The organism is Nisaea sp. (assembly GCF_017640745.1).
Classification (GTDB): Bacteria; Pseudomonadota; Alphaproteobacteria; order Thalassobaculales; family Thalassobaculaceae; genus Nisaea.
Map to the genome: position 1 here is coordinate 1 of NZ_JAEPQA010000029.1, position 52,658 is coordinate 52,658.

A 52,658-nucleotide genomic window follows, 5' to 3' on the forward strand; every position below is an offset into this window, starting at 1 on the left:
CAAATTTTTCATATTGAAATTTTCTTTGATTGTCAGTGTATTTAATCGTCTTAAGGTTGATAGGAGGTGGCTGGCTTAGATCCTTGAAAATTTATGTGTTTTATGATTGTTGAGTAACGGTCCCTTTTTGTTCCTGCCATCGGGCCAGGTCGCTGGGAAAACCCTTAGAAAGCCAGCGAGCGGATAAAAGACCGGCTCGGCGTACCAATGGCCTGCTGAACAATTGCCTTTGGTCGTGATCGCCGAGCCGGTATACGAGAGCAAACGCGAAACAATGATCAAGCCGCCGACCGCGGAGCGACAAAGCATAGCTGTCGCCTGAAATATGCGACGGATGGGACGCGGCCTTATCTGTTTGTCTTGCCTCAGCCGTCAGGTAAAGACCCAGCCAGTTGCTTCTGAAAGCGCGGTCTTTGAGACGCCGATGACTGTCACGCTGCCGCCATCGGAGAAGGTGACTGTGGTATTGCCGCCGCTCTCCGTCGCGGAACTGACTCCGAGACCGGCTTCGAGGGCCAGGGTATCTGTCCCGGCCGCGAAGTCGTTGACGGTATCGTTGCCACCGCCGAACTCGAAGACGAAGACGTCTGCGCCCTCGCCGCCGACAAGGGTATCGTCGCCCTTGTTTCCAGCCATCAGGTCGTTGCCAGCATTGCCCGAGAGCACGTCATTGCCCTGGCCGCCATAGAGCGTGTCGTTGCCGAGGTTGCCGAACAGGCTGTCGTTGCCGCTGTTGCCGTAGACAAGATCGTTGTCCTGGCCGCCATAGACCATGTCGTCGTTCTCGCCGCCGGAGACGGTATCGTCGCCCTTGTTGCCGTAGACGAAGTCATTGTCGTTGTCGCCTTTGACGGTGTCGTTGTCCTGGCCGCCGAACAGCGTGTCCCTGCCACCGCCGCCGAAGACGGAATCCTCGCCCTGGTTGCCATAGACGAGATCCTCACCCCAGCCCGAACCGACGGTATCGTTGCCACCGCCGCCGGCCAGCGTGTCATCCTCGGCGCCAAGTGAAATGAACTGGGTCGAATCGTCTCCGACGACGTAGTTCTGGCCGGACCCTCCGGTGACGGTGGCGTTGCCGACGATTGCCGCGAACTCAATATTGTTGAGTTTCAGGGTCGATCCGGTCGGAAGGCCGGTCGTATTGATTACGAAGGCTTCACTGCCGCTTGACGACTGTCCCGTCAGCTCAATGGTCTGCGCCGATCCGCCGGAGCTTGAGAAGGTGACGGACCTGATATCGAGGGTCATGCCGCTCGATCTGGCGAGGAAGGTCTGACCGTGGCCATCGAGGAAACTTTGCGAAGATGCCACGGGCTCCGTCGCCTGGATCTCGCCCCTCAGCGTCGTCCCGGCAACGGCCGAGCTCTGCGCAGAAGCCGTTCCGGAGTTCGTGAGGGAAATGCCTGTCGGCAGCGTCACGGTCACCACATTGCCGTTACCGGTACCTTCGACCAAGGCACCGGTTGCGGTGCTACCGGTGTTATTCACCAGCGTGCGGCCTGTCGCCGTTCCGGCGACGTCGCCGGTGGTCTGTTGCGTAACCGTCAGCACGCTTCCCGAGCCGCCCGAGGAGCCCCCCGAGGACCCGCTGCTTGCCGCGCTGAAAGTCAGTTCTGTGGTGGAGCCGTTCAGCGCCGCGTTGATCGTCAACGATCCAGGATTACCGCCGATATTGAGCGTCTGGCCCGATCCAAGATCGATGGTGCTGCCTAGTGTGGTGCCGTTGAGCGCGGTCAGGTCCGTGCTCGTGATCTGGATCATGTCGCCAATCGCGAGATCGCTGATCGTGTCACCGTTGAGGTTGGCGGCCGAGCCGGTGAAGGTGTCGTTGCCATCGCCGCCGAACAGGGTGTCGGCCTGGTTGCCGCCGCGCAGCACGTCGTTGCCGTCCTCGCCATAGAGGAGGTCGGTGCCGCTGAAGCCCGAAATCGTGTCGTTGCCGACACCGCCATAGAGGGTGTCTTCACCGTCGCCGCCGGAAATCGTGTCCGTTCCGGCGCCGCCATAGACGATGTCGTTACCCCGGCCGCCCCACAGCCAGTCGTTGCCGGCATCGCCGAACACCAGGTCGTTGCCGGAACTGCCGGCCGCTGTGTCGTTGCCGTCACCGCCGTAAAGGGTGTCGTTTCCGTCGGCGCCGGACAAACCGTCGTTGCCGTCCCCGCCGTAGATGAGGTCGTTGCCGGTCTCGCCGTAGTGGAAGTCGTTGCCGACACCGCCGTAGAGCGTATCGTCGCCGCCGCCCGCATAGAGCGTGTCGTTGTCGGCGTCGCCGTAGAGCAGGTCATTGCCGTCGAGTGCGCTGATCGTGTCATTGCCCCCGAGGCCGGAGATCGTGTCGTCGCCGGTCGTCGTCGCTGGGGTCGTGGAACCGTGGAACAGATCACCTGCCGCCGTCCCGGTAATATTGGCGAGATGATGGGGATAGGCTGCGATGGCTTCCGCCGCGAAGGGCAGCAGCGCGGCATTGAGGCCGTCGAGGCTCCAGCGGCTCTCTCCGTCCGGCGCGCGGCCGACGAAATCGCGGCTGGCATGCACGGGGACGCCAAGGCCCGCATGTAGACGGTCGGTCAGGTTTTCTCCCGCGGCTTCGGCGCCGGTGTGGCAGCCGTGCAGGGCGATCATCGAGAGCGGCACCCTGCGAAGCGTGGCCGCGACGTGATCCACGCTCTCCGCGTCCAGATGCAGATCGTCGATGGTGATTTCGCCCGGCGCGCCGTGACCGACGAGATGGAGGGCGGCCAGCCTCCCGGTCTCGAGCCGGATCGTGGTCAGCGCGCAGCGGATGCGTTCGAGGGTCGTGCCGTTTCCGTCGCGCAGGAGACGTACATTGTCGGGCAGCTCACGTAGCAGAACTCCTCGATCTGCGACGTCAGATGCCACGACCAGCAGCGCCGGCGCGACCGTCGCGCCGTGATCCGCTGCGGAGTAGTGGGACAGGGCGGGATGGGTATCGAACATGCCCATATTTGCTTCCTTCATGTTTTCCGATCGCGCTTGCCGCGCGAACTCGGGCCGAATCTATCCGTCCGGTGAAGACCGATTTGACTCGTCAATTGGGATTGATGTGCCGAGGGCGAATCTGTTGCCCGGCTTCTGAAGGAGTAAACTATAGGGTAATCGTTAAAAAATGATTATTCGAAAAATCATCGACTTATCGGATCTTTTTAATTTTTTTTGGGCATTAAAAAATCATCTTATAGTTTATTGAAATGCATTCGCATGGAAATTAAAATTAAAATTTACTGACCTCGCGCGGGCGGTTCCTTGTCCTTCTTGGTCCAGCCGATGATCCTGATTGCCGGGAAAACCCAGAGGAATCCGGCCAGCGGATAAAAGATTAGTTCGGCCAGCCAATGCTCCGGTAGATAGTGGTTGGCGAAAGTGACGACGGCCGCGATATACGCGATCAAACCCGAAACAATCGTTAATCCGCCGAGTGCAGTACGCCAACGCATGGCTGCCTCCGAAAATCTGCAATGGCTGCGGATAGGCGGCATCCGGTGCGGCTGTCAACCATTGCCGAAGCATTAAAACCAGGTGAATTCTCTGAAAGCCGACATGCAACCATCCTAAAACCGGCGCCCGTGTCGCGGAGAAGCGAGACCGGGACTGTACCCGCGTCTTAAGGCGTGCCGGAAGAGTGAGCATCGACCCGCAGAAAGCTTTTGTTTCATGACCGTGCTCGGCCATCCGATCGTCGCCCTGATGATCTCCGTTGCGTTTCTCTGGACCGCGAACGGGCTGTTCCACAGTCTGCTCGGCCTGCGCATGAGCCAGGAAGGATTCGACACGACCGTCGCAGGTCTAGTCGCCTCGTCCTACTTCGTCGGCCAGCTTCTTGGTGCGGCGATCTGCGGACGTATCATCGAAAGCGTCGGTCATGTCCGCTCTTTCGCCGCCTTCGCATCGGTCATCTCGGCCTGCGCGGTCGCGCATGCGATCTTCGTCGATCCGTTCTTCTGGGGCGGGCTGCGGTTCGCGACCGGAATCTGCATTGCCGGCGCCCTGATGGTTGCGGAGAGCTGGCTGAACGGTGCGGTGACCAACGCCAACCGCGGGCGGATGCTCTCGATCTATATCGTGGTGATGTATTTCGGCATGGCCGCCGGACAGCAGATCCTGAACGTCTCCCCGCCGACCAGCTTCATTCTCTACAGTGTCGCATCGATCCTGTTTTCGCTCGCGCTGGTGCCGCTGTCGCTCGCCTCGAGGGCGACTGCGGGCGAACTGACCCCGTCGCGGCTGAGCCTGCGGGAGCTGTTTCGGATTTCTCCGCTCGGACTGATCTGCGCCTTCGCCAGCGGCGCCCTCGGGGCGGCGATCATGGGGCTGGGGCCGATCTTCGGGAACCAGGTCGGCATGTCGATCGCCGACATCGCCACGATGATGTCGGTCTCCATGTTCGGCGGACTGATGCTGCAATATCCGATCGGCAAGCTCTCTGACTATTTCGACCGGCGGACCGTCATTACCGTCGCTCTATTCGCGGTCGCCGCCGTGTCCTTCGCCATCGCGGTCTCCTTCGATGGCGGATGGTGGATGTTCCTCGGCCTGATGGTGGTCTATGGCGGACTGAATTTCGCGCTCTATCCGCTCGCGATCAGCCATGTGAACGACCATGTCGAGGCCAGTGATCTGGTGCCGGCCTCCGCGGGCATCCTGATCGCCGCGAGCCTCGGATCCTCCATCGGCCCGGTCGCGGGTGCGTTCCTGATGGACCAGGTCGGACCGGGCGGGCTGTTTCACTTCAGTGCGCTTATCGGCGGAGCGGTCGGGCTGTTCGCCGTTTACCGGATGCTCCGCCGTGCGGCGCCGACGATGGAGGAGCAGGGCCCCTACGTCGCCTATGCCCGGACTTCCGCGCTTGCCGCCGAACTCGATCCGCGCGCCGAAATCGTCGAGGAGGTCGAGCCGAACGTCATGGACGAGACCCCGCCGAAGGACTTTTCCTACGAGGAGATCATCGACTCTGCCGTCGAGGGCGAAGCCGAGGACCTGGTTCAGGCGAAGTCTTCACCGTAATAGAGCGTCGCCACGTGCTTCGCCTCGGCGAAGAAGAGCCAGCGTTCGAGAACAACGCCGATGCTGCCGGATAGCGCGGCGATCAGGGCGAGGCCGGCGGCCATCGTACCGGTGCCGGGAACGGACATCAGGACCGCGAGTACCGCAACCGGGATCAGAAATCCGAACAAGGCGGTGAACTGACGAAGCCGGGCCGCATGCTTGCGGCCGATCCGGTAGCCCATCTCGCGCATGACATAGGTCTCGGACGTGGTCGGTCCTTCGAGCAGGCGAACTTGCCCGAGCGAACCAAGCCCCGTCGCGCTTCCGGACGTCGCCGTCGCGCCGGCGTGGTCTGACGACGCCCAATAGCGCCACTTGATCGCGGCGGAGAAGAGAAGGGCCGTCAGGACGGGAAGCGCGGCTGAGGGGACGTCCTCTCCGGCGAGTGCTATCAGAGGAAGCATCCACAACCCGCCACTGGCCAGAGCCAGGATGAGATAGCCCGGCACGGTGTATCCCGAATACCAGCGGGGAATCGTCTTCAGGCTGCGATAGATCATGGCCGTGCAATAGACGGTGATGAGCGCAAGCACCGCTGCGGCAAGCCCGGCGATGGCCCACGCTCCGTCGATCCGGCCGAAAGCAAGCCATCCAGCGGCGAATATCACTGCCGGGACGTAGGTCAGGATCGCCATCACGCCTTCTCGCGAGAGCCAGGAGCTGCGCCACTGGCTGAGCGCGCGCCATGCCCGTTCGGGGTGGCCAAGGTGGAAGGTCGAGCTGAGCAGGCCGGCTGTAACCAGTCCGAGCGAGAGCGGCAGGCCGATCCAGCCGATGATGGGATCGGCGTTGCCGGTGAGTGCGGCATGGAGCGCGAGCCAGACGAGCAGGCCATAGCCCGCGCCTGAGGCCGTTGTGAAGAAGATGACGGAAAGTGCTGGATGCATGGCGCGGGCCTCAGCGGGAGAGCATCTGGTCGAGCCAGCCGAGCAGGCCCGTGGCGCCGGCGGTCGAGTCAGACGGAGGAACTCTGTCCGCCAGGTCGGCGAGACGCTCCGGCGCACCGATATCGGCGGCCTCGGTGCGGCGCGGGCGTGGCGGCAGGTAGCGGTTGACCGGCTTGTAGCCCATCTCGGGCATCAGCTCGTAGCCGCCGCGGGCTTCGACCAGTCGCGAGACGTCCGAGCCCGGATCGCCGAGATCACCGAAATGACGTGCGCCGGCGGGACAGGTCGAGACGCAGGCCGGGACGCGGTCCCGCTCTTCCAGGTTCTCGTTGTAGATCTTGTCGACGCAGAGCGTGCATTTCTTCATCACGCCTTCGGTCTTGTCGTACTCCCGCGCGCCATACGGGCAGGCCCAGGAGCAGAGCTTGCAGCCGATGCAGAGACCGGCATTGACCAGAACGATGCCGTCCTCTTCGCGTTTGTAGGAGGCGCCGGTCGGGCAGACGGTGACGCAGTCCGGTGTCTCGCAATGCAGGCAGGAGCGCGGGAAATGGACGGTGCGCGCGTCCTCGCCTTCGCCCGCCTCGAAGGTGTGTATGCGGTTGAACCAGACGCCCCAGGCGCCCTCGTCGCCGTCTTCCTCCGCGTCCGCGCTATAGGCGTTCCAGTCGGTCAGCGGCGCGGAATGACCGCCGGTGTTCCATTCCTTGCAGTTCACCGCGCAGGCATGGCAGCCGACGCAGATATCGAGATCGATGACGAGGCCGAGCTTCTTGCCTGTCGTTGCGGTCGGAAGAGAGGTCATTGGTTGCGCCTCCCACGGAACTGCAGCGGCCCTTTCGGGCGCTCGACGCTGGAGGGATTGCCGAGTTCGGGGAACTGCGGCTCGGAGACCGCTCCGGGCCGGTCCGCTTCGGCCTTCTCGATCCGGATGCGCAGGTCGTACCAGGCCGCCTGTCCGGTCACCGGGTCGGCGTTGGCGTAGCGGTAGCCGTCGCCGCGCGCCGGCAGCAGTTCCGAGATCACATGGTTCAGCAGGAAGCCCTTGGTCGCTTCCGGCGCATCCTTGCCGAGGTTCCAGGCACCGCGGCGCTTACCGATGGCGTTCCAGGTCCAGGCGGTGTCCGGATTGACACCCTCCATCAGCTTCACCGGCACCTTGATGCGGCCGTGATGGGAGGTGACGGTGACCCAGTCGCCGTCGGCGATGCCGAGGCTCTCCGCACGTTCGCGGTTCATGAAGAGCGGGTTCTTGCCGTGCAGCTGTCGCAGCCAGGCGTTCTGCGAGCCCCAGGAATGGTACATCGCGGCCGGGCGCTGGGTGATCGCATGCATCGGGAAGCTGGAGGTATCGACCTCGCTCTCCTCGAAGGGCTGGTACCAGATGGGTAGAGGATCGAAGGTGCGTTTCAGCCGCTCGCGGTCTTTCTCCGGGGGCAGGAGCTCCCCGTGTCCTTCGGCGGCAAGGCGGAAGCGCTGCAGCGGCTCGACATAGAGCTGCAGGACGACCTGGTTCGGCGCGCCGATGAAGCCGAGCTTCGTCGCGGTCTCCAGGTAGGTCTTGTTGGAATGCTTGTAGTAGCGTTCTTCCGGCGCGAATTCGTGGCGCCAGAAGCACTCGTTCTCGATATAGCGCTGCAGCTGGTCAGGGTTCGGCGCGCCCTTGCCGCCCTCGCTGCCGTCCGCGCCGCGCCAGCCTGCAAGCGGGCCGACGCCGGGCGCGCGCTCATGGTTGGCGATGTAGTCGGGATAGCCGCCCGGATATTTCGCCGAGCCGTCTTCTTTCGTTAGGCCGGGCAGGCCGAGGCGGACGCCGAGCTCGATCAGCACGTCCTGGAACGGACGCACGTCGCGGTCCGGCTGCACCACGGGCTGACGAATCGAATCCGCCGCGCCGTCCGCGTCGCAGATCGGCCGGTCGAGCAGCGAGATGCAGTCCCAGCGCTCGAGATAGGTCGTATCCGGCAGGACGAGATCGGCATAGGCGACCATCTCGGAGGCATAGGCGTCCGAGTAGATGATCCGCGGGATCCTGTATTCGCCGGTCGCCGGAACCCTGTCGGTCAGCTTCTCCATGGCGCCCTTGGAATTCATCGTCGAGTTCCAGGACATGTTCGCCATGTACATGAAGAGCGTGTCGATCGGATAGGGATCCTGCGCCCAGGCATTGTGGATCACCATGTGCATCATGCCGTGGACGGCCATCGGCGCTTCCCAGGAGAAGGCCTTGTCGATTCGCGCCGGGCTGCCGTCCTCGTGGACCAGCAGATCCTCTGGCCCCATCGGGAAGCCGAGCGGCGGACCTGCCATCGGCGTGTCCGGCTTGACCGTGCCGGGCTTGCCGGCCGGTTTCAGCGGCGGCGGGCAGGGGCGCGGGAAGGGCGGCTTGTAACGGAAGCCGCCGGGCACATCGATGCTGCCGAGCAGCATCTGCAGCACATGCAGCGCGCGGCAGGTATGGAAGCCGTTGGAATGGGCCGAGATGCCGCGCATCGCATGCATCGCGACCGGGCGGCCGGTCATCTTCTCATGCTGCCGTCCGGCCCAGTCGGTCCATGGGACGTCGAGGGTAATTTCCTGTTCAAAGGCCGCGTGCGCGAGTTCTGCCGCGAGACGCTTGATGGTTTCCGCCTTCAGTCCGCATTCCTTTGCCACCGCGTCCGGCGCGTAGGACGGATCGATATAACGTTCGGCCAACAGCTTGAAGGACGGCACCGCCTTGCGGCCGTCCGGCAGGACATGCTCACCGGAGAGATCGGGCGTGATATCGGTTTCGAGTGCGGAGACAACGCTTCTGGTTTGCTTATCGAACGCGAGTGGGTGCCCGTCCGCGTCGCGCGCGAAGAGCCCGTGCTCTGCCTCGCCCGGATCCTGGATCACCAGCCACGGCGCGTTGGTGTAGCGGACGAGGTATTGCAGATCGACCTTGCCTGCCCGCAGCAGTTCGTGGATCAGCGAGAGGATCAGAAGCCCGTCCGTGCCGGGACGGATGCCGACCCATTCGTCGGCAATGGCGGAATAGCCGGTCTTCACCGGGTTGACCGAGACGAACTTGGCGCCACGGGTCTTCAGTTTTCCGAGGCCGATCTTGATCGGGTTGGAATCGTGATCCTCGGCGACGCCGAACATCATGAAATATTTCGTATGTTCCCAGTCCGGTTCGCCGAATTCCCAGAACGAGCCGCCGATGGAATAGAGCCCGGCGGCCGCCATGTTGACGGAACAGAAGCCGCCGTGCGCGGCGTGGTTCGGGGTGCCGAACTGGCTCGCCCACCAGCCGGTGAGGGACTGCGACTGGTCGCGGCCGGTGAAGAAGGCGAGCTTGCGAGGATCGCTCTTGCGGATGTCGCCAAGCCAGCCGGCGGCAGTCGCAAGGGCCTCTTCCCACTCGATCTCGCGGAACTCGCCGCTGCCGCGTTCGCCGACCCGCATCAGCGGCTTGGTCAGGCGGGCGGGCGAATAATGCTGCATGATCCCGGCGGAGCCCTTGGCGCAAAGGACGCCCTTGTTCACCGGGTGGTTCCTGTTGCCCTCGATGTAGCGAACGGTGCCGTCGCGCAGATGCACCTTGATGCCGCAGCGGCAGGCGCACATGTAGCAGGTCGTGAACTTGGTCTCGTCCGATACCGGGGGGGACGTCTCGACAGTCTCAACAACCGTTTCGAACGGGTTGATGCTCATTCTCTCTCCGGGGCGGGAAGGCGCGTTTCGGCCATTCGGATTCTTGTCGTTGCCGCGAAGCTTAGCAGGACCGGTCCGGGAAAGTCAGGATCGAAACAAGCTTTTTTCTTCGATCCGGAATGCGTGGACGATTTGACTGTCGCGGCGCGTCAGGTGACGGCGTCGATCTGCTCGTCCGTCAGATTTCCGGGCACGATCGTGATCGGCACCCGCATCCGTGCCGCGCCCTTGCCGGCCATGTAGGAGACCAGCGGCCCCGGGCTTTCGCCTTGCGTATTGGCGCCGAGCACGAGCACCGAAATGCTCGGTTCCTCGTCGATCAGCTTCAGCAACTCATCGCGGGTCGAACCTTCGCGGACATAGATGATGGGGATCTGTCCGGAAATCTCGACGACCTTCTCGGAGAGGCCGCTCAGGAGTTCTTCCGCATCCTCCCGGGCCTCCTCGCGCATGATCTCGCCGACGCCCATCCAGTGCTGGAATTCCTGCGGTTCGATGGAGCGGAAAAGCGCCACGTGGCCTCCGCTATGGCGGGCCCGGCGACAGGCGAAGCGCAGCGCGATCATCATCTCGTCGCTGTCATCGACAACGACGAGGAAGACCCTGGGCTTCGATCCATCCGTCAACTGGCTCATGCGAGTTCTGTCCGATCTGCCGCGACTTTGATCAAACTTTACGAAAAACCGCTGCGGCAAGCCAGCCTGCGACGACGGCAATGATGATCGCCGCGAGGCCATATGTAGCCGACCGCGTATGCGCGAAGGTGTAGACCTCGGCGCCGATGCCAACTTTCTCAACCACGAGCGGCGTCGTCTGGGCATGAACGACGCGCCCGTCCCGGATCAGATAGACCACTGCTGTGTAGATACCTGTCGCGAGGGTTGCCGGGAAATGCACCTGGGTGCGGAACAGTTTCGACGCGATCACGGTGACGTCGCCCGGGGTCTGAGCATAGAGGCCCTGTGCTCTCTTGCGCCGAATCAGCGCTTTGCGGAACTCGGCCACCTCTTCCCGGGCCCGGCTATCCTGGCCGTTGGCCACCTTCAGACGCAGTTGGTCGGCGCCGATCTCCTGACGCGCCAGAACCTCCGGCGGAGCGATTTCCTCAAGCGGACGGCTTGACGCAACGGCATAGAAGTTGGGTGCCCCGGTGAATTGAATGCTTTTCGTGTTCATCCAGATGCCGGCAACGCGGTCCTTGCGGCGGACCGTGATGTTTTCCTTGGGACCGGTGACGGTGACGACGATATCGCCGGTATCGTCGACCGATCCGAAAAGCAGAAGGTCGGCGCCGGTGAACCCGGTGGTGATATCGACCCGGTGACTGGAGAGGTCGGCGATCAGGTCCTGCGCCCGCGCGCTTGCGGAGCAGATCAATGCGAAGGCGATGACGGCGATGCCAGCGAGACGGGAACGGTCGGCGATGGACATCCGTTCAGCCTCCGCTCGCTACGACGATCGAATAGATGTCGTCCGGCGTCGCCACCAGATCGAAGGCGAGTTTCAGGCAGACCGAGACGACCATCAGGGCGAGCAGGACGCGCAGCTGCTCGCCCTTCAGCTTGACCGCGAGCTGGCTGCCGAACTGGGCGCCGAAGACCGCGCCGATCAGCAGCAGGATGGCCAGCACGACATCGACGGTCTGGGTCGAGATCGCCTGCAGGAAGGTTACGTTCGCAGTGACGAAGATGATCTGCAGCAGCGAGGTTCCAACCACCATCGAGGTGCGCATGCCGAGCATGTAGATCATCGCCGGCACCATGATGAAGCCGCCACCGACACCCATGATCGCGGAGAGGATGCCGACCAGGCAGCCGATCCCGAGCGGCAACAGGGCGCTGATATAGAGCTTTGATTTACGGAAGCGCATCTTGAGCGGCAGTCCGTGCATCCAGTTGTGCTCGTGCAGCTTGCGCCGCCGAGCCCCGCTCTTGCGGACCTGCAGGATGGTGCGGACGCTTTCCAGCAGCATCAGTCCGCCGATGATGCCGAGGAAGATCACGTAGCAGAGCTTGATCACCAGATCGATCTGGCCGAGCGTTTCCAGCCATTTGAAGATCAACACGCCGAGGCTCGAGCCGACGATGCCGCCCGCGAGCAGCACGAATCCCATGGTGAAATCGAGGTTTCCGCGGCGCCAGTGCGCGATCACGCCGGAGATCGAGCTGGCGACGATCTGATTGGCGCCGGTGCTGACCGCGACCGGCGCCGGGACGCCGAGGAAGATCAGCAGCGGGGTCATGAGAAAACCGCCGCCGACGCCGAACAGGCCGGAGAGAAATCCGACAGCCCCGCCCATCCCCAGAATGAGGAAGACGTTTACCGACATCTCTGCGATGGGCAGGTAGATGTACATCGGGCCCGTGGGGACGGTAAGGGATGAACCTGAAACCGGTCGCGTCACAGAAGTGGTCGACCGAACGATTCCATCCTTGATAACAGAAAATTATGGGGCAGTGCCACGACTTGTTTGGACTCGTTCCAGAAATTGGTGCGCCGGTGCGGCAATCGTTCCCGCTTCGGGCCTAACTCTCCAGTGCGGCGAGTATTTCGGCCTTGCGCGCGACGAATTCGGGACCGGTTCTGACCCGCTGCCGGCGATCGGCAGGGAGGCCAATGTCGAAAGCGGCGCGCAGCCTTCCGGGACGTCCGCTCATCACCAGAACCCTGTCGGCGAGAAAGACCGCTTCCTCGATGTCGTGCGTCACCAGAAGCGCGGTGATGCCGCGGTCGCCGAGAAGTCCGGCGAGCCAGGCCTGCATCTGCGCGCGGGTCTGCTGATCGAGCGCGCCGAACGGCTCATCCAGCAACAGCAGCTCCGGGCCTCCCGCGAGCGTGCGTGCGAGCGCCGCGCGCTGTTGCATGCCGCCGGACAGCGCGGTCGGATAGAAGTGTTCGAAACCGTCGAGACCGACCGCGGTTATCAGGTTCGACGTCAGGTCCCGGCTTGCCGCTGGGCCAAGCGAGCGGAACCGGCTGCCGAACGCGACATTGCCCGTGACGTCGAGCCAGGGGAAAAGGGCGGGCTGCTGAAACACCATGCCGCGGCGCGGACTCGGTCCGTCGATTCGTTCTCCAGTAAAGCGGATCGCACCTTCATCCGCTTCGAGCAATCCCGCAGCAAGGCGGAGCAAGGTGGACTTGCCGCAGCCGGACGGCCCGACGATCGCGACGAACTCTCCCTCCTCGAGGGCGAAGCTGATCGGGCCGACGGCATGAACCGTTTTCGGAGGCGTATCGACCGAGAAACTATGGCGCACATTCTCAAGGGAGAGTTTCGGCAAGGTGCGGATCCGGCTTTCACAATCGGTGGGACAGGATGTATCTGTTTCGAAAATAAGAAACTAATTCATGGATGAAATTATCGTCCCTATGCGCGAAATCGCACAGACCGCATTTCAAAAGCGTGCGGTACTTCGTATCATAAGTTGAACATTCGGCATTCCCCGCCGAAGGAGCAAAAAGCCATGTTTAACTCGATCCTTCGTGCCATCGGCCTGTCTCCCAAGGGTGAGCGGCGGCAGTTCGAGCGCTATCCGGTCACAACCCCGCTCGAAGTGACCGTGGATGGCGTTGCCCATACCTGCATCGTAGAGAACGTTTCCGTCGGCGGCCTGCGCCTCGAGCCGCCGGTGGCCGCGAAGCCCGGCAGCGCCCTGAAGATCCTGCATCCGGCCTCGGGGCTTCATCTCGAGGGCAAGCTGATCGCCAATGACGAACATGGCGCCCGGGTCAGCTTCAATTCCGCCGAAGCCGGCGCAGTCGTCTCCGTCTGGGTTCGCATGATGCACGAACAGGAAAGCACGCGTACCGAGACCGTCTGACAGGCTTGCGATCCGGGCCGGGCGGGGTATAAGCGGCGCCATGCGCATCCTTTTCATTTCCTACACCCGCCTCGGCGATGCGGTGCTGTCGACCGGTTTGCTCGACGCCTTGCACCAGCGCTATCCGGAAGCCCGCTTCACGATTGCCTGCGGTCCGGTAGCAGCGCCGGTCTTCGAGGCGTTTCCGGCGCTCGAACGTCTGGTGGTGATGCGCAAGGGGCCTTATCTCGCGCATTGGCGTACCCTGCTCGGGGCCTGTTTCTCCACATTCTGGGACCTGATCGTCGATTTGCGCGGCTCGGCCTCGGCGTGGGTTTTGCCGACCCGCAGGCGCCGGATCTTCTCCGGGGGTTCAAATTCCGGGCACCGGATCGAGCAGCTGGCAGCCCTACTGGATCTGGACCCGGTGCCGGCGCCGCGCGCCTGGTTTTCCGACGCGGACCGGGCACGGGCGGCAGATCTGATCGGCGACGATCCGCGTCCGGTTCTCGCTGTCGGTCCCTCGGCGAACTGGCGTGCGAAGACCTGGCCGCGTGAACGTTTCGAGGAAACCGTGCGCCGGCTCATCGTGCCCGGCGGAGCACTCCCCGGAGCCCGTCTCGCGGTGCTTTCCGCACCGGCGGAGCGCCAAGAGGCGCTTCCTCTGCTTTCCGCTGTTTCCGAGGGCGACCGGATCGATCTCGCCGGCACCGAGCCGCTCGGAGTGCTCGCGGCGCTGTTGGCGCGTTCGGCGCTCTATATCGGCAACGACAGCGGGCTGATGCATCTGGCGGCGGCGGCGGGCGCGCCGACCCTCGGGCTCTTCGGGCCGAGCCGGGACGAGCAGTACAGGCCCTGGGGGGCTCAAACAGCTATTGTCAGGACCGACCGGGACTACGAGACGCTGCGCCGCGATCCCGGCTTCTGCAAGGATCCGGAAGACAGCCTGATGTGGGACCTGCCGGTGGATCGCGTGGTCGCGGCGGCGGAGAGACTACTCGCCGGCAAGTCCTGAACGCACCGCGTCGGTCACCGCGCCGATCGAGATCTCTGCCATACGGTTGTTCCCGTAGCGTACGGCGCCCGGCGGCATCACCACATCGATGCGCGGATCTTCGGCGATCGGCACGGAACCGCCGAAGAGGCCGATGGACGGCGTGCCGACGGCGGCGGCGATATTCAGCATTCCGGTGTCGTTGCCGATGGCGATGTCCGAAACCGCGGCGAAGGCAGCCGCCTGCTTCAGCGGGCGGGCGATGACCGGCCGGATCCAGTCAGGGGCTGAGAATCGCGAGGCGATGCGGGCTGCCATGTCCGCCTCGGCCTCTCCGCCGATAAGGAGCAAAGTCCCGCCGGTCTCGCGGTGCAGGCGGTCGGCCAGCGCGCCGAAATTGTCCACGCCCCACTGCTTGAAACCTTCGCTGGCGCCAAGGATCAGGGAGATCCAGGGGCGGGGCAGAGCAGTCAGTTCGGTGCGGGCCAGGTCGGTCAGAGCGCTTTCAATATCGAGGTTCGGCGCCGTTTCGATCTTTGGGACCGAGTGATTGAGCAGCAGGCGGTTCGCCTTTTCGATGGCGCCCAGTTTCTTCGCGTCGCGGGGCAGGGCGTGCTGGGTCGTCAGGAAGGCATCCTGCCAGCCGATCCCGAAGCCGATCCGTTCGCCGATGCCCGCCCGCCACGCGGCGAGGCCATAACGCGCGGAGGTGTGCAGTATCCAGACCGTGTCGAAGCCGTAGGGACGCAGGGCATTGCCGAGCGCGAGCCCGCCGAGCGGACCACGGTGACGCTTCTCGTCCAGCCACAGCACGTCGCGCACGAAACCCGATCCGTCGAGCAGGACATCCGCCTGCGAACGCTGCTTGGTCAGTAGCGTCACGGTCTTCTGCTTGGTCTGGGCGGCGATGCTCTTCAGATGCGGCAGGTGCCAGATCACGTCGCCGATGCCGGGCAGCGGCTGGATGACGAGGGTACCGCCGATGGGGCGCGGGTCGGTTCCGGCAATCGTTGCGTTCACTCTTCGGCTCCCGTCTTCGGTCCGCACTGCGCTTGCGGTCGGGCACGGGCTACACCACAATGCGCCGCGTTGTCACAAGCTTTTCCGAAACCTCGATGATCCGTCTTTACCAGACCATGGCAGGGGCGCGCCACGGCGGCGCCGAAGCATTTTTCGAACGCCTGGTCTCCGCGATGGCAAAGCCGGAATGGAGCGGGGCCCTGACGCAGCGCGTCGCGATCCGGCGTGACGACAGGCGGGCCGGAATTCTGCGTGCGGCTGGTGTCGATCTTACTGAATTCGGCTTTGGCGGGGCCTTCGACTTCCTGACGCGCTGGCAGCTCAAGCGGGACATCCGGGCGTTCCGTCCGGACGTGGTGCTCGCCTGGATGAACCGCGCCGCAGTGAAGACGCCTCCGGGCGATTATCTCCGGGTCGGCCGGATCGGCGGCTATTACGACGTGAAATACTATCGCGGCTTCGATCACCTGATTTGCAATGCCCCGGGGCTTGTCGATCACATGACGGCGCAGGGCTGGCCGACGGAACGCACCCACTATGTTCCGAACTTTGTCCGTGCCGACCCCGGAACACCGCTCAAACGTGCCGCATTCGAAACGCCGGACGGTGCCCCGCTTCTGCTTGCGCTCGGTCGGCTGCATCGGAACAAGGCCTATGACGTCCTGCTCCGCGCTCTCGTGAAGACGCCTGAGGCCTATTTATGGCTCGCCGGCGCGGGGCCGGAGGAAGCAGCGCTGAAAGAACTGTCGGTAGAACTGGGGGTCGCCCCGCGGGTCCGTTTCCTCGGATGGCGCGACGACACGGCGGATCTGCTTGCGAGCGCCGACATTCTGGTCTGCCCGAGCCGGGTCGAAGGGCTCGGCAACGTCGTGATCGAAGGATGGGCTCACGGTCTGCCCGTCGTTGCTGCGAAGAGCGAAGGGCCGGTGCATCTGATCCGCGATGGGGAAACCGGGCTTCTGGCCGAGATCGAGGATGCGGACGGATTTGCCGCGCAGCTGAACCGTGTGATCTCCGATGGCGCGCTCGCGACCTCGCTGACCGATGCCGGGCGGGCCGAATACGAAGCTCGTTTCAGCGAGCGCACGGTCGTCGGGCACTACCTAGACCTTCTCGGATCTCTCACGAAGTAGGACCGGGGCCTACCGGCCGTCTTACGTAAACTTGCGGAACAGTTTCGTCTGGTCGAAGAGCTGTTCCAGGGCTTTCATACGGTCGCGGGTCTCTTCCCAGCGCTCCGTCTGCACCGCCGCGATCAGCGCCTCGATGATGAACAGGATCACCGCGGAACTGTCCCAGGCCGACGGCACTTCGATCCGGGCGCGGAAGCTGTGGCTTGCATGTTTCGCGGCAGGTGAGCCCCACTGGTCGGTGAAGAGCACCAGCTTCGCCCCGCGCTCCTTCGCCATTTCAGCGAGCCGCTGCGTGTCGTGCTCGTAGCGCCGGATGTCGAAGGCGACGAGCACGTCCCCTTCCTTCATGTTCAGCACATAGTGCGGCCAGGTGTTCGAGTTCGGCGAGATCAGCGTCACGCCGTCGCGGATCACCTGCATGTGGGTGAAGAAATAATCCGCCATCGAGCGGCTGATGCGGCCGCCGACAAGGTAAATGTTTCGTTCCGGGTCGCTCAACAGGTCCACGACCGCATTGAAATCATCAAGATCGAGCTGCTGCAGGGTCTGCCGGAGATTGTCCGTCACGGCGTCGGCGAAGCGGTTGAGGATATGGGTGTCCGGTGCGTTGGCGGCCCAGCTGTCATGCTTGGCGATCGGATTGGAGAGGGTGGCCTCAAGCTCTGACCGGAGTGCCGCCTGCATTTCGGGAAAACCGCCGAAGCCGAGCTTGCGTGCCATCCGCGCGGCCGTCGGTGTCGAGACCTCGGCGGTTTCGGCCAGCGTCGTGATCGTACCGAGGCCGGAGACCGGATAGTTCTCGAGAATAACGTTGGTGAGCTGACGCTCCGCACGGGTCAGCGACTCGAACCGGCGCCTGATGCGCTCCGCCACCGTTCCGGTCAGGGGCTCCGACAATTTATCCTCCCGGGCGCGACCGCGCCGTGTCGTTTTGAAAATAATGCGACAATCTCAGATTTATAGAAGAGGAATTTTCAGGATTATCCTTGACTGCCTGATCAAAGTTGAAAAGATGACGGCAACGTCAGGGGAGAGGGCGAGTGGCACTGTCGGCGCAGCCGATCGCGGATCTGTCCGCATGGGGCAATCCGGTCAGCGTGACGAACGCGGGCGGCAAAGGTGCCGCGATCGTCGTCTGCGAACACGCGTCCAACCATATTCCGGCAGACCTCGGTGGGCTCGGTGTCGACGAAGCCGTGCAGCGAAGCCATGTGGCCTGGGATCCGGGAGCGCTTGCCGTGGCCTCGACCATGGCCGCCACACTCGACGCGCCGCTGGTCGCGGCGAAGATTTCCCGTCTGGTCTATGACTGCAATCGTCCGCCCGAAGCCGAAAGCGCCATGCCGGCGGTCAGCGAGATCTATGAAATTCCGGGCAATGCCGGTCTGACGAAGATGCAACGCGCCGAGCGCGCGGAACGGATCTACTTCCCGTTCCGCGACACGCTGGAGCAGGTCATCGAAGACCGCGTCGCGGCGGGACTGCATCCTGCTATCGTAACCGTTCATTCCTTCACGCCGATCTATAAGGGGGTCGAACGACCCTTCGATCTCGGCATTCTTCACGATGCGGACAGCCGCCTCGCGGACGCGATGCTGGATCAGCCGGAGGCCTTCGATGGGCTGGATGTGCGCCGGAACGAGCCGTACGGGCCGGCCGACGGCGTCACGCATACGCTGAAGGTTCATGCGCTACCGCGTGGCCTGCTCAACGTCATGATCGAAATCCGCAACGACATCATCCGCGAGACGGCGCAGCAGCGCGTCATGGCGGAGAGGCTGTCGCGCGCGGTCGCGAGAGCGCTGGAGCTCTGTGCGGCCGCGGACGGCAACCGCGTCGGGCAGCAGAAATAAGGGGCGGAGGATGCCAAGAGCGATACGGCTCTATGTCGCTTATGTGGAGAAGATGAACCGCTTCATCGGCCGGTTTGCGATGTATCTGATCTTCGCGATGCTGGGCGTGCTGCTCTATTCGTCGCTCTCGAAAGCGGTGTTCCTGCCGTCGCTCTGGACGCTTGAGACCGCGCAGTTCCTCATGGTCGCCTATTACCTGCTCGGCGGCGGCTATTCCATGCAGCTCGGCGACCATGTGCGCATGGACCTGCTCTATACGAACTGGAGACCGCGCACCCGCTCTCTGGTCGACTCGATCACCGTTCTCTTCCTGATCTTCTATCTCTGCCTGCTGCTCTACGGCGGCTATTCCTCGACCGCTTACGCCATCCAGTACAACGAGCAGAGCTATTCGGCCTGGGCGCCCTACATGGCGCCGGTGAAGATCGTAATGACCTTCGGGGTCCTGCTGATGCTGCTGCAGGCCATCGCGACGCTCTTCAAGGACATCGCGGCCGTGCGCGGGGAGGAACTCTGATGAGTTACGAACTGATCGCGATGCTCATGTTCTCGTCGATGATGCTGCTGCTCCTGACGGGGCAGCGGGTCTTCGGGGCCATCGGCTTCGTCGCCTCCGCGGCCGCGCTCCTGCTCTGGGGCGACGGCGGCTCGGAAATGGCCTTCAGCGCGGCCATGAAGCTGATGAAATGGTATCCGCTGCTGACCCTGCCGCTCTTCGTCTACATGGGCTACATGCTGTCGGAGTCGAAGATCGCCGACGATCTCTACCGCATGTTCCATGTCTGGATGGGACCGCTGAACGGCGGTCTCGCGATCGGAACGATACTCCTGATGGTCGCGGTCTCGGCGATGAACGGGCTCTCGGTCGCGGGCATGGCGATCGGCGCCAGCATCGCACTGCCGGAACTGCTCCGGCGCGGTTACGACAAGATCATGGTGACCGGCGTGATCCAGGCGGGCAGTTCGCTCGGCATCCTCGTCCCGCCAAGCGTGGTGCTCGTGCTCTACGGCATGATCGCGCGCCAGCCGGTCAGCCAGCTCTGGCTCGCCGGCGCGATCCCCGGCCTGATGATGGCGGGCATGTTCATCGCCTATATCGTCATCCGCTGCTGGATGCAGCCCTCCCTCGGACCCTCGCTCACGAAAGAAGAGAGGGCGGAGATCACCTGGGAAGAGAAGATCAGCCTGCTCAAGGCCGGTATCCTGCCGCTCTTCATCTTCTTCTCGATGACCGGGCTGTTCCTGATGGGCGTGACCTCGCTTGTGGAGAGCTCCGCCGTCGGTGCCACTGCCGCCACCTTGGCCGCGCTGGTCAAGCGCCGGCTGACGGCGGAGGTGATGGAAGAGGTGCTGCGCAAGACGCTGGGCATCTCCTGCATGTTCATGTGGATCATCCTCGCCGCGCTCTGTTTCGGCGCTGTGTTTGACGGTCTCGGAGCAGTGCGTGCGATCGAGAGCTTCTTCGTCGACCGGCTCGGTCTCGGCCCGTGGGAGATCCTGATCCTGATGCAGCTCTCCTTCATCCTGATGGGCATGTTCCTCGACGACACGGCGATGCTGGTCATCGTCGCGCCGCTCTACGTGCCGCTGGTGAAGATGCTGGGCTTCGATCTGGTCTGGTACGGCGTGCTCTACACGATCACCTGCCAGATCGCCTATATGACGCCGCCTTTCGGTTACAACCTCTTCCTGATGCGCGCCATGGCGCCGCCGGAGGTCACGCTGTCGGACATCTACCGGTCCATCGGCCCCTTCGTGCTGGTCATGACACTGGCGCTCATTCTGGTCATGATCTTCCCCGATATCGCGATGTGGCTGCCCAACCAGTTCTACGGAAGGTAGTCGTCTGGCGATGGGACCGAACAGAAAAAGAAACGGGGAAGGGGAGGCGCATCGCGCCACGACAGTGCGGATGGAACGGCCTGGGAACCGTTCCATTGAGGGTTAACCGGGCCCGAGGGCCCATCACCTAAGGGAGACAGGTGACATGACGAACAGACGTGAATTTCTGAAGACGGCCGCCGCCGCGACGACGGCGGGCGTTGCCGGAGCCGCGACGCTCGCCGCGCCGGCCGTGAAGGCGCAGAGCAAGATCAAGTGGCGGCTGCAGACCTATGCCGGTCCGGCCCTTGCCGAGCACGTGATCAAGCCGTCGATCGACGCCTTCAACAAGGTCGCCAACGGCGAGATGGAGATCGAGCTCTACTTCGCCGATCAGCTGGTTCCGACCGGCGAGCTGTTCCGCGCCATGCAGCGCGGCACCATCGACGCGGTGCAGAGCGACGACGATTCCATCGCCGCGCCGGTCGATATCTCGGTCTTCGGCGGCTATTTCCCGTTTGCGACCCGCTACAGCCTCGACGTGCCCGTGCTGTTCAACCAGTACGGCCTGAAGGAAATCTGGGAAGAGGCCTATGGCGAGGTCGAGGGCGTGACCTGGCTCAGCGCCGGTGCCTGGGACCCTTGCCACTTCGCGACCGTCGATCCGATCAATAAGCTCGACGACCTGAAGGGCAAGCGCGTCTTCACCTTCCCGACCGCTGGCAAGTTCCTGTCCCGCTTCGGCGTCATTCCGGTGACCCTGCCGTGGGAAGACATCGAGGTCGCGGTGCAGACCGGCGAGCTCGACGGCATTGCCTGGTCGGGCATCACCGAGGATTACACGGTGGGCTGGGCCGACGTGACCAACTACTTCCTCACCAACAACATCTCCGGCGCCTGGTGCGGGTCCTACTTCGCCAATTCCGAACGCTGGAACGAACTGCCGGAGCATCTGAAGGAACTCTTCAAGCTCTGCATGGACAGCTCGCACTACTATCGCCAGCACTGGTACTGGGGCGGCGAGGCGAAGCTGCGCGTCGAGGGCACCAAGATGAAGCTGACCACCATCGCCGACGACGAGTGGGCGAAGGTCGAGGCCGAGGCCGAGAAGTTCTGGGACGAAATCGCTGCCCAGACGCCGCGGACCAAGAAGGTCATCGACATCTTCAAGAAATATGCGGCGGACATGAAGGCGGCGGGCAAGCCGTACCGCTATAGCTAAGACCTGATCGTCTCCTCCGGGAGCGGCATTTCTCCGGCCGCCCGATGCGCGGACCTTGCGCGCACGGGCGGCCGGATACTACTTCGTTGCCGCGCGGCGTCCCGCCGCCGGCAGAAACTTCCGGGCCGGGCCCGGATCAATGGAGTGATGGGGTAGCGTCATGGCAGGCAAGCTCAGCTTCGACGAATTGAAGGCGGCCGTCGCAAGCGGCGAGATCGATACCGTTCTCGCGGTCCAGATCGACATGCAGGGACGTCTCATGGGCAAACGGTTCCATGCCGAGTTCTTCTGCGAGAGCGCCTACGAGGAGACCCACAGCTGCAACTATCTCCAGGCGAACGACATGGAGATGTACACGGTCGAGGGCTACAAGGCGACGAGCTGGGAGAAGGGCTACGGCGACTACACGATGAAGCCGGATCTTTCGACGATCCGCCGCATCCCGTGGCTCGAAGGCACGGCGCTGGTGTTCTGCGACCTGCTCGACCATCACACCCACGAAGAAGTGGCGCACTCGCCGCGCGCGATCCTGAAGAAGCAGGTCAAGCGGCTCGAGGCGCTGGGCATGAAGGCCTTCATGGCTTCCGAGCTCGAGTTCTTCGTCTTCAAGCAGAGCTTCGAGGAAGCCCACGCGATGGGCTACCGCAATATCGAGGTGATCAGCCCCTATAACGAGGACTACCACATCTTCCAGACGACCAAGGAAGAGGGCCTGATGCGGGCGATCCGCAACGGGCTGCACGGCGCCGACATTCCGGTGGAGAATTCCAAGGGCGAGGCCGATGCCGGCCAGGAAGAAATCAACGTGCGCTACGCCGAGGCGCTGACCATGGCCGACCGCCATGTGCTGATCAAGAACGGCTGCAAGGAGATCGCCTGGGCGCAAGGCCGTGCGATCAGTTTCCTCGCGAAATGGAACTACGACTACGCGGGCAACTCCTCGCACATCCACCAGTCGCTCTGGACGCTGGACGGCAAGCCGCTGTTCTTCGACCCGGACGCGAAGTACGGCATGTCCGAGATGATGCAGAGCTATCTCGCGGGCCTGCTGGCGCATGCCAAGGAAATCACCTGCTTCCTTGCGCCCTACATCAATTCCTACAAGCGCTTCGTCGCCGGCACCTTCGCGCCGACCAAGATCGTCTGGTCGATGGACAACCGGACCGCCGGGTTCCGTGTCTGCGGCGACGGCACAAAGGCGGTGCGCGTTGAATGCCGGATCGGCGGCTCGGATCTCAATCCCTATCTCGCCATGGCGGCCTTGATCGCCGCGGGGCTCGACGGGATCGAGAAGAAGCTGAAGCTGGAAGGCGAGTTCAAGGGCGATGCCTATGTCGGAAGCGGCGTCCCGGAAATCCCCGCCACGCTCCGCCAGGCGGCCGACGAGCTCGACGGCTCGAAGATGCTGCGCGCCGCGTTTGGCGACGATGTGATCGACCATTATGTCCATGCGGCCCGCTGGGAGCAGGCCGAATACGACCGTCGGGTGACCGACTGGGAAGTGAATCGCGGGTTTGAAAGGGCCTGACACCCAAATGAGCAAGATGCTGCAATGTATTTCGCCGATCGACGGCTCGGTCTTCGCCGAGCGGCCGGTACTCGGTCTCGATCAGGTGCGGGGGATCCTCGCCGCGGCTCGCGAGGCCCAGCACGCCTGGGCGGCGCGGCCGCTGTCGGAGCGTGTTTCGCTGGTGCGCGCCGGCGTCGCCCGGCTCGGCGAGATGCAGGCCGAGATGGTGCCGGAACTGGCGCACATGATGGGACGGCCGGTCCGCTATGGCGGCGAGTTCGGAGGCACGAACGAGCGCGCCTCGTACATGGCGGATATCGCCGAGAGTGCGCTGGCGCCGATCGTGGTCGAGGACTCGGACAAGTTCGAGCGCCGGATCCTGCGCGAGCCGCACGGCCTCGTCTTCGTGATCGCGCCCTGGAACTATCCTTACATGACGGCGATCAACACCGTCGCGCCGGCGCTCATCGCCGGTAACGCGGTGGCGCTGAAGCACGCGACACAGACCCTGCTGGTCGGCGAGCGCATGGTCCGCGCCTTCGAGGAGGCGGGACTGCCGAAGGGGCTCTTCGTCAATCTCTTCCTCGACCACGGCACGACCGAGGCGCTGATTTCCTCGAAGAGCTTCGACTTCATCAACTTCACCGGCTCCGTCGGCGGCGGCCGCGCGATCGAGAAGGCGGCGGCGGGCACCTTCACCGGGCTCGGCCTCGAGCTCGGCGGCAAGGATCCGGGCTATGTGATGGAGGATGCGGACGTCCAGGCGGCGGCGGACACGCTGATCGACGGCGCGATGTTCAATTCTGGCCAGTGCTGCTGCGGCATCGAGCGCATCTACGTGCATGAGAGCCTCTACGACGCCTTCATCGAGAAGGCGGTGGCGATCGTTTCCGGCTACAAGCTCGGCAATCCGCTGGAGGATGCGACCACCCTCGGCCCGATGGCGCACAAGCGCTTCGCAGCGGTGGTGCGCGAGCAGACCGCCGACGCCATTGCCAAGGGCGCGAAACCGCTGATCGATCCAGCTCTTTTCCCAGAGGACGATGGCGGCGCCTACCTGATGCCGCAGATCCTTGTCGACGTCACTCACGACATGACGGTGATGCGCGAGGAGAGCTTCGGTCCCGTCGTCGGCATCATGAAGGTCTCCGGCGACGAGGAGGCCATCCGTCTGATGAACGACAGCGATTACGGCCTGACCGCCTCGCTCTGGACGAAGGACGCGGAACGTGCCGCCGCCATCGGTGCGCGGATCGAGACCGGAACCGTCTTCATGAACCGCGCCGACTATCTCGACCCCGGGCTCTGCTGGACCGGCTGCAAGGATACCGGCCGCGGCGGCGCCCTTTCCGTGATCGGGTTCCAGAACCTGACACGCCCGAAATCCTACCATCTGAAGAAAGCCTGACGGCCATGACCATCAAAGCCAACTGGAGCTACCCGACCGCGATCCGCTTCGGCGCCGGACGCATTGCCGAGATCGGCGAGGCCTGCGCCGCCGCCGGCATCAAGCGCCCGCTGCTCGTCACCGACAAGGGTCTCGCCAGCCTGCCGATCACGGCGAAGACGCTGGACCTGCTGGAGGCCGCCGGCCTCGGCCGCGCGATCTTTTCGGAGGTTGACCCGAACCCGAACGAGAAGAACCTCGAAGCCGGCATCAAGGCCTTCAAAGCGGGCAACCATGACGGCGTCGTCGCGTTCGGCGGCGGCTCCGGCCTCGATCTTGCCAAGATGGTCGCCTTCATGGCGGACCAGAAGGGCTCGGTCTGGGATTACGAGGATATCGGCGACTGGTGGACCCGCGCCGACGCCAGCAAGATCCATCCGAGCGTCGCCGTGCCGACCACGGCCGGCACCGGCTCCGAGGTCGGCCGCGCCAGCGTGCTGACCAATTCCGAGACCCATGTGAAGAAGATCATCTTCCACCCGAAGGTGCTGCCGAGCGTGGTGATCTGCGATCCCGAACTGACCGTCGGCATGCCGAAGCCGATCACCGCCGGCACCGGCATGGACGCCTTCGCGCACTGCCTCGAGGCCTTCTGCAGCCCGCATTATCACCCGATGAGCCAGGGCATTGCGCTCGAGGGCATGCGGCTGGTGAAGGAATACCTGCCGCGCGCCTATGCCAACGGCGGCGACATCGAGGCCCGCGCCCACATGATGAGCGCGGCTGCCATGGGCGCGACCGCCTTCCAGAAGGGTCTCGGCGCGATCCATGCGCTCTCCCACCCGCTCGGCGCGGTCTACAACACCCATCACGGCACCACCAACGCGGTGGTCATGCCGCCGGTGCTGCAGTTCAACCGCCCGGCCATCGAGGACAGGCTCGCGATGGCGGGCGCCTATCTCGGCATCTCCGGCGGGTTCGATGGCTTTTACGATTATGTTCTGGAGCTGCGCGAGCAACTCTCGATCCCGGACAAGATGGCGGAACTCGGCGTCGGCACCGACCGGATCGGCGAACTCGCCGCGATGGCGATCGAGGACCCGAGCTGCGGCGGCAATCCGGTGGAGCTCACGGTCGAGAACCTGACCGAACTGTTCAAGCAGTCGATCTGACGGCTTCCTCCCGCGTAAGCCTGGGGCGGACCTTCGGGGCCGCCCCTTTCTTTATCGGCGGTGATGCAAAATCCGCCCGATGAAGTTCAGCAGCAGCTGAGCCGCCAGTGTCGTCGTGCAGCCCGCATGGTCGTAGTCCGGCGCGACCTCGACCAGATCCACCCCGACCACCTTGCCCCGCTTTGTCAGCCCGTCGAGCAGTTCCAGCCCCTCGTAATAGGTGAAGCCGCCGTGGCTCGGTGTGCCGGTGCCGGGGGCGATGGAGGGGTCGAAGCCGTCGATATCGATGGTGACGTAGTAGCGCTTTCCGGCCGGGATGCGCTCCAGCACCGCCTCGACGCCGAGCTTGCGGAACTGGCGGACGGAAAGGATGTCGGAGCCCATAGAACGCGCGGCTTCGTAGCCTTCCCGCGCGGTCGAGGAGACGTTGCGGATGCCGATCTGGGTCAGGCCGGTGACATAGTCCTTCTCCGCGGCCCTCCGCATCGGGTTGCCGTGGCCTGAACGGACGCCGTGGCGCTCGTCGACGAAATCGAGATGGGCGTCGATCTGCACCAGATGGACCGGCTCCACCTCTGAGAAGGCGTTGATGCAGGGAATGTTCACCGAATGGTCGCCGCCGAGCACGACAGGGATGGCGCCGGCCTTGAGGATCTTGCGCACGCCGAACTCGATATTGGCGTGGCTCTGCGCCGTGTCGGTATGGACGATGTCGGCGTCGCCGAGATCGACGATCCGCGTCGTCTCCGCCGGCAGGTAGGTGATGTCGTCCTCGTGGTCGTAGGCACCGCCATGACCGAAGGAGAAGAGGGTGGAGGCCTCCCGGATCCCGCGCGGACCGAAGCGGGCACCGGCGCGGAACTGGGTGCCGAAATCAAACGGCGCGCCTAGCACCGCGACATCCGCCTCGATCGCGTCCCAGTCCGGCTGGTAGGGGTATTTGCCGAATGTGGAGATGCCGACGAAGGGCAGGTTGAGGCGGCCCGTTTCGTAACCGTGCGCTGACATGAAGGGATCCCGGCGGACTGAGAGGAGGGTGCGTCCGCGTATTGCAGTCCATTCCGGCGGATCTCACAAGCAGGATCGGTTAAGGCGACAGCTCGCGATAACCGGCCGTGCCGTTGTCGAAGAGCACAATCAACAAATGCCCCCAGGGCTCCGACCATTCGCTGTGGCGGTAGTCGTTGCGCCGGGCAATGTGCTCGATGTGGTAGCTGCTCGCCGTCTCGGTGCAGCGGACGGGTTCGCCGTCGACGGTGACGGCGGCGGGCTTCGGCTCCGCGCCGAAATCGGCCGTGATCCGCACCCGGCCCGTATCTAGCAACTCCGCCGAGGCCAAAAAATCCGGCGCGACCGCGCCGTCCGATGCCGCTCCCGACGCGACAAAGGGATCATCGAGTTCCGGCGTGCGCGGCGGCGGGACCCTCCTTCTGCCCGTGGCCTCGAAAGCCGCTGCGAGTTGCAGCAGGAGAGTGTCGTGATAGGCCCGTCCGGCGAAGGTGAGTCCGACTGGCATGCCGGTATCGGCCATCAGCCCCATAGGCACCGTGACCGTCGGAATGCCGAGATGGCGGATGGCGAGATTCCCATTGGCGACCCAGACGCCGTTGCGCCAGGCCGCATCGGCGGAGGCCGGATTGACGTCCGCATCCGCCGGGCCGATATCGGCGACAGCGGGAAAGACGAGCGCGTCGAGGCCGAGGCAGTCCATCCAGTCCTCGAGATCGATCCGGCGGGTTTCCTCAAGACCCGTAACGCCCTCAGCGACATGCGGAATGGCCCTGAAATCGGAGATGTCGAGGCTGCTTGCATAGTCCGGATAAAGGCTGATCGTGTCGTCGAAGCCGGTATAGCGGTCCGGCAGGCTGCCCCTCGGCGCGGGGAAAATTTTCTCGCCATCGACATCGGCGAGCCGCCGGCCGTTGGCCGACAGGAACTCTTCCCAGGACCAGACCGAGAGATCGATGATCTCACGTTGGAGATAGTCGGCGCCAACAACCCCGCGGGTCTCGATGGTAGGGCAGCCCGGACGGTCGCCCTCGTAGTTGGAGACAGCGGGAAATTCGACGACCACTACCTCGGCACCGGCGCCTTCCATCGCCTGTCGTGCAGCCTCCCAGAGCGCGATGATCGACGGCCGTGTTTCGATGCGCTGTCCGGTTGGGCCGCCGATGCCCGGGTGCTCCGCCGTGCCCGCATGCCGATCGGCATTGATATACATCGCCGGCACGCCGATACGCTTGCCCTTCAGCGACGCGCCCTCGGCTAGTGCGGCATAGGAAGCGGGGCGGATTCCGGAGGCTTTCGGGATCTGGACCCAGGGCTGCATGCGCCAGAAGTCGCCGTGTGTCTCAGGATCGTCGGCGACAATCACGTCGAGCAGCTCCAGCATGTCGGCCATGGTGCGGGTATGCGGCACGACCACGTCCATGGTCGGCACAAGCGGCCAGTTGCCGCGTACAGAGATGACGCCCCGGCTCGGCGTATAGGCGCAAAGAGCGTTGTTGGAGGCGGGCGCCCGGCCGGAGGACCAGGTTTCCTCGCCGAGCCCGAAAGCGGCGAAGCTTGCCGCCGTCGCGGTGCCGGATCCGTTGGAGGATCCGGAAGCGAAGGCCGCCGTCAGCCAGTCGGCATTATAGGGCGATTCCGCGCGGCCATGGAGACCGCGCTGCATGCCGCCATTGGCCATCGGCGGCATGTTCGTATGGCCGATGAAGACGGCGCCGGCGGCGCGCAACCGGGCGATGGCGAAGGCGTCATCGGCGGCGATGAGATCGGCAAAGGCGGGCGATCCGGCGGAAACCCGAAGCCCCTTCACCATGTAGCTGTCCTTGGCCGTATAGGGGATACCATCCAGCGGTCCGAGTACTTCGCCGCAAGCACGGCGCTGGTCGGAGGCCAGCGCCTCCTCGAACATTGCCGGGTTGAGCGCCGTCACGGAATTCAGCCGCAGGCCGTGACGGTCATAGAACGCGATGCGGTTGAGATAGCCTGCGACGAGGGCGACCGAACTGGTCTGTCCGGCGTCGAGCGCGGCGCGCAGCTCGGCGATGGAGGCGTCTACCAGCCTCATGACCTGGTCTTCGGCTTCGGCTGTTGCTGGGTGATGCAATGGATGCCGCCGCCGCGCGCGAAGAGTTCGCGGGCATCGATCGTCACCACGCGGCGGCCCGGATAGGCGTCGGCGAGGATATCCCGCGCCTGCGCGTCCGCCTCCGCTTCCCCAAAGCCGCAGGCGATCACGCCGTCATTGACGACGAGATGATTGACGTAGCTCCAGTCGACCGGACCGTGGGCGTCGGTCAAGGTGTCGGGCGCCGGCAGATCGATGATCTCCAGACTGCGGCCCCGCGCGTCCGTCGCTTCGGAGAGCAGCGCGCGGATCTCCCTCATCACCGCATGGTCGGGATGGCCGGGATTGCGTTGGTTGTGCATCAGCACGGTCCCGGGCGAGGGGAAGGTCGCGACGATATCGACATGGCCGCGCGTGCCGAAGCGCTCGTAGTCCCGCGTCAGGCCGCGCGGCAGCCAGATCGCCTTCGTGGCGCCGAGGGTGCGGGCCATTTCCGCCTCGACACGCTCCTTGTCGGCATGTGGATTGCGGTCGGGGTCAAGCTGCACCGTCTCGGTGAGGAGGATTGTCCCTTCGCCGTCCACATGCAGGCCGCCGCCCTCGTTGACGAGCAGGGAGGAGATCACCGGCACGCCGGCAAGCCCCGCGACGAAGCGGGCGATGCCGCGATCGTTCCGGGCGGAGGTCCAGTCGCCGCCGCCCCAGCCATTGAAGATCCAGTCGATGGCGGCCAGCGATCCGTCCTCCGCATGAACGAAGGTCGGCCCCGGATCGCGCATCCAGAAATCGTCGATGACGCGCTCGACGATCTCGATCTCGCCCGTCAGCATCCGGCGGGCCCGCGCGGTTTCGGACGGATTGACGAGGATCGTCACGGGCTCGAAAGCGGCGATCTCGTTGGCGACCTCCGCCCAGGCGGCATAGCCGGCCTCCCGCTCGGAAGGGCCGGAGCCGAGCGTTGCGCCCTCGCGCGGAAACGCCATCCAGATCCGGTCCTGGGGAGCCGTTTCCGGCGGCATGACCCATGTCATTCTCGAAATCCTCGACAAGCAGAGAAAGAGGCGGCGCCCGCTTCATGCATTTTTCCAGGGGCGCGCGAAAAGGAAAGGGAAAACGGGGGCGGCCGGCCGAGATCGTGATTTACGAGGGTGCCGTGCATTCCGTCGACGCCCCGAACATGACGCTGCGCGAGCGGCTGGCACCGCTCACCGCTGCGGGCGAGGCGCTGCTTCAGGGGACCGGCCATGCGGCGCGGGAAGACGCTTTGCGGAGGGTTCCGGCCGTCCTCGAGCGCTACCTGAAACCCGAGTAAAATCTGGCCGGACTTGTGGATTCTCCGGCTCGACGAGGATGCGGCAGATCTGCTCCCCGTCCGCTTTTCAATTGCCAATTACGGGTAATAACGTCACATTCCGAACGACTTGGACAATAATTGGAGCCATCCGTGGCGGTCCGGACCCTGATCCTGCTGGCGTGCCTCCTGACGGCGGCCTGTGCAGAGTTGCCCCTGCAACTCGGGCAGAAAGACGAGGTGGAGCCACCACGGCCCCTGGAGCCACGCTATTGCTACAAGACCCTCGGCAAGGTCAATTGCTATGCCCAGCCTCTCGACGGCAAGGAAGCCAACCGGCTTGTCGGCTATGAGGGCCCATCCCCGAGGCCGAACGCCGGCACCGGTCCTCTTTCGCCCTGACGGGGCTTTCAGTTCATAGATTTGACGGAATTTTCCTTGAAACGGGTACTCCCGCCACTCTTCGCAGCCTCCGCTCTTGTGCTCGCCGGCTCCGCTTCCGCCTCCGCCACGGACAGCCAGCGGCAGACCTATGGCGAGGCCATGGACTGGTATCGTGCGCAGGCCGAGGCCGGCGATGCGAAGGCCCAGTTCTATTACGGCCTGGCGCTGGAACGCGGCGCGCAGGGCAGCCAGGGCGATGCCGACAGGGCGCGCGCGTTGGACCTTTACAAGAAAGCCGCAGAAGGCGGATACGCGCTCGCCCAGTACCGGCTCGGAGTACTCTACCAGATCGGGCAGGGTGTCCCGAAGGATCTTGCCGAAGCCCGCAGATGGTTCGGCGCGGCCTCGGATGCCGGCCTGCGCGAGGCGGAATTCAACTACGCGATCATGCTGGAAACCGGAACCGGCGGCGCTCGGGACCCTAAGGAAGCGGCTCGGCTTTACGAGATCTCGGCCGGAAAGGGCGTGCGACAGGCTTTCCTGCCGCTCGGCATTCTTTATGCCCGCGGCGAAGGCGTGGAGCGCGACCTGATCGAGGCCCTGAAATGGCTGATCCTGGCGGAGCGTGCCGGCGCGGACGGCGTCCATCAGGCTATGGTCACGGTGCGCGCGGCAATGGAGGACAAGGACCAGGCGGAAGCGGTCAAGCGGGCCGATGCCTGGCGCATGACCCTGCCCGAGTAGGACGGATTGTCACGCGGCGCTGTTTGATTGGACTTCCCGGCGTCACCCATTACCCTGAGCGAAACGTCTCATCGCGAGGATCAGGGAAATGCCGAATATTCTGCGCGCCGCTTTGGCTGCGCTCGCTCTCATCCTTTTTCCGGGTGCAAGCGAAGCGCATCACCAGCCCGGTCATCTGACAGTAAAGGATCTGACCGTCGGCACCGGCGCGGTGGCCTCGGCGAACTCTTCGGTGACGGTGCACTACACGGGCTGGCTGCTGGACGGCACCAAGTTCGACTCGAGCCTCGACCGCAATACGCCCTTCACCTTCACGCTCGGCGCGGGACAGGTGATCGCCGGTTGGGATCGGGGCGTGGACGGCATGAAGGCCGGCGGCAAGCGAGAGCTGATCATTCCGGCCGACATGGCCTATGGCGAAAAAGGTGCGGGCGCGGGTCTCATTCCGCCGAACGCGACGCTCAAGTTCGAGGTCGAATTGATCTCCGTCGCGGCACCGAAATTCAAGACGATCGGCAATGCGGACCTGAAGGCCCTGATGGATCGCGGGGTCACGGTTATCGACATACGGCGGCCTGACGAATGGGCGCAGACCGGCACGGTGCCGGGTGCGAAGCGGCTGACCGCGTTCGACGGGCGCGGACAGTTCGTCCCGAGTTTCCCGGAAGCGGTCGACAAGCTGGTCTCCCGCGATCAGGAGGTCGTCCTGATCTGCCGCACCGGGAACCGGTCCCTGGCGTTGGCCCGGGCGATGGCCGATCAGGCCGGCTACACCCGGGTCTACAATCACGAAACAGGAATTGTCGGCTGGACCAAGGACGGCAATCCGGTCGAGAAGTAGGATCTTCCGGTGACAGCAACAGAAACGGCGGGCCCGCGTTACGCGCCCTATGCCAACGGCAAGTTCGCGCTGACGATGGGCTTGGTTGCGCTCGATCCGAAGGACTGGATCGACGTGGACGGCAATCGCACGTTGGAACTCCAGGAAAAGGAAAGACTCCTCGCCGCGGACCGCAAGGCGGTGTTCGACGATCTTCACGGCAGCGAGGAGGCGCAGCGCGAGGTGCTTGTGCTCCTGCTGGAACATCTGGAGGAGCATCATCCGGACCTGATCGGGTTCGAGGATGGCATCATCACGGTATACGAGACCGGCAAGAGCTACCGGATGGCGGATTTCGCGGATCATGCACTCGACCTTGCCGGCCGTCTGGTGCAGGAGGATTTCTGCCTGATGCGGCCGGGCGAGGAGGGCTATGTCCTTATTGCCGCCTCGCTCTGTTTTCCGGCACGCTGGGTGCTCGCCGAGAAGCTCGGCCAGCCGATGATGCGGATCCATGAACGCGTCTCGGGCTATGCCGAGAAGCTGGGGCGTCCGGTCGACCGGTTCTTCGAGCACCTCAGGTCAGACAAGCCGGTCCAGCGGCTCAACTGGTCGATCATGGACGATCCGGCCCTGTTCCAGACCGGCGGCAAGTTTCGCACGGAGGCGGAGGACGCGATTACGCCGGAGAATGCAGGCGGGAAGCTCTGGCTCCGGATCGAGCGGCAGACCCTCCGGCGTCTGGAGACATCGGGCGACATCCTGTTCACTATCCGCACTTTCGTCGATCCGATGTCCTCGCTTGAGGGGCGGCCGGATCTGGCGGCGGCCCTCCGGTCTTCCCTCGGCGAGATGCCGGAGGGAATGCAGCGCTACAAGAGCCTGCCGCCGTTCCGGGATGCGCTGCTTTGCTACCTCGAGCGGGTTGCGGCAAAGGCTGCCTGAAGGGCATAGGCATGATCGACCATGTCTCCATCGCTGTCTCCGACCTCCCCCGCAGCGCCGCCTTCTATGACCGGGTACTGGCGCCGCTCGGTCTTGTCAGGCTCGCCGAGCGGGAACGGACGATCGGCTTTGGCAAGAAATATCCGGAATTCTGGCTGAACCTGCGCGAGCGCATGGCCACGGTGGAGGAGGGGACCGGCATGCATATCTGCCTCCGTGCGCCGTCGCGGGAAGCCGTCGACTCGTTCCACGCAGCCGCGCTCGCGGGCGGAGGACGCAGCGACGGCGCGCCGGGCGAGCGGCAGGCGACGGTAACGGTCTGTTACGGTGCCTTCATCCGCGATCCGGACGGCAACAAGATCGAGGCGGTGACCTTTCCGCGCTAGACCGCCTCCCGTTTCAGCGCCATCGAGAGACAGCGCGGGCCGCCGCCGGCCTGGGTGAACATGGAGAGGTCGGGGTCGAGCACGGTGATGCCTTCGGCCCGCAGTGCCTCGTTTACCCGTTTCGCGCCCTTCGAGGAGATCACCCGGTCGTTCCCGAGCGACATGCAGTTGCACTGGAGCTGCATCGCCTCCTTGTAGGTGACGGCGACGGGCTGGATGCCGTGGTCCTTCACCCAGGCGACGAAATCCTCCGGCAGCACGTCGAGGCACATCAGGGCGAGGCGCTCGTTCACCGTGGCGTAGAGCAGGTCGAGATGGAGGAAATGCTCGGCGAAGCGCTGCAGGCGGCATTCCCAGCCTTCGGCCTCGAGCCAGGTCTGGAGCTGTTTCGCGGCGACCTCGGTGGTGCGCTGGCCGGTATAGCCGACGACAGCGACGCCCGGCTTGATCAGGTGGATGTCGCCGCCCTCGATCGGTCCCGCCGTCGCCCAGTTCCAGACCGGAATGCCGAGCTTCTCGTAGAAACGGTAGGTCGGCGCGATCTCGCCGCGGCGCTGCTGGCGGTACATCTGGCAGAGGAAGACGCCCCAGGGGGTCATGACCGAGGGGTCGCGGGTGTAGATCTGGTAGCTCAGCGCGGGATCGGTCTCGGCGAAATGGCAGGTGACGCCGGCGCCCTCGTAGGCGTCGATGAACTCGCGGTAACCGGATTCGGCCGACTTGCGGTCGAAGGCGACGCCGTCGCGCAGGGTCGCCCGGACCACGGCGTTCGCCGTCGTGTCCTCCTTGGCGATGTCGGACCACTGGAAATTGTCGGGGTGGCAGAGATAGACGTCGCGCAAGACGCCGTATTCGGAGCCGACGGCGAAGGCGTTCGAGCCAGAAGACATATGGACGATCCGGAGCGGGTGATCAGGTAAGACGCAGGCAGCTTAGCCCTCCGCCTCCTTCGCCAGCAAGTCGCGCAGCTCCGTCTTCAGGATCTTTCCGTAATTGTTCTTGGTCAGCGCCGTGACCACCCGGTAGGCCTTCGGCCGCTTGAAACGGGCGATGTTGTCGAGGCAGAGCCGGTCGAGTTCCGCCGTGTCGATTTCCTTGCCTGGATGGGGAACGACGAAGGCGACGACCTCCTCGCCCCAGTCGGCATGCGGGCGGCCGACCACGGCGCATTCGTAGACATAGGGATGGCGCAGCAGCACTTCCTCGATCTCGCGCGGATAGATGTTGGTGCCGCCGGAGATGATCATGTCCTTGGAGCGGTCTTTCAGGGTGACATAGCCGTCTTCGTCCATGGCGCCGAGATCGCCGGTCCAGAGCCAGCCGTCACGGATCGTCGAGGCGGTCGCGTCCGGGTTCAGCCAGTAACCGCCCATGACGATGTCGCCGCGGCAGATGATCTCCCCGGTCTCGCCGAAGGGGACGTCCTTTCCATCCGCGTCGACCACGCGGACTTCGACTCCCGTGCGGGCGAAGCCGGCGGAGGCGAGGCGGGCGAGATAGCGCGGATGTTCCGTGTCGAGATAGGCGGATTTCGGCAGGCCGGTGATGGTCATCGGCGCCTCGCCGAGGCCGTAGATCTGCGTCAGCTTCGGGCCGATCCGGTCGAGCGCCTTCACCACGTCCTCCAGATACATCGGCCCGCCGCCATAGACGATGGTCTTCAGGTTCGAAAGGTTCGCGTCCTCGAGCCCCGGATGGTTGATCAGCCGGCTGACCATGGTCGGGGCGAAGAAAAAGCTTGCGCCCGGCCAGTGGGCGATCAACTCAAGCGTCTCCTCGACATCGTAACCGCCGCTCTCCGGCACGATGTTGTTGGCACCGCGGGCGACATGCGGCATCGCATAGAGGCCGGAGCCGTGGCTCAAGGGCGCGGCGTGGATCATGCAGTCGGTGGGCGCGATGGTGTCGACGTCCGCAAGGTAGTTCGCGGTGGCGAACATCAGACTGCGATGGGTGATCATCGCGCCTTTCGGCCGCCCGGTGGTGCCGGAGGTGTAGAACAGCCAGCAGAGCCCCTCCGGATCCACGCTTGCCGCTGGGATCGGCGCGGCGCGGAACAGCGCCTCGAAGTCCGGATCGTCCACGGCGATCAGATGCACGAGATCCGGCGCCTCGCTCTTCGCGTCGGCCAGCGTGCCGGCGAGATCCGGCGTCGCGAAACAGGCCCGGGCGCCGCTGTTATAGAGGATGTAGGCGAATTCCTTCGGATGCAGCTTGGCGTTGATCGGCACCGCCGCAAGACCGGCATGCCAGATCGCATAGAGGATCTCGAGGAACAGCGGGTGGTTCTTCATCGCCAGCGCGACGCGATCGCCGGGCTGCAGGTCGAGTTCGTTGCGGAGCGCGCCCGCGAGGCGGGCGACCCGCTCGCCGAGTTCGCGGTAGGTCCGGCGAACCTGTTTGCCCTCGGAGATCGCCGGACGATCGCCGTGAATGCGCGCCACCTGCGCCAGTATCGCGGCCTGGTTCATCCGCGTTCCCCCACCCTTGAATGCAGTCTTTTGCCGGATGCTACCAGCTGGGAAGTTGCGCTGACCAGTAGCTGCCGCTGCGCAGGCGCCGGGAGTGGCGAATTGGCACGGCATTTGCTGTGACTGAAATGTGAGTTCGGGAGTGAGCGAAACGCTGAACGGATCAGCTCTTTGAGGAGGCGAGAATGCGTTACATTCCGAAACATGCGGACGATTACGGTGTGACCGGCCTGGACGAGGCGTTCGACGCGTCGTTCCTCTATAACGACAGCAGCGAAATGCTCGAGCTTCTCGGCGACGACTGGTCGCTGGAAGAGGACGACGTGCTCGAACTGGACATGGTTCTGGTCAATTGAGCCCGACCTATCCGGCTCTGGCGCGCAGCACTTCTCCATAGTAGCGCAGGACTTCCTCGATCTCCTCGCGCCAGAGCCGCCATGTATGGTTCCCGTCGGTCATCCGGAACTCGACCGGGACGCCGGCGCGTTTCAGCGCCAGATAGAGCGCGACATTGCCCTCGTAGAGGCCGAACCCGTCATCGTCTCCGACCGTGACGAAGATCGCCGGTCGCGTTTTCGCTGCCGCGAGCGACGGGATATCGGCAAAGAAGTTCTCCCGGTTGAAGGCGGCGATGTCGAAGGGAGAGCCGAACACCCCCTTGAAGAAGCCGATCTGCTGTTCCGTGACATCTTCCCGTCGGGCGAGATCGGGAAAGATCGCCGCGCTGAGCGCGCCCGTCATGGCGAAAGTTCCGGGATTGCGGAAGGCCAGCCGCAAGGCGCCGTAGCCGCCCATGGAAAGACCGGCGACGGCCCGGTCCGCCGCCGTGCCGCCGATGCCATGCCGCGCTTCGACTGCAGGGATCAGGTCCTTGAGGATCGCGTCCTCATAGGCACCGTGCACCGGCGAATTCACGTACCAGCTGTCACCGGCATCGGGCATGACGATGGCGATGGGAGGAATGGCCTTTTCCGCGATGAGCCTGTCCGCCGTTTGCCGGATCTTCCCGAGGGTCTGCCAGTCGCGCTCGTTCCCGCCGAGACCGTGCAGCAGGTATAGCGCGGGAAGGGACCCTGAGCTCTGCTCCGGCAGATAGAGCGAATATTTCATCTCCCGGCCGAGCGCCGGACTCTTCAGGGAAAGGCTTTCCTGCAGATCCGCTGCCGCCGCCGCTATGAGCGACAGATAGACGGCACCGGCCGCGAGGAGAGCGCGAAGCGTCATTCTGCCGGGGAAAGAGCGGAAGTCGCTGCCGCACGCGGCGTTTCGGCGCGGCCCGGTGCGGCGGCGACCCAGGAACGCTCGTTGATCGCCTTGCGCCACCATTCGGTCTTGATGGCGGTCACGAGATAGGCGAACAGCACGACGATCGAGAGCCCGGCAACATTGACCAGCGCCCAGGTCAGCTGGTTCCGGCCGATCTGGTCCAGCACCATGCCGCCGAGCTGGGCCAGCCACATGTTGAGCAGGAAGACGGGCAGCGCCTGCTGTCCGACGGTCAGGATCGGGTGACAGACCTTGTGCGCCAGCAGCTCTTCCCGGCCGCGCACCAGATTGATCACGATATAGGCGAGCGCGAGGAAGTGGACGAAGCGCAGGATCCCGTAATCGGTCTTTGCCTGCCACGGCTGGGTCGCCGCGTGCCATTCGGCAAGGAACGGCAAACTGTCCTGGTAGCCGACGAAGAACCACCAGTGCGAGATCGGCGCCGCCGCGACGACGAAGACGACGCAGGCTGCCATCAGATAGCGGTTGAAGCCGGGGACTTTCAGCCAGCCGCGCGAGATCGAATAGCCGGTGAAGAAGACGAGCTGCCAGCCGAACGGATTGAAGAACCATTCGATGTGTTCGTAGTTCGGATGTGCCGGAAGGCCGCCGTCGAAGGCCCAGTTCGCGCAATAGACCGCGACCGAGAAGCCCATCGCGAGCCAGGGATGGATATGCGCCAGCGCCATGAAGACCGGGATCATCAGCAGCGCGCCCATATACATCGGCATGATGTCGAAATAGTTCGGCACGTAGGTCAGGGTGAGCAGACCGAGCAGCGCCTTCGGCGTTTCCTCGAAGAAGAACTCGAGGTTCAGCCGATTGATGTAGTCCGGCTCGGCGAACAGCGCGTTGCCCGCAAGCATGAGGCCGACGATCAGGAAGAAGATCAGGATGTGCGAGGTGTAGAGCTGCCAGATCCGGTAGAGCACGCGCCCGGTGCCGTGCCAGAAGCCGGCGCGGATGAAGGTGCCGCCGAAGGCGATCGCTGCCGCGAAGCCGGAGCAGAAGACGAACATTTCCGCGGCGTCTGAGAAACCGAAACGCGCCGGAATGAAGTTCGACCAATGGTTCTCCGGGACATGGGCGATGAAGATGATCAGCATCGCGATCCCGCGGAAGAAATCCAGCCTCGGATCGCGCTGCTTCAGCTTCTTTGCTGCTTGCTCTGCCATGGTCTTCGTATCCGGTCCCGGGGACCGTCCTCATATTCGCCGCTGTAATATATAGGGCGAGATAGCGCCGCAAGCGCGCCCGCATCCAGTCAATTCGCTATCGCGCCTTTGTGAAGCTTGTTTTGCTGACAGCGCCCGGTCTGCGCCCAATTTTTTTGTCGAGGAGCATGGTGCAGGGATCGAAATCCCGCCCTGCCGATATCAATTGATATTCCCGGGTCGAAGAGTAAATTCCCGGCCCGTCAATTCGGGGCTTGGGGACAATGGACGCAGCTCACCTGATGGTTTCTGACGAACGCAACACGGCGCACCGGGGCTCGCCCCTGCGTGCGCGGCGCCTGATTTTTGCCGGTCTGGTGGCCGGCACGATCTGCGCTCTCGTTGCGGCTCTTTCCTATATTTTCTCCCGCAATGGGCTCACCTGGGTCGAGATCGCGATGATCGCGGTCTTCGCCCTCAACACGCCCTGGATGGTGATCGGGTTCTGGAACGCGATCATCGGTTTCGGCCTGCTGCATTTCCGCCGCGACTGGCTCCGCCAGGTCACGGGGCTCGCCGGTCTCGAGGACGTCCAGTCGCCGATCACTTCGCGCGTCGCCATCGTTATGCCGGTCTTCAACGAAGACCCTGCCCTTGTCGTTCGCAATCTGCGTGCGGTCACCGACGGGCTGGACGCCACCGGGCAGGCTGACAATTTCGACCTGTTCCTGCTGAGCGATACCAACAAGCCGGAGATCGCCGCGGAAGAGCTGGCCCTGTTCGAGGCATGGCGCGACCGTAACGCGCGGCCTGACCGGCTGCATTATCGCCGCCGCGCGGAAAACACGCGCCAGAAGGTCGGCAATATCGAGGATTTCTGCGAGCGCTGGGGCGACGGCTTCGATTATATGATCGTGCTTGATGCAGACAGTGTGATGTCCGGCGAGGCGATCCTCCGGATGGTGCGGCTGATGCAGCAGAACCCGAATGTCGGCATTCTGCAGACGCTGGTCACCGGCATGCCGGCGAGCAGCGCCTTCGCCCGGATGTTCCAGTTCGGCATGCGGCACGGCATGCGCTCCTACACCACGGGCAGCGCCTGGTGGCAGGGCCCGGACGGACCCTATTGGGGTCATAATGCGATCCTGCGCCTGCCTGTTTTCCGTGCCCATTGCCATCTGCCGGCGCTTCCCGGCGAACGGCCGCTCGGCGGGGAGATCCTGAGCCACGATCAGGTCGAGGCCGTTTTCATGCGCCGCGCCGGATACGAGGTCCGCGTGCTGCCGCTGGAAGACGGCAGCTACGAGGAAAACCCGACCAACCTGCCGGATTTCCTGACCCGCGACCTGCGCTGGTGTCAGGGCAATATGCAGTATGTGAAACTGTTCCTGCATCCGTCGCTGATCCGCGGCGTCCGGCCGATGGGACGGCTCCAGCTCCTCTTGGCCATCATGATGTATACCGGCGCGCCGCTCTGGTACGCCTTCATGGGGCTGGGGCTTGTCGATCTGGTTTTCGGACCGTTCGAGACCATCGGTGGTCCGGTGGCCGAGGCGGCTCCGGGTGTGCCCGGCTTCGGTCTCGCGCTGTTTGTCTCGGTCATGGTTATGACCTTCGCACCGAAGATCCTGGGCGTGCTCGACGTCGCGCTGCGGCGGTCCGCACGCCGGAGCTATGGCGGTATGGCGAAAATCCTCGCCGGCACGCTGGTGGAGCTTGTCTTCTCAATGCTGGTCTCGCCCGTGGCCGCGCTCGCGCAGACGATCTTCATCGGCGGCCTTTTCTTCGGAAAGCGGATCCGCTGGGACGCGCAGGAGCGCGACGACCGTCGCGTCACCTTAATCGAAGCCATGAGCGGGCTCTGGCCGCAGACCCTTCTCGGCGGGATCTTCCTCGCGACGCTCTGGACGGTGGCTCCCCAGGTCCTGCCCTGGGCGACGCCGGTGATCGCCGGGCTTCTGCTGGCCGTGCCGGTCGCTACCGTCACTTCGCTGCCGGGACTGGGCCGTGCCATGTTCCGGACCGGTCTCTGCGCCATTCCGGAGGAACTCGAGGTCCCCGAAACGCTCCGCCGTATTGCCGAGCCGGTCGATTTTGGAAGCGTGCTGACACTGCCTGCCGTCCCGACGGCCGCCGAGCTCCGGCCGCTCGCCGACCCGGAGACAGCCTGAGCGAAGCCGCTCCGGCTTTCTTCCTCGCACGCACTCGATTACGTTGCCGCTGGTCTGAGGCAGCGGTGATCGGGTCATGACGGAGCAGCGGGAGCGGGCAGTCTGGCAGGTGCTGGAAACCCGGGAGGTCTACGAGAACCCGTGGATCGGTGTGACCGAGCATGACGTGCTCGATCCGAACGGAAATCCGGGGCTCTACGGCGTTGTCCGCGTGCGCGGCCTTGCGGTCGGGGTTCTGCCCGTCGATGCGGAAGGCATGACCTGGCTCGTCGGGCAGCAGCGTTTCCCGAGGGACTATTACAGCTGGGAATTGCCGGAAGGCGGCGGATCGTTCGACGATCCGCAGGGCTCCGCCGAACGCGAGCTGCTCGAGGAGACCGGCTTGACGGCGCGGAGCTGGCTGGAACTGCTCCGCATGGATCTTTCGAACGCGATCACAGACGAGCAGGCAATAGGGTTTCTTGCCTGGGATCTTAAGGAAGGCACGGCGGCGCCCGAGGCCTGCGAGCGGCTTGAGGTCAGGCGCGTTCCGGTACGCGAGGTGGTCGAGATGGCGATGAAGGGCGAGATTGTCGACGCCTTCTCGCAGACCATGCTTCTGAAGGCGGATCTCCTGGCGCGGCGCGGGGCATTACCGGGAGATCTGGCGCGGCATTTTCTCTGATGGGCCCCGTCAGGTCTGGGCCCACATCCGCATCAGGTTGAGGCGACCTTTCTCCAGCATCAGGACGGCTTTCTTGTCCACGTTAGAGCCGGTGAGAATCGCCTGCGTTTCCGCCAGATCGCCGATGATCTCGCGCTTCATAGGGTCGGGGATCATGCTCTCCATCCAGGTGACGATGGCGAGGCGCCGCCCTTTGGTCACCGGGTTCACCCGGTGCAGGTAATGGGTCGGATAGAGCACCGCGTCGCCTGGATTTTCCTTGTAGACCATCTCGCCGAAATCGGTGCTGAGCACGAGATCTCCGCCTTCATAGGCGTCCGGCTTGTTGAGGAAGATCGTCATCGAGAGGTCGGTGCGCATGCCGGGGTAGGGGCCCATCAGGGCGGCGTCGATATGTTCGCCATACTGGTTGCCGGTCATGTAGGAGGCGAAGATCGGGGAGAGGATGCGCCGTGGCATGCCCTTGATGGCGACCGTCTCGTTCGCCCGGATTGCGCCGAGCACCATTTCCGACATTTCGCGATAGTGCGGACTGTTCGGCGGTACCTGGGTGTTCTTCTTGATGTCCTTGCCGAGCGGTCCGCCGCTGGAGCTGCCGTCCACGAACTGGGCCGAGAACAGCTTTGCTGCAATCGCCTTGACCTGATCCTTGTTCAGCAGCTCGCGTATGACCGCCACCATGGTCCCGTCCCCCGGAAAGTCGTGAAATTGGCCGCCATCGTAACAGGACCGTTTCCGATTGCGAGCCTTGATGTCAGGCGATTTGCGGCCACCTTTCAGACAAGAGAAACGGAAGAGAGGAAAGCGGCAGATGGGTGCCCTGGTAGACGGGAAATGGGAAACCGGAGAGGTCGGCTCGAGCGGACGTGGCGGCAAGTTCGAGCGCAAGGAATCCACTTTTCGCGATTTTGTCGAGGATCGTGCTGGCGCGCGTTTCGCGCCGGAATCCGGCCGCTATCATCTCTATGTTTCCTATGCCTGCCCCTGGGCGCACCGGACGCTCATCGCGCGAAAGCTGAAAGGACTTGAGCCCCATATCGCAGTGTCCGTTGTCGATCCGCTGATGGGAGCGGACGGCTGGGTCTTTGGCGACGATCCCGACGCGACGGACGACCCGATCAACGGTGCCCGTTACCTGCGCGAGGTCTATACCGCCGCCGACCCCAGGTTTTCCGGCAAGGTCACGGTACCGGTGCTCTGGGACAAGCGGGAAGGGACGATCGTTTCCAACGAGTCTTCCGAAATCCTGCGCATGTTCAATGCCGCCTTCAACGGCCTCGAGGGGGTCGATGCTTCTCTCGACCTCTATCCGGAGCCGCTCCGAGCGGAGATCGATGCGGTGAACGAGCGGATCTATCGGGACATCAACAATGGTGTCTACCGGACCGGATTTGCCGGGACCCAGGAGGCCTACGAAGAGGCCTTCGATGCACTTTTTGCCCGTCTCGACGAAATGGAAGAACGTCTCGGCCGCAATCGGTACCTTGTCGGAGACCGCATTACCGAGGCGGACTGGCGGTTCTTCGTCACGCTGATCCGGTTCGATGCGGTCTATTTTACCCACTTCATGTGCAACCGGAAGCGGATCGACGATTATCATAATCTTTCCAATTATTTGCGTGAACTCTATCAGATGCCCGGAGTGGCGGAGACGGTGAATGTCCGGCACATCAAGGAGCATTACTTCCGCAGCCACGAGAGCCTCAATCCGAAGGGGATCGTGCCCAAAGGGCCGGAGCTGGAGTTTGACGGTCCGCATGACCGGCACCGTCTGCTGGCGGCCTGACGGGAAACCGGCACGGTCCTTGCTTCGATACCTCCGACAAAGCCGGCGAAGGGCCGGCGCTTATCTCGGAGGAGCAGAACATGTCCTTGTCGTCGGCATTGAAAGCGGGTCTTGGCGCACGCCTGAAGGATCTTTCCGGTACCGGTGCCGGTGCGGACTGGGATCCTTACCCCGAGGAAGCGCGCGACAAGGCTGCGGCCGAGGCCAAGGTCCCATCCAAAGCAGCCGGGAAAACCAGCGCCGCGAAGACCGGCGCGGTCCAGCCGTTGCGCGCCGACCGCCAGAACGCCGTTGCGCCGGTCGCGAGAACGCCGCGCCCGGCCAATGCGAACAGCGAAGAGCCGTCCGCTCCGGCGCCCAAAGCGCCGCGCGCGCGCCGGGAGGCGGCGGGTGCCCCCTGGCTTCAGGGCAAGGCTGCCGGTCTGCGGGTCAATCCGCAGCAGTATGCCCGCGAACTCGATCGTTACATGACCGAGCAGAACCGCCAGCTGACCCAGGAAACGGTCATGGAGGTCGGCGCCGGCGAGCTGGAAGGTGTAGCCCAGATGGCCGCGAAGGCCCGGGGACGCTATTTCGCCAAGCTGCTAGATGCCGGAGCCCCGCGCCACGGTTTCCTGCAGGAGGCCGAAATCGCCGAGCTGCGCTTCTATCGCGAGATGTACGAGGAAATGACCCAAGGTTTCGAAGCGATGCGAGATGCCATCGAAGCCGGAGACATCAGCGTGACCGGCATGAAGAAGCGGTAAGGCCACGGAAAACAAAATTATCTCGGCATCTCCGGAGTAACTACCTAAGTTGGCCGGGCCGTTTTGCTGACTACCAGAACACTCGCAACCGGCGCAGCAGACAATCCGTGCGCAAGGGGGGCGCATGCGCCTGGAGATCAGGAAACATACGGACGACAAATATGTCGAAGCCGTGTGTAGTGGCTTTGTCGACCGCAAGGGCTTGATGGAAGCGATCGCGGATCTGCGCAGGATCGATGGTTATGTCGATGGTCTGAGCGCGCTCTGGGATTTCCGTGAGGCGGATCTTTCCGGTTTCGCGGCCGACGATATGAAAGCCGTGCTCGAATATATGGAACAGACGCCGCGGCGAAAGGACGTACAGATCGCTGTTCTGGTCGCGGGTGCGGCGGATCTCCTGCTCCTGAAGCTCTGGCAGGCAGTCTCGAACCGGCGTTACGGCCAGACGACGAAGCTTTTCACCGATCGCGAAGACGCACACCGCTGGCTGACCGGCTCAGGATAACGCGGGCCCCGTCCGCGTGGTGGTCTTTCCGCAGCTGCGATACTACAATATAGTCCGTGAATATTATTCGAGCTGGGTGACATGGACTACGAGGTGCGTCGCGGTTTCGAGCGGCCGTTTATCGAAATTCGGATCGCGGGACCGCTCAGCATCGCGAGCTCCCAGGACCGTATCGGGCGCCTCGTCGAGAATGAGCATTACCAGCGGGGAATGAATCTTCTGTTCGATTTGCGGCAGGCCGAGCTCTCTTCCCTCGATCTGAATTTCATGCAGTCCCTGAAAGGATCAACCTCGCGCCTGTCGGAGCAGGATGCGGTATCCCGCACCCAGTCGGCGCGGAGGGTTGTGTTCCTTGTCGCAAGCGAAGGCGATGAGCTGATCATGAAGCTCTACAAGGAAATGCTTGAGATCTCGCCGAGTTCTCCTGACCACGACCGCCGCATCTTCCGCTCCCACGATGCGGCTCTCGCATGGCTCGGCGGAAACGCCATCCCTGAGACCCGGCAGTTTGGCGGCTGCGGGCAGGGCATCTGAACCGACTCGCCTATTCCGCCAGCAGACAAAAAATAGGGCCGCACCTGCGGCCCTAGTCCGGGGGAGAAGGCGCCGGGCGGCGCCTGGGGGGATCAGTGCACGGTCGCGGGCGACGGGCCGTTCAGCGCGAGGTACAGTTCCGCCGCGTCGCGATGGGCGTCATGAACGCTGCGCTTGTAGCAATGCGCCTGGTCGAGATCGAACAGCGGCTGGCCTTCGTCGAGAAGCTCGAGCAGGCAGGTATATCCGATGTCGGTCAGGCTCTCGTACTCCTCGTCCGTGAGGGACGGGTTGAGAGCGAGGAACTGGTCCGCAAAAGCTTCCGCGAAACGGTTCAGGGCGCGTCGGCGCAGGCGCCAGGACTGGCCCTGAAGGTGCAAAGCCCATTCTCCGACGGCATCGACGATGACGTCCGGAAGCTGGTCGAGCAGGGAAAATTCGGGTGCTCCGAAATTCTGGTTCGCGGCATCGGAAGCGCCGTTTCCGAGATTAGCCGTGCCGTGGCCGCGATTGAAGCGACCGGCGGGAACCATCCATTCCTGGCGTGAGTGTGCGCTGTCGGAAGCGTGTGCGGGCCAGGTCCGGAAATCGATATCAGCCATTTTAATGCTCCAGGTCTCGGATGCTGTGTTCGTTGTTGCAAGCAACGAAGCAAATCCGGGGCCAAGTGCATCGGAGGCTATTAACGTGTTGAAAAAGAATGATAAAACGTATTTTCTGGGTGATCGGGCAGGAGATTTCTGCCGCCCTCGGGGGGCGGAACTTGCCGGTCAGATCCGGCCGGTAGGCAAGAAAAAAGGGCCGCTTTGCAGCGGCCCGAGTTAAGGGAGGAAACGCCCAAGAAGTAAACAATACGGCTGGGCAGTCCGTATTGCAGTGCACAATATAGGTCGCAATTTTTCGCGGTGCAACCCATTCCTGGGGACAAATTGATTTCGAATGCGCACGAGCCGGTTTCTGTCCGGGAATGTGTCGAATTTGCAACTGTTGCAGGTGATTTAAGCCAATTATCGATGTAATTCAGGCTTGTCCAACAATGTGGAGAGCGGGTTACGCAACCGCTACATACAAGAGAGGTTGGATGGATTTTGGTGCGCCGCAACATTTTTGGTGCGAACAAGCCGGTTGACAGCGACGCGGAAATCCATAGCGTCAGCGGCGGGCCGCCACTCCCCAACGAGTGGTCACATTGAAGGATGATACGATGAAGCCGACGGCAACCCCGCGCGCTCCCCAGTTCTCATCCGGACCTTGCGCAAAGCGACCCGGATGGGGCCCCGCTGTTCTCGCTGACGCCGCTCTCGGGCGGTCTCACCGCTCGAAAATCGGAAAATCAAAACTCAAGGAAGTGATCGACCGCACCCGCGCCGTGCTCGGCGTGCCGGACGATTACCGGATCGGCATCGTGCCGGGTTCCGACACCGGAGCCGTCGAGATGGCCATGTGGACCATGCTCGGTGCCCGAGGCGTCGATCTGCTTGCCTGGGAAAGCTTCGGCTCCGGCTGGGTCACCGACGCGGTGAAGCAGCTCAAGCTCGGAGACGTCCGTGTGATCGAGGCGGGCTACGGCGAAATCGCCGACCTCTCCTCCGTCGATCCGAAGCGCGACGTGGTCTTCACCTGGAACGGCACGACATCCGGCGTGCGCGTGCCGAACGGCGACTGGATCGCCGACGATCGCGAGGGCCTGACGATCTGCGACGCCACCTCGGCCGTTTTCGCGATGGACCTGCCCTGGGACAAGCTCGACGTCACCACCTTCTCCTGGCAGAAGGTACTGGGCGGCGAGGGCGCGCACGGCATGCTGATCCTCAGCCCGCGCGCCGTCGAACGGCTGGAGACCTATGTCCCGGCCTGGCCGCTGCCGAAGCTCTTCCGCATGACCAAGGGCGGCAAGCTGATCGAGGGCATCTTTAAGGGCGAGACCATCAACACGCCCTCCATGCTGGCGGTCGAGGACGTGCTCGACGCGCTGAAATGGGCCGAGGGTGTCGGTGGCCTGAAGGGGCTGATCGCCCGCTCCGAGGCCAATCTCGCCGCGGTCGAGAAATGGGTCGCGAGGAGCGACTGGGCCGGCTTTCTGGCGAAGGATCCGGCGGTGCGCTCCTGCACCTCGATCTGCGTCTCGATCTCCGATCCCTGGTTCGACGGGCTTTCCGAGGCGGACCAGCGGGCTGCGACCAAGCAGATCGACAGCCTGCTCGAGGCCGAAGGCGTCGCCTACGATATCAACGGCTATCGCGATGCGCCGGCCGGGCTCCGGCTCTGGGGCGGGGCGACGGTCGAGGCCTCCGACATGGAAGCGCTCCTGCCTTGGCTCGACTGGGCCTATGGCGAGGTGAAGCGGTCCGTCTCCGCGGCTGCCTGACGCCCTTGATTGCTCCCGGCGAGGCCGCCGGGAGCGTCTTTCCCAGACATGCAGAATTCCGAGCACGAGGAGCAAGCCGTGCCCAAAGTCCTTATTTCAGACAAGCTGAGCCCCGCCGCCGTGGAGATCTTCCGCGCGCGCGGTCTCGAAACCGATTTCAAGCCCGGTCTTTCGGCCGAGGAACTGCTCGAGATCATTGCCGATTACGACGGTCTCGCCATCCGTTCCGCGACCAAGGTGACATCGGAAGTGCTGGCCAAGGCGACGAACCTCAAGGTCGTCGGCCGGGCCGGCATCGGCGTCGACAATGTCGATACCGCCGCGGCGACCTCCGCCGGCGTCGTCGTCATGAACACGCCGTTCGGCAACGCCATCACCACGGCGGAACACGCGATCGCCATGATGTTCGCGCTCGCCCGGCAGATCCCCGCCGCCGACCGTTCCACCCAGGACGGCAAGTGGGAGAAGTCCAAGTTCATGGGCGTCGAGCTCACCGGCAAGCGCCTCGGCCTGATCGGCTGCGGCAACATCGGCGCCATCGTCGCCGACCGGGCGCGGGGCCTGAAGATGAAGGTCGCCGCCTACGATCCCTATCTCAGCGACGACCGTGCGGCGCAGCTCGGAGTGACAAAGCTGGAGCTGGACGAACTCTTCGCCGAAGCGGACATCATCAGTCTGCACACGCCGTTGACCGACGCGACCCGCAACATCATCGACGCGGGTGCGATCCAGAAGATGAAGCCGGGCGTCCGGATCATCAACTGTGCCCGCGGCGGCCTGGTGGACGAGGTGGCGCTGCGCGGCGCGCTCGAGACCGGCCATGTCGCGGGAGCGGCCTTCGACGTCTTCGTCGAGGAGCCGGCAAAGGAGAACGTGCTGTTCGGTGCGCCGAACTTCGTCGCGACACCGCATCTCGGCGCCTCCACCACGGAAGCGCAGGAGAAGGTTGCCCTTCAGGTGGCGGAACAGATGTCCGATTACCTGCTGACCGGCGCCGTCACCAACGCGGTGAACATGCCGTCGGTGACCGCCGAGGAGGCGCCGCTGCTGAAGCCCTACATGAAGCTCGCCGAAAATCTCGGCGCCTTCACCGGGCAGGTCATCGGCAGCGCGATAAAGTCGGTGGCGATCGAGTTCGAGGGGCAGGCGGCGGAGATCAATCCGGCTCCGGTGGTCGCGGCCGCGCTCGCGGGTCTGCTGAAACCGGCACTGGCCTCGGTCAATATGGTCAGCGCGCCTGCCGAGGCGCAGGCTCGCGGCATCGCGGTCACCACGGTCAAGCATGACCGGCCCTGCGACTATCAGACGATGCTCCGGGTCACGGTGGAGACCGGCGAGCGCACGCGCTCCATGGCCGGCACGCTCTTCGCCGGCACCTTGCCGCGTCTGGTCGACGTGCAGGGTATCGCCATCGAGGCAGAGTTCGGCGAGCACATGCTCTATGTGCGCAACTATGACAAGCCCGGCTTCATCGGGTCGCTCGGCTCCACGCTCGGCGATGCGGGGGTCAATATCGCGACCTTCCATCTCGGTCGCCGGGAAGAGGGCGGAGAGGCCGTCGCCCTGGTCGAGGTCGACAGCGCAGTCAGCGAGGATCTGCTGGCGAAGGTGAAGAGCCTGCCGAACGTCGCCCGGGTCGACGCGCTGAAGTTCTGAGCGTCATGCTCTCTGAAATGTAATCGTCATCCCGGCCGAAGAGCCGGGACCTTGTCGAACACCGGTTGAGTGTCACAAGGTCCCGGATCAAGTCCGGGATGACGGCTCTCAAAGGGAGTTTAAGCGCGGGCGGACGAAGAGTTGCGTGTAGCCGCCGCCAGAAAAGCTCTGAACCGCCCTCCGCTCTACCAGGCCTTGACCGCGAGAAGGTCGCAGGGCGGGTTTCCGAGAAAGTCCTCGGCGACACTACCGAGGATCGCGCGGCCCGCACCGGTCCGTCCGTGGGTGCCGAGCACGAGAAGGTCCGGCTTCAGGCGCTCCGCCTGCTGTCGCAGGACCTGGCGCACCGAACCTTCCGCCATGACCGGCGTCAGCGTCGGCGCTCCCGAAGGAAGCGTGGAGAGAAGCGTCTTCATCTCCTCGTCGATCAGGCGCTGAAGCGTGTCGTGATGCTCCTTGCCGATCCGTCCCCGGTCCTCGTCCTCCCCGACGAAGCCCTTGAACGGGATGTCGTAGGCATGGACCAGGTGGAAGGCGGCGCCGGGAGCGAAGCCGGCCGCGAACTCAATAGCTCTGCGCGAATAGACCGAGAAATCGACCCCGACCATGGCTTTGCGATAAGGGGCGTCCGCCGGATCCTTGACCAGCAGAGTCGGTACGGCGGATGCACGCAGGATCCGCTCCGCGGTGGTGCTGCGGAAGATATCCGCGAATGCGTCCTCCCGGTGCACGCCGAGCACGATCACCGAGCTGGCGGTTTTCTCCGCCAGTGCAAGGATTTCCCGGTGCGGCCGCCCGGTGACGACTTCGAGCGACACCTTGGGGCCTGTTCCCGCCGGCGCGAGGTTCGCGATCTGATCGCCGACGATCTGGCGGGCACCGCTTTCCAGTGCGGCCCGGACGGAGTCTGGCAGATCCTCGTCGACGACATGGACCACGGTCAGTGTCGCGCCGTGGTCGCGAGCGATCCCGATCGCGCGTGCCAGAGCGCGTTCTGAGCGCGCCGAGAGGTCCGTTGCCATCAAGAGGTTCTGCATCGGGGAAATTCCTTCCTGTCGTGGAGCCGTTTTCTCATTTTCTGGGCTGCCACCCGAACCAGCCGGCGGCCTCCCTGCGTTGGGACATATATGGTCGCGGTCCGCCCGATTAAAGGCAGGCCGGCCCGCATCTCTCGATTGGCTCGCTTGACGGATTAGGACGTATGTCCTAAAGAGTGCGTAGGACAAATGTCCTAAATTGTTCTGGGCATGTGGGTGGCGGGAATGAGCGACGGAAAAACCTTCGAGCAGATCGTCGCGTCCGCAGACGATCTCTTTTACCGCCAGGGCTTCGAGAACACGTCCTTCGCCGACATTGCCGCCGAGGTCGGCATCTCGCGCGGCAATTTCTATTATCATTTCAAGAGCAAGGACGAGATCCTGAACGCCGTCATCGAGGCGCGTCTCGCCGATACCCGGGCGATGATCGCGGCCTGGGAGGCGGAGACGGAGGATCCGGAAGGGCGCATCTGCTGCTATATCCGCATCCTGCTCGACCACCAGAGCGAGATCATGGCGCATGGCTGCCCGGTCGGCACGCTGACCTCCGAGCTCGCCAAGCTGAACCATCAGGCGCAGGGCGCCGCGAACGGGATCTTCACCCTGTTCCGCGACTGGCTCCGGCTGCAGTTCGAGCGGCTCGGCTGCGGCGCGGAGTCCGACCGGAACGCGATGCGCGTTCTGGCCTGGAGCCAGGGCGTCGCGACCCTCGCGAACGCCTACCGGGACGAGGATTTCGTCCGGCGCGAGGTCGAGGAAATCACCGGCTGGCTGCGCGCGCGCGTCCGCGACTGCGCAGCCTGAGCCCTTACAACAGACACTCATCCCCTCTGGAGACCGAGAATGTTCATCATCCTGCTCAGATTTGCCAAGAACCGCGCCAACGCCGGGACCTTTGTCGAGGGACACAAGGCGTGGCTGAAGCGCGGCTTCGACGAGGGCGCATTCCTGCTCGCGGGGACGCTCGGCGAAGGGCAGGGCGGGGCGATCCTCGCGGACGCCGCGTCCCGGCAGGCGGTGGAATCCCGTGTCGCCGAGGACCCGTTCGTAGTGGAGGGCGTCGTGAGTGCCGAAATCCTTGATTGGTCGCCGTCCATGAGCGACGCGCGACTCTCCTTTCTTGCGGCCTGAGCCATGAGCGAACCGTTCATTGCCCCGGACGGGGAACCACGCTGCCGCTGGTGCGGAGCCGCGCCGGAATTTCTTGACTATCACGACCGCGAATGGGGCTTCCCCGTCGGCGACGACCGGCGTCTCTTCGAAAAGCTCTGCCTCGAAGGCTTCCAGTCCGGTCTCAGCTGGCGGACCATCCTCGCGAAGAGGGAGAATTTCCGCGCGGCCTTCGAGAATTTCGATTTCGCCAGGGTGGCGCGCTTCGGCGCCGCCGATATCGAGCGCCTGCTGCAGGATGCGGGCATCGTCCGCCACCGGGGCAAGATCGAGGCCGTGATCAACAACGCGCAAAGAGCCCTGGAGATGGTGGAGCGCGAGGGCTCGCTCGCGGCCTTCTTCTGGTCCTACGAGCCGGAGCCGGCGACGCTCGGCACGCCGCAGAGCCAGTCGGTCTCCGATGTTTCCAAGGCGATCTCGAAGGAGCTGAAGAAGCGCGGCTGGCAGTTCGTCGGCCCGACCACGGTCTTCGCCTTCATGCAGGCGATGGGTCTGATCAACGACCATGCGGAGGAGTGCGTGGTGCGGGAAAAGGTGGCGGCGGTCCGGGCCGGGTTCACATCACCTGCTCCCTAGCTCCTCTATCGGCCTGCGGCGGAAAATCTCGATGGGGGGCGGGCGGACTGCTTCGGGCAGCTGCCGCCGGGTGGAAACCCCTTCGATATAGCCGAACCGCCCGCGGACGTTTCTTCCTAGCCGTCACATCGGCAGTTTTCTGGCATCGAGCGCGCGATCGACGGCGCCCGGGATCTCGGAGCGGTCGATGCCGATATCGAGCAGCTGGCGATCGCTCATGGCGTCCAGGGTCCGGATGTTCGCGCGCCGCCGTTGTGCACGGAGGATTTCGGCAATGCCCTGAACGACCGCCGTTTTCACGACCTTGAACAGGCGGGCCAATGCAGTTGACGGCGAGAGGAGGGGTTCCGGTTTTGGCGAAGCGCAGCAAAGTGACACGGGTGATCTCCATCGGCTGATCTGTCCGGATACCTCGTTCGAATGAGATAATTTCATTTGAAGACCGGTAATCCGGAAGAGCGGATCTGACTTTTGTATGCGTTGATATGGAGGGAGAATGGGGGTATGCCGTTGGGCGGACAAACGAGAAGATCTCGGTATATAAATTAGAAAAATTTGAAGGTAGGCGATGGCTCGACCGCTCCCTCCGCTGAATGCCCTTCGCGCCTTCGAGGCTGCCGGCCGACATCTCAGCTTCACGAAGGCGGCGGCCGAGTTGAATGTCACGCCAGCAGCCGTGAGCCATCAGGTGAAGGCGCTGGAGGATCTGATCGGCACGCCCCTGTTCCGCCGTCTGACCCGGGCGCTGGTGCTGACGGATGCCGGGCAGGCAGCCCTGCCGTTATTGGGGCAGGGTTTCGACAGGCTGGCCCAGGGCGTCGAGGCGATGCGCGCGCATTCAGAGAGCGGGGTTCTGACCATCAGCGTCAGCCCGTCCTTCGGCGGCATGTGGCTGGTCCCCCGGCTGGAGCGCTTCCGCTGCAGGCATCCGGAAATCGAGATCCGCATCGACGGCACCGACCGGCTGGCCGACCTTGCCCGTGGAGAGGCCGACATCGCGATCCGCTACGGTCCGGGCGGCTATGAGGGGGTGCGGATCGACTGGCTCTTCCGCCAGATCAACACCCCGGTCTGCAGCCCCGCGCTGCTCGCTGGGGAACACCCCCTCCGCACGCCGGAGGACCTCCGTCATCACACGCTGTTGCATATCGATTGGACAGACACGGAGCCGAGCTGGCGCATGTGGCTGGCGGCTGCCGGCCTGCAGGATATCGTCCCGGCGAGCGGGCCGTGGTTCAGCATGGAAAGCATGGCGGTGCAATCCGCCCTCGACGGCTACGGGGTCGCGCTGGTCGGAGACGTGCTGGTCGCCGACCATCTCGCCGCCGGACGCCTCGTGCGGCCCTTCGATCCGAGCT

General features: G+C 64.0%; 52 protein-coding genes. 30 read left to right on the top strand and 22 right to left on the bottom strand.

What is annotated here, in order from left to right; genetic code table 11:
* Positions 1 to 372: 372 nt before the first annotated feature.
* Together JJ959_RS17695 and JJ959_RS17700 are read right to left on the bottom strand one after the other, a co-directional pair.
* A complete protein-coding gene (locus JJ959_RS17695; protein WP_292886618.1) occupies positions 373 to 2,985 on the bottom strand; it encodes a DUF4347 domain-containing protein in 2,613 nt (870 codons plus the stop codon).
* A 260-nt stretch (positions 2,986 to 3,245) separates the two neighbouring features.
* Entirely contained in the window at positions 3,246 to 3,461 is a 216-nt protein-coding gene (locus tag JJ959_RS17700; protein ID WP_292886621.1) for a DUF2842 domain-containing protein, read from the bottom strand.
* A gap of 217 nt (positions 3,462 to 3,678) precedes the next feature.
* On the opposite strand from JJ959_RS17700, the gene JJ959_RS17705 reads away from it, so the two are divergent.
* Complete coding sequence (locus JJ959_RS17705) at positions 3,679 to 5,028, top strand: MFS transporter (RefSeq protein WP_292886624.1); 1,350 nt, start codon at positions 3,679 to 3,681, stop codon at positions 5,026 to 5,028.
* On the opposite strand, the gene JJ959_RS17710 is transcribed toward JJ959_RS17705, so the two are convergent.
* The 7 genes from JJ959_RS17710 to JJ959_RS17740 all read right to left on the bottom strand — a co-directional run bounded on the left by JJ959_RS17710 (position 5,007) and on the right by JJ959_RS17740 (position 12,922).
* Complete coding sequence (locus JJ959_RS17710) at positions 5,007 to 5,957, bottom strand: DmsC/YnfH family molybdoenzyme membrane anchor subunit (RefSeq protein WP_292886627.1); 951 nt, start codon at positions 5,955 to 5,957, stop codon at positions 5,007 to 5,009. The genes JJ959_RS17705 and JJ959_RS17710 overlap by 22 nt on opposite strands.
* A 10-nt stretch (positions 5,958 to 5,967) precedes the next feature.
* A complete protein-coding gene (locus JJ959_RS17715; RefSeq protein WP_292886630.1) occupies positions 5,968 to 6,762 on the bottom strand; it encodes a 4Fe-4S dicluster domain-containing protein in 795 nt (264 codons plus the stop codon).
* Positions 6,759 to 9,638 (bottom strand): molybdopterin oxidoreductase family protein, encoded by a 2,880-nt coding sequence (locus JJ959_RS17720; protein WP_292886632.1) that lies wholly within the window; start codon positions 9,636 to 9,638, stop codon positions 6,759 to 6,761. Before JJ959_RS17720 ends, JJ959_RS17715 begins: the two co-directional genes overlap by 4 nt.
* A 149-nt stretch (positions 9,639 to 9,787) precedes the next feature.
* Entirely contained in the window at positions 9,788 to 10,273 is a 486-nt protein-coding gene (locus tag JJ959_RS17725) for a universal stress protein (RefSeq protein ID WP_193182191.1), read from the bottom strand.
* 31 nt (positions 10,274 to 10,304) lie between these two features.
* On the bottom strand, positions 10,305 to 11,069 hold the full coding sequence (locus tag JJ959_RS17730; protein ID WP_292886636.1) for a TIGR02186 family protein: 765 nt from the start codon (positions 11,067 to 11,069) through the stop codon (positions 10,305 to 10,307).
* Positions 11,070 to 11,073: 4 nt separating this feature from the next.
* Positions 11,074 to 11,994, bottom strand: coding sequence for a sulfite exporter TauE/SafE family protein (locus JJ959_RS17735; protein WP_292886639.1), 921 nt, complete (start codon positions 11,992 to 11,994; stop codon positions 11,074 to 11,076).
* Positions 11,995 to 12,163: 169 nt separating this feature from the next.
* Complete coding sequence (locus JJ959_RS17740) at positions 12,164 to 12,922, bottom strand: ABC transporter ATP-binding protein (RefSeq protein ID WP_292886641.1); 759 nt, start codon at positions 12,920 to 12,922, stop codon at positions 12,164 to 12,166.
* A gap of 183 nt (positions 12,923 to 13,105) precedes the next feature.
* On the opposite strand from JJ959_RS17740, the gene JJ959_RS17745 reads away from it, so the two are divergent.
* Positions 13,106 to 13,462: a PilZ domain-containing protein gene (locus JJ959_RS17745; protein ID WP_292886643.1), complete on the top strand. Its 357-nt coding sequence runs from the start codon at positions 13,106 to 13,108 to the stop codon at positions 13,460 to 13,462.
* Positions 13,463 to 13,502: 40 nt separating this feature from the next.
* On the top strand, positions 13,503 to 14,456 hold the full coding sequence (locus tag JJ959_RS17750; protein WP_292886645.1) for a glycosyltransferase family 9 protein: 954 nt from the start codon (positions 13,503 to 13,505) through the stop codon (positions 14,454 to 14,456).
* Here JJ959_RS17750 and JJ959_RS17755 read toward each other — a convergent pair.
* Positions 14,436 to 15,455 carry a glycosyltransferase family 9 protein gene (locus tag JJ959_RS17755; RefSeq protein WP_292886648.1) on the bottom strand — a complete coding sequence of 340 codons (1,020 nt, stop codon included), beginning with the start codon at positions 15,453 to 15,455 and terminating at the stop codon, positions 14,436 to 14,438. The two genes, JJ959_RS17750 and JJ959_RS17755, sit on opposite strands and share 21 nt — an antisense overlap.
* Before the next feature lie 95 nt (positions 15,456 to 15,550).
* Between JJ959_RS17755 and JJ959_RS17760 the strand changes: the two genes are divergently transcribed.
* On the top strand, positions 15,551 to 16,588 hold the full coding sequence (locus JJ959_RS17760; protein WP_292886650.1) for a glycosyltransferase: 1,038 nt from the start codon (positions 15,551 to 15,553) through the stop codon (positions 16,586 to 16,588).
* A 21-nt stretch (positions 16,589 to 16,609) separates the two neighbouring features.
* On the opposite strand, the gene JJ959_RS17765 is transcribed toward JJ959_RS17760, so the two are convergent.
* Positions 16,610 to 17,485: a MurR/RpiR family transcriptional regulator gene (locus JJ959_RS17765; protein WP_292886653.1), complete on the bottom strand. Its 876-nt coding sequence runs from the start codon at positions 17,483 to 17,485 to the stop codon at positions 16,610 to 16,612.
* 143 nt (positions 17,486 to 17,628) lie between these two features.
* Here JJ959_RS17765 and JJ959_RS17770 point away from each other — a divergent pair, with 143 nt between their 5' ends.
* From JJ959_RS17770 to JJ959_RS17800, 7 genes are all read left to right on the top strand, one after another.
* Positions 17,629 to 18,441 carry an N-formylglutamate amidohydrolase gene (locus JJ959_RS17770; RefSeq protein ID WP_292886656.1) on the top strand — a complete coding sequence of 271 codons (813 nt, stop codon included), beginning with the start codon at positions 17,629 to 17,631 and terminating at the stop codon, positions 18,439 to 18,441.
* A 10-nt stretch (positions 18,442 to 18,451) separates the two neighbouring features.
* Positions 18,452 to 18,958, top strand: coding sequence for a TRAP transporter small permease subunit (locus JJ959_RS17775; RefSeq protein WP_292886658.1), 507 nt, complete (start codon positions 18,452 to 18,454; stop codon positions 18,956 to 18,958).
* On the top strand, positions 18,958 to 20,283 hold the full coding sequence (locus JJ959_RS17780; RefSeq protein WP_292886660.1) for a TRAP transporter large permease subunit: 1,326 nt from the start codon (positions 18,958 to 18,960) through the stop codon (positions 20,281 to 20,283). The genes JJ959_RS17775 and JJ959_RS17780 overlap by 1 nt, the downstream gene beginning before the upstream one ends.
* 145 nt (positions 20,284 to 20,428) lie before the next feature.
* Positions 20,429 to 21,484 carry a TRAP transporter substrate-binding protein gene (locus JJ959_RS17785; RefSeq protein WP_292886662.1) on the top strand — a complete coding sequence of 352 codons (1,056 nt, stop codon included), beginning with the start codon at positions 20,429 to 20,431 and terminating at the stop codon, positions 21,482 to 21,484.
* 160 nt (positions 21,485 to 21,644) lie between these two features.
* The gene (locus tag JJ959_RS17790; protein WP_292886665.1) at positions 21,645 to 23,012 is read left to right on the top strand and encodes a glutamine synthetase family protein; all 1,368 of its coding nucleotides are present in this window, start codon (positions 21,645 to 21,647) and stop codon (positions 23,010 to 23,012) included.
* 7 nt (positions 23,013 to 23,019) lie between these two features.
* Positions 23,020 to 24,402 (top strand): aldehyde dehydrogenase family protein, encoded by a 1,383-nt coding sequence (locus JJ959_RS17795; protein ID WP_292886668.1) that lies wholly within the window; start codon positions 23,020 to 23,022, stop codon positions 24,400 to 24,402.
* 5 nt (positions 24,403 to 24,407) lie between these two features.
* Positions 24,408 to 25,553: an iron-containing alcohol dehydrogenase gene (locus tag JJ959_RS17800; protein ID WP_292886671.1), complete on the top strand. Its 1,146-nt coding sequence runs from the start codon at positions 24,408 to 24,410 to the stop codon at positions 25,551 to 25,553.
* Between the two features lie 51 nt (positions 25,554 to 25,604).
* Here JJ959_RS17800 and speB read toward each other — a convergent pair whose 3' ends face one another.
* The 3 genes from speB to JJ959_RS17815 all read right to left on the bottom strand — a co-directional run bounded on the left by speB (position 25,605) and on the right by JJ959_RS17815 (position 29,657).
* Positions 25,605 to 26,561, bottom strand: a complete 957-nt coding sequence (gene speB / locus JJ959_RS17805) for an agmatinase (protein WP_292886674.1) — start codon at positions 26,559 to 26,561, stop codon at positions 25,605 to 25,607.
* A gap of 79 nt (positions 26,562 to 26,640) precedes the next feature.
* Positions 26,641 to 28,626, bottom strand: a complete 1,986-nt coding sequence (locus JJ959_RS17810; RefSeq protein WP_292886677.1) for an amidase — start codon at positions 28,624 to 28,626, stop codon at positions 26,641 to 26,643.
* Positions 28,623 to 29,657: an agmatine/peptidylarginine deiminase gene (locus JJ959_RS17815; RefSeq protein WP_292886680.1), complete on the bottom strand. Its 1,035-nt coding sequence runs from the start codon at positions 29,655 to 29,657 to the stop codon at positions 28,623 to 28,625. The genes JJ959_RS17810 and JJ959_RS17815 overlap by 4 nt, the downstream gene beginning before the upstream one ends.
* 44 nt (positions 29,658 to 29,701) lie before the next feature.
* Between JJ959_RS17815 and JJ959_RS17820 the strand changes: the two genes are divergently transcribed.
* The 6 genes from JJ959_RS17820 to JJ959_RS17845 all read left to right on the top strand — a co-directional run bounded on the left by JJ959_RS17820 (position 29,702) and on the right by JJ959_RS17845 (position 33,196).
* A complete protein-coding gene (locus JJ959_RS17820) occupies positions 29,702 to 29,938 on the top strand; it encodes a hypothetical protein (protein WP_292886683.1) in 237 nt (78 codons plus the stop codon).
* A gap of 120 nt (positions 29,939 to 30,058) precedes the next feature.
* Positions 30,059 to 30,319 (top strand): hypothetical protein, encoded by a 261-nt coding sequence (locus JJ959_RS17825; RefSeq protein ID WP_292886686.1) that lies wholly within the window; start codon positions 30,059 to 30,061, stop codon positions 30,317 to 30,319.
* 36 nt (positions 30,320 to 30,355) lie between these two features.
* Positions 30,356 to 31,045 (top strand): tetratricopeptide repeat protein, encoded by a 690-nt coding sequence (locus JJ959_RS17830; RefSeq protein WP_292886688.1) that lies wholly within the window; start codon positions 30,356 to 30,358, stop codon positions 31,043 to 31,045.
* A gap of 88 nt (positions 31,046 to 31,133) precedes the next feature.
* On the top strand, positions 31,134 to 31,886 hold the full coding sequence (locus tag JJ959_RS17835; protein WP_292886691.1) for an FKBP-type peptidyl-prolyl cis-trans isomerase: 753 nt from the start codon (positions 31,134 to 31,136) through the stop codon (positions 31,884 to 31,886).
* 9 nt (positions 31,887 to 31,895) lie between these two features.
* Complete coding sequence (locus JJ959_RS17840) at positions 31,896 to 32,810, top strand: DUF3445 domain-containing protein (protein WP_292886694.1); 915 nt, start codon at positions 31,896 to 31,898, stop codon at positions 32,808 to 32,810.
* An 11-nt stretch (positions 32,811 to 32,821) separates the two neighbouring features.
* The gene (locus JJ959_RS17845; RefSeq protein WP_292886697.1) at positions 32,822 to 33,196 is read left to right on the top strand and encodes a VOC family protein; all 375 of its coding nucleotides are present in this window, start codon (positions 32,822 to 32,824) and stop codon (positions 33,194 to 33,196) included.
* Here the strand turns inward: JJ959_RS17845 and JJ959_RS17850 are convergent.
* Together JJ959_RS17850 and JJ959_RS17855 are read right to left on the bottom strand one after the other, a co-directional pair.
* Complete coding sequence (locus JJ959_RS17850; protein ID WP_292886700.1) at positions 33,193 to 34,086, bottom strand: arginine deiminase family protein; 894 nt, start codon at positions 34,084 to 34,086, stop codon at positions 33,193 to 33,195. The two genes, JJ959_RS17845 and JJ959_RS17850, sit on opposite strands and share 4 nt — an antisense overlap.
* 42 nt (positions 34,087 to 34,128) lie before the next feature.
* A complete protein-coding gene (locus JJ959_RS17855) occupies positions 34,129 to 35,667 on the bottom strand; it encodes a long-chain fatty acid--CoA ligase (RefSeq protein WP_292886703.1) in 1,539 nt (512 codons plus the stop codon).
* Between the two features lie 185 nt (positions 35,668 to 35,852).
* Between JJ959_RS17855 and JJ959_RS17860 the strand changes: the two genes are divergently transcribed.
* Complete coding sequence (locus JJ959_RS17860) at positions 35,853 to 36,023, top strand: hypothetical protein (protein ID WP_193182150.1); 171 nt, start codon at positions 35,853 to 35,855, stop codon at positions 36,021 to 36,023.
* Positions 36,024 to 36,030: 7 nt separating this feature from the next.
* Here the strand turns inward: JJ959_RS17860 and JJ959_RS17865 are convergent, their stop codons facing one another.
* Together JJ959_RS17865 and JJ959_RS17870 are read right to left on the bottom strand one after the other, a co-directional pair.
* The gene (locus JJ959_RS17865; protein WP_292886707.1) at positions 36,031 to 36,891 is read right to left on the bottom strand and encodes an alpha/beta hydrolase family protein; all 861 of its coding nucleotides are present in this window, start codon (positions 36,889 to 36,891) and stop codon (positions 36,031 to 36,033) included.
* A complete protein-coding gene (locus tag JJ959_RS17870) occupies positions 36,888 to 38,108 on the bottom strand; it encodes an OpgC family protein (protein WP_292886710.1) in 1,221 nt (406 codons plus the stop codon). The genes JJ959_RS17865 and JJ959_RS17870 overlap by 4 nt, the downstream gene beginning before the upstream one ends.
* A gap of 281 nt (positions 38,109 to 38,389) precedes the next feature.
* On the opposite strand from JJ959_RS17870, the gene mdoH reads away from it, so the two are divergent.
* A complete protein-coding gene (gene mdoH, locus JJ959_RS17875; RefSeq protein WP_292886712.1) occupies positions 38,390 to 40,258 on the top strand; it encodes a glucans biosynthesis glucosyltransferase MdoH in 1,869 nt (622 codons plus the stop codon).
* A gap of 76 nt (positions 40,259 to 40,334) precedes the next feature.
* Entirely contained in the window at positions 40,335 to 40,922 is a 588-nt protein-coding gene (locus JJ959_RS17880) for an NUDIX hydrolase (RefSeq protein ID WP_292886714.1), read from the top strand.
* A 9-nt stretch (positions 40,923 to 40,931) separates the two neighbouring features.
* Here JJ959_RS17880 and JJ959_RS17885 read toward each other — a convergent pair whose 3' ends face one another.
* The gene (locus JJ959_RS17885; RefSeq protein WP_292886717.1) at positions 40,932 to 41,603 is read right to left on the bottom strand and encodes a Fe2+-dependent dioxygenase; all 672 of its coding nucleotides are present in this window, start codon (positions 41,601 to 41,603) and stop codon (positions 40,932 to 40,934) included.
* Positions 41,604 to 41,733: 130 nt separating this feature from the next.
* Here JJ959_RS17885 and JJ959_RS17890 point away from each other — a divergent pair, with 130 nt between their 5' ends.
* The 4 genes from JJ959_RS17890 to JJ959_RS17905 all read left to right on the top strand — a co-directional run bounded on the left by JJ959_RS17890 (position 41,734) and on the right by JJ959_RS17905 (position 44,493).
* Positions 41,734 to 42,708, top strand: a complete 975-nt coding sequence (locus JJ959_RS17890) for a glutathione S-transferase family protein (protein WP_292886720.1) — start codon at positions 41,734 to 41,736, stop codon at positions 42,706 to 42,708.
* A gap of 80 nt (positions 42,709 to 42,788) precedes the next feature.
* Complete coding sequence (locus JJ959_RS17895; RefSeq protein ID WP_292886723.1) at positions 42,789 to 43,454, top strand: hypothetical protein; 666 nt, start codon at positions 42,789 to 42,791, stop codon at positions 43,452 to 43,454.
* A gap of 124 nt (positions 43,455 to 43,578) precedes the next feature.
* On the top strand, positions 43,579 to 43,959 hold the full coding sequence (locus JJ959_RS17900; protein ID WP_292886726.1) for a hypothetical protein: 381 nt from the start codon (positions 43,579 to 43,581) through the stop codon (positions 43,957 to 43,959).
* 81 nt (positions 43,960 to 44,040) lie between these two features.
* The gene (locus JJ959_RS17905) at positions 44,041 to 44,493 is read left to right on the top strand and encodes a hypothetical protein (RefSeq protein ID WP_292886729.1); all 453 of its coding nucleotides are present in this window, start codon (positions 44,041 to 44,043) and stop codon (positions 44,491 to 44,493) included.
* A gap of 92 nt (positions 44,494 to 44,585) precedes the next feature.
* Here JJ959_RS17905 and JJ959_RS17910 read toward each other — a convergent pair whose 3' ends face one another.
* Positions 44,586 to 45,095, bottom strand: coding sequence for a hypothetical protein (locus tag JJ959_RS17910; protein ID WP_292886732.1), 510 nt, complete (start codon positions 45,093 to 45,095; stop codon positions 44,586 to 44,588).
* 602 nt (positions 45,096 to 45,697) lie between these two features.
* Between JJ959_RS17910 and JJ959_RS17915 the strand changes: the two genes are divergently transcribed.
* Entirely contained in the window at positions 45,698 to 46,861 is a 1,164-nt protein-coding gene (locus tag JJ959_RS17915; protein ID WP_292886735.1) for a phosphoserine transaminase, read from the top strand.
* A 78-nt stretch (positions 46,862 to 46,939) separates the two neighbouring features.
* Positions 46,940 to 48,517: a phosphoglycerate dehydrogenase gene (gene serA / locus JJ959_RS17920; protein WP_292886738.1), complete on the top strand. Its 1,578-nt coding sequence runs from the start codon at positions 46,940 to 46,942 to the stop codon at positions 48,515 to 48,517.
* Between the two features lie 185 nt (positions 48,518 to 48,702).
* Here serA and JJ959_RS17925 read toward each other — a convergent pair whose 3' ends face one another.
* Positions 48,703 to 49,554, bottom strand: a complete 852-nt coding sequence (locus JJ959_RS17925) for a universal stress protein (RefSeq protein ID WP_292886741.1) — start codon at positions 49,552 to 49,554, stop codon at positions 48,703 to 48,705.
* A 225-nt stretch (positions 49,555 to 49,779) separates the two neighbouring features.
* Here JJ959_RS17925 and JJ959_RS17930 point away from each other — a divergent pair, with 225 nt between their 5' ends.
* The 3 genes from JJ959_RS17930 to JJ959_RS17940 are packed head-to-tail and all read left to right on the top strand — an operon-like array spanning position 49,780 to position 51,300.
* The gene (locus JJ959_RS17930) at positions 49,780 to 50,358 is read left to right on the top strand and encodes a TetR/AcrR family transcriptional regulator (protein ID WP_292886744.1); all 579 of its coding nucleotides are present in this window, start codon (positions 49,780 to 49,782) and stop codon (positions 50,356 to 50,358) included.
* A gap of 39 nt (positions 50,359 to 50,397) precedes the next feature.
* On the top strand, positions 50,398 to 50,685 hold the full coding sequence (locus JJ959_RS17935; RefSeq protein ID WP_292886747.1) for a YciI family protein: 288 nt from the start codon (positions 50,398 to 50,400) through the stop codon (positions 50,683 to 50,685).
* Positions 50,686 to 50,688: 3 nt separating this feature from the next.
* Positions 50,689 to 51,300, top strand: coding sequence for a DNA-3-methyladenine glycosylase I (locus JJ959_RS17940; RefSeq protein WP_292886749.1), 612 nt, complete (start codon positions 50,689 to 50,691; stop codon positions 51,298 to 51,300).
* 123 nt (positions 51,301 to 51,423) lie between these two features.
* Here JJ959_RS17940 and JJ959_RS17945 read toward each other — a convergent pair whose 3' ends face one another.
* Positions 51,424 to 51,621: a DUF1127 domain-containing protein gene (locus tag JJ959_RS17945; protein ID WP_292886751.1), complete on the bottom strand. Its 198-nt coding sequence runs from the start codon at positions 51,619 to 51,621 to the stop codon at positions 51,424 to 51,426.
* Between the two features lie 247 nt (positions 51,622 to 51,868).
* Between JJ959_RS17945 and gcvA the strand changes: the two genes are divergently transcribed.
* Positions 51,869 to 52,658, top strand: a 790-nt coding sequence (gcvA, locus tag JJ959_RS17950; protein ID WP_292886752.1) for a transcriptional regulator GcvA, incomplete at its 3' end; no start/stop codon positions are given.

Coding starts and splice junctions, on each gene's coding strand:
- JJ959_RS17850 (WP_292886700.1), bottom strand. CDS start 34,086: ATGTCTTCTGGCTCGAACGCCTTCGCCGTCGGCTCCGAATACGGCGTC.
- JJ959_RS17760 (WP_292886650.1), top strand. CDS start 15,551: ATGATCCGTCTTTACCAGACCATGGCAGGGGCGCGCCACGGCGGCGCC.
- JJ959_RS17725 (WP_193182191.1), bottom strand. CDS start 10,273: ATGAGCCAGTTGACGGATGGATCGAAGCCCAGGGTCTTCCTCGTCGTT.
- JJ959_RS17910 (WP_292886732.1), bottom strand. CDS start 45,095: ATGGCTGATATCGATTTCCGGACCTGGCCCGCACACGCTTCCGACAGC.
- JJ959_RS17705 (WP_292886624.1), top strand. CDS start 3,679: ATGACCGTGCTCGGCCATCCGATCGTCGCCCTGATGATCTCCGTTGCG.
- JJ959_RS17815 (WP_292886680.1), bottom strand. CDS start 29,657: ATGACATGGGTCATGCCGCCGGAAACGGCTCCCCAGGACCGGATCTGG.
- JJ959_RS17810 (WP_292886677.1), bottom strand. CDS start 28,626: ATGAGGCTGGTAGACGCCTCCATCGCCGAGCTGCGCGCCGCGCTCGAC.
- JJ959_RS17935 (WP_292886747.1), top strand. CDS start 50,398: ATGTTCATCATCCTGCTCAGATTTGCCAAGAACCGCGCCAACGCCGGG.
- JJ959_RS17860 (WP_193182150.1), top strand. CDS start 35,853: ATGCGTTACATTCCGAAACATGCGGACGATTACGGTGTGACCGGCCTG.
- JJ959_RS17795 (WP_292886668.1), top strand. CDS start 23,020: ATGAGCAAGATGCTGCAATGTATTTCGCCGATCGACGGCTCGGTCTTC.
- JJ959_RS17880 (WP_292886714.1), top strand. CDS start 40,335: ATGACGGAGCAGCGGGAGCGGGCAGTCTGGCAGGTGCTGGAAACCCGG.
- JJ959_RS17925 (WP_292886741.1), bottom strand. CDS start 49,554: ATGCAGAACCTCTTGATGGCAACGGACCTCTCGGCGCGCTCAGAACGC.
- JJ959_RS17870 (WP_292886710.1), bottom strand. CDS start 38,108: ATGGCAGAGCAAGCAGCAAAGAAGCTGAAGCAGCGCGATCCGAGGCTG.
- JJ959_RS17895 (WP_292886723.1), top strand. CDS start 42,789: ATGTCCTTGTCGTCGGCATTGAAAGCGGGTCTTGGCGCACGCCTGAAG.
- JJ959_RS17715 (WP_292886630.1), bottom strand. CDS start 6,762: ATGACCTCTCTTCCGACCGCAACGACAGGCAAGAAGCTCGGCCTCGTC.
- JJ959_RS17750 (WP_292886645.1), top strand. CDS start 13,503: ATGCGCATCCTTTTCATTTCCTACACCCGCCTCGGCGATGCGGTGCTG.
- JJ959_RS17730 (WP_292886636.1), bottom strand. CDS start 11,069: ATGTCCATCGCCGACCGTTCCCGTCTCGCTGGCATCGCCGTCATCGCC.
- JJ959_RS17700 (WP_292886621.1), bottom strand. CDS start 3,461: ATGCGTTGGCGTACTGCACTCGGCGGATTAACGATTGTTTCGGGTTTG.
- JJ959_RS17855 (WP_292886703.1), bottom strand. CDS start 35,667: ATGAACCAGGCCGCGATACTGGCGCAGGTGGCGCGCATTCACGGCGAT.
- JJ959_RS17930 (WP_292886744.1), top strand. CDS start 49,780: ATGAGCGACGGAAAAACCTTCGAGCAGATCGTCGCGTCCGCAGACGAT.
- JJ959_RS17900 (WP_292886726.1), top strand. CDS start 43,579: ATGCGCCTGGAGATCAGGAAACATACGGACGACAAATATGTCGAAGCC.
- JJ959_RS17710 (WP_292886627.1), bottom strand. CDS start 5,957: ATGCATCCAGCACTTTCCGTCATCTTCTTCACAACGGCCTCAGGCGCG.
- JJ959_RS17835 (WP_292886691.1), top strand. CDS start 31,134: ATGCCGAATATTCTGCGCGCCGCTTTGGCTGCGCTCGCTCTCATCCTT.
- JJ959_RS17735 (WP_292886639.1), bottom strand. CDS start 11,994: ATGTACATCTACCTGCCCATCGCAGAGATGTCGGTAAACGTCTTCCTC.
- JJ959_RS17820 (WP_292886683.1), top strand. CDS start 29,702: ATGCATTTTTCCAGGGGCGCGCGAAAAGGAAAGGGAAAACGGGGGCGG.
- JJ959_RS17885 (WP_292886717.1), bottom strand. CDS start 41,603: ATGGTGGCGGTCATACGCGAGCTGCTGAACAAGGATCAGGTCAAGGCG.
- JJ959_RS17800 (WP_292886671.1), top strand. CDS start 24,408: ATGACCATCAAAGCCAACTGGAGCTACCCGACCGCGATCCGCTTCGGC.
- JJ959_RS17905 (WP_292886729.1), top strand. CDS start 44,041: ATGGACTACGAGGTGCGTCGCGGTTTCGAGCGGCCGTTTATCGAAATT.
- JJ959_RS17780 (WP_292886660.1), top strand. CDS start 18,958: ATGAGTTACGAACTGATCGCGATGCTCATGTTCTCGTCGATGATGCTG.
- JJ959_RS17865 (WP_292886707.1), bottom strand. CDS start 36,891: ATGACGCTTCGCGCTCTCCTCGCGGCCGGTGCCGTCTATCTGTCGCTC.
- JJ959_RS17785 (WP_292886662.1), top strand. CDS start 20,429: ATGACGAACAGACGTGAATTTCTGAAGACGGCCGCCGCCGCGACGACG.
- JJ959_RS17915 (WP_292886735.1), top strand. CDS start 45,698: ATGAAGCCGACGGCAACCCCGCGCGCTCCCCAGTTCTCATCCGGACCT.
- JJ959_RS17720 (WP_292886632.1), bottom strand. CDS start 9,638: ATGAGCATCAACCCGTTCGAAACGGTTGTTGAGACTGTCGAGACGTCC.
- mdoH (WP_292886712.1), top strand. CDS start 38,390: ATGGTTTCTGACGAACGCAACACGGCGCACCGGGGCTCGCCCCTGCGT.
- JJ959_RS17790 (WP_292886665.1), top strand. CDS start 21,645: ATGGCAGGCAAGCTCAGCTTCGACGAATTGAAGGCGGCCGTCGCAAGC.
- JJ959_RS17775 (WP_292886658.1), top strand. CDS start 18,452: ATGCCAAGAGCGATACGGCTCTATGTCGCTTATGTGGAGAAGATGAAC.
- speB (WP_292886674.1), bottom strand. CDS start 26,561: ATGTCAGCGCACGGTTACGAAACGGGCCGCCTCAACCTGCCCTTCGTC.
- JJ959_RS17695 (WP_292886618.1), bottom strand. CDS start 2,985: ATGAAGGAAGCAAATATGGGCATGTTCGATACCCATCCCGCCCTGTCC.
- JJ959_RS17845 (WP_292886697.1), top strand. CDS start 32,822: ATGATCGACCATGTCTCCATCGCTGTCTCCGACCTCCCCCGCAGCGCC.
- JJ959_RS17890 (WP_292886720.1), top strand. CDS start 41,734: ATGGGTGCCCTGGTAGACGGGAAATGGGAAACCGGAGAGGTCGGCTCG.
- JJ959_RS17940 (WP_292886749.1), top strand. CDS start 50,689: ATGAGCGAACCGTTCATTGCCCCGGACGGGGAACCACGCTGCCGCTGG.
- JJ959_RS17745 (WP_292886643.1), top strand. CDS start 13,106: ATGTTTAACTCGATCCTTCGTGCCATCGGCCTGTCTCCCAAGGGTGAG.